The following is a 57,075-nucleotide window of genomic DNA, read 5'->3' on the forward strand; positions in this document are numbered from 1 at the left end:
GACGATCAGGCTTGGCAATTTCATGGGGTATTCCTCGCAGTCAATGGAGTCAGGCAGTCGTCAGGTCGGTACCGGCCTGCTGGACGAAAAACGATGCACCCTTGGGTTTCTGGGGCAGGCGAACGTGGTGATCGGTGCTGCGCACCAGGCCACTCTCGCGCCCGGTCACCAGGCGCCCGGCGTGCTCGCTGGGCAGCGGGTTGTCGGCCAGCGGCAAAGCGTCCTCGGCGGCGTAGACGCTGATGAACAGGGTTCGCGGATCTTCGGTGTGGTTGGGGCTTGAGGCATGCAGCAGACGGGTGTGCATGAAGCACACCGAACCGGGCGGACCGAAGCAGGCCACCGGTGCCTGGCAGTGCTCATCGACCACGGCATCGGCCACCGCACCGGTAAAGCGCTCGTCGTGCCAGTGCGACCACAGCGGGCCCGTGTGGCTGCCGGGGATGACCTTGAGCGGGCCGTTCTGCGGGGTCACTTCGCTGATCATCAACAGCGCCGTCACCAGGTCATCGTTGCTGTGCGGGGTGAACAGGAAATCCTGGTGCCATTTCACCTGGGTGGCGGTGTGCGGCAGCTTGGAGTTGATCTTGCTGTGGTGGAAGCGCGTACCGGCGCCGCCGATCAGCTGTCCGGCAATCTCGGCCATGCGCGAGGCGAAGGCGGCCTGACGATACGCCGGCGAAATCTCGGTGGGCGAGGCCACGCGGCGCAGCGAAGGATGGTCCGCGCGGTGATCGCTTTCCACATCGAAGCGAGGGCGCCCATCCAGTGTTTCACCCCAGGCCAGGGACTGGCTGCGGCTGTCCTGAACCCACTGGTCGAAGTCCTGTTGCAGCGCGGCGACTTCAGGCGCAGCCAGCACGTCCTCCACGACCAGAAAGCCATCTTGATGAAACCGGTCTATCTGCCATTGCTCGATCATGTTTGCTACTCGCACCAGTTAGGTTGGATTCAAGCCAACGAGACATCTTTGAGGAACGCTTCCACCCGCGGGTTGTGCCCGCTACGCAGCGCCTGCGGACTGTCATCGCAGACCACGCGGCCCTTCTCCATGAAGACGATGCGATCGGAAACCTTGAAGGCGAAATTCATTTCGTGGGTCACGATGATCATGGTGATGCCTTCGCTGGCCAGCGCTTCGATGACCTGCAACACCTCGTTGACCTTCTCCGGGTCGAGCGCCGAGGTGGGTTCGTCGAACAGCATGATCTGTGGGCGCATCATCAGTGCGCGAGCAATCGCCACGCGTTGCTGTTGGCCACCGGACAACTGATGCGGGTACTTCCAGGCATGGTCGAGCATGCCGACCTTGTGCAGCAGGGCGTAGGCCTGCTGCCGGAGATCGGCCAGCGGCGCCAGGCGGTGATAACGCGGGGCCATGAGCAGGTTGTTGAGCACGGTCATGTGCGGGAACAGGTTGAAGCTCTGGAACACCATGCCGATGTTCAGGCGATGCTCGGCGTGTTCTACATAGCGCTGCGGTTGTGCGCCCTGTCGGTCCAGGTGAATGAACGGCTTGCCGTTGATCTTGATGTCACCGTTGTCGATCTGCTCCAGCCCGTTGAGCAGGCGAATCAGCGTGGTCTTGCCCGAGCCCGAAGGGCCGATGACCGACACCACTTCACCCGGCTGGATCTGCAAGCTCACCGCGCCCAGTACTTCGACGTCGTTGTAGGCCTTGTGCAGCTTGGTCGCCTGCAGCGCGGGGCCAGTCGAATCGCTGTTGGGCCGCGCCACGGCAGCCTTGTGCTCGGTGGCCAGCCGCAGCACTTCGGCATCGGGCAGGCGCGCGGCCTTGGTCTGGGTCACGTCCAGATAGCGCTCCAGGCGCTTGAGCAGAAAGTCGAACACGGTCACGATCAGCACGTAGAAGAACGCCACTCCGGCCATGGTTTCCATGACCAGGAAGTTCTGCGAGTACAGGCGCTGACCCACCATGAGGATCTCGGTCAACGAGATCACCGACACCAGCGAGCTGAGCTTGACGATGGAGATGAATTCATTGGTGAGCGAAGGCAGCGCCACCCGCAATGCCTGGGGAATGACGATGCGCCATTGCGTGCCCGCAAACCGCAGGCCCAGGGCCCGGGCGGCCTCGCTCTGGCCCTTGGCGATGGACAGCAAGCCACCACGATGGATCTCTGCGACGTAGGCGGTTTCACTGAGCACCAGCGCGATCAGGCCAGCCCAGAACGGGTTGGCCAGCACGGCCGATGTGGACGGCATCGCCTGCGGCAGGTTGTAGACGAATATCAGCAGCACCAACAGCGGCAGACTGCGAAACAGCCAGATATAACCGCGTGCTGGCAGATTGATCAATGGACGGGTGGACTGCTTCGCCAGGGCCAGAACAAAGCCCAGCACGATACTGATGACCCAGGTCAATACACTGAGTTGAATCACGGTCCAGGCCGCCATCCAGAACTCGGTATCGCTGAGCAGACCAAACATGTATTTCCAGTCAAACGTCATCGTCGGCTCGCTCGGCAAGGTCAATAGTGATGGGTGACTTCCTGTCGGATCTGAACTTCGAACGTTGCCCGTTCTGCCCGTCTTGTAACCATCATGATTGATGCCAGGTCGTGCCGAAATTAGTAAATTCGAGCCCCTTGCATAGGAAAAACCTAAGCAGGAGCGGCACGGTTAGTTCGCTACGGAAGACTGCGTACGCTACGCAGTGAAACAACCACGACCTTCGAAAAGCCCGTGCACGGTATTGGCGCGGTGAACTTCCAGTCCGTGCGAACATGGGGCGTTTCGCTGCGCAAAGGCAAACCTGCCTGTATTTGCTGGATGTGCCGGAATGTCGCAGCCAGGAGCGCCCTGGTGAAGCAGGCTGCCGCGCCGTGCCACGGGAACATCCCGCAATGCTGGCGATATGGCCAGGCCAGTACTGGCATGGTCTTCGCACAGCCTTGGCAAAGATAGGTAAAACCTATTCAGCCAGCGCATCGCGGAACAGCGCTGCACAGGAGTCGAACGTGATGCACTTTACCCTGCGGCAACTCAAATACTTCGTGGCTGCCGTAGAACAGGACAGCATTGCCGAAGCGTCCAGACAACTGCATATATCCCAGCCGTCCATCTCGGTTGCCATCAAGAATCTGGAAGAAGCCTTCAACCAACCTTTGTTCGTTCGCCATCATGCCCAGGGTGTTTCACTTACCGCTGGGGGCGGCAGGATCTATGAGAAGGCCAAGGAGTTGTTGCGCCTGTCCCAGGAATTGGAACAGGACTCACGCGCCGAGAATGGCAATGTTTCCGGCACTATTGCCATTGGCTGTTTCGAATCGGCAGCGCCTTTGTACATGCCCAAGTTGGTGGCTGGATTCAAAAGCCTGTACCCGGAAGTTTCCATTCAGTTGTATGACGGCGAACAACATGAATTGATGCATGGCCTGCACCGGGGTCGCTTCGACCTGGCTTTTCTCTACGATCTGGAGCTGGGCACGACCATACATAAACAGGCCCTCAACGCACCGCACAAGCCCTACGCCCTGCTGCCTGTCGAGCATCCCCTGGCACAGCAGCCATCCGTTACCTTGCAGGCCCTGAGCCAGGAGCCGATGATCCTGCTCGACGCCGTCCCCAGTCGCAGCTACTTCATGGATATCTTCACCGAAAAGGGCTATGCGCCAGTGGTCGCCTACAGCTCCCCTTCCATTGAAATGGTGCGCTGCATGGTAGGGCAAGGTCTGGGGTTTTCGGTGCTGGTGACGCGGCCGTGTACGCAGATGACATACGACGGCAAGCTGCTGGCTCATCTGGAGATCGAAGACGATATGCCTGCCTCGACCTTGGTGATGGCGCACCTGCGCAACAACCAGCCAAGTCGGGCGACCCGGCTGTTCATGGAGTACTGTTCAAGTGTGGAGCTGACGCCACCTGGGGCGGCGGCGCCTGCGATCGAGGCAGAGCGAGAGGCTTACTGCCCGGCTTGATTTTCGCCCAGGATCAACTGACCCTGCTTGTTCACAGGGATCTGCGAACCGGGATCACGATCCATGCGCACCTGGCCAACCTTGCCATCGAGCTGGTACTTCACGTTGTAGCCAACGACCTTGTCGCTGATGTCATTGACGGTGTTGCAGCGCGTCTGGGTGGTGGTGTAGGTGTCACGGCCTTGCATGCCTTCCTGCACCTTGTTGCCTGCATAGCCACCGCCGACGGCACCGGCCACGGTCGCGATCTTCTTGCCATTGCCACCGCCGACCTGGTTGCCGAGCAAACCACCTGCCACTGCACCAAGGACGCTGCCAACGATCTGATGCTGGTCCTGAACGGCCTTCTGCCGAGTCACGGTGACGTCCTTGCACACTTCGCGAGGCGTCTTGATCTGCTGCTTGATCGGCTCTGCGGCCAATACGTCAGCGTACTCGGGGCCCTTGTTCACGAGGCTGTAGGTTGCAACGGCACCTCCGGCGGTAACACCGACTGCACCGAGCACTGCACCAATCAGCAACGATTTATTCACTTTGAACCTCCTGACTACAATCATGGCACGAAGCCACGCTTCCATGCCTTGGAGCATAAAAAAAGGCGCGAGTTCAATACTCGCGCCTTTCGGGCCTTGCCGCCGGGACAGTCGAACGTCTTATGGACGGTCGTCGACCTGGTCCTTGGCCACTGGAGGAATCAGATCCTCGCTGCTCAGGTTCAGCCAGATCAGTACCACGTTGGCGATGTAGATCGACGAGTAGGTACCGGCCATCACGCCGATGAACAGCGCCAGCGAGAAGCCCCACAGGTTGTCGCCACCGAAGAACATCAGTGCGGCGATGGCCAGCAAGGTCGACACCGAGGTCGCCACGGTTCGCAGCAGCGTCTGGGTGGTGGAGACGTTGATGTTCTCGATCAAGGACGCCTTGCGCATCACCCGGAAGTTCTCGCGAACCCGGTCGAATACCACGATGGTGTCGTTGAGCGAGTAACCGATGATGGCCAGTACCGCCGCCAGCACTGTCAGGTCGAAGGTGATCTGGAAGAACGACAGCAGGCCGACGGTGACGATCACGTCGTGGATCAACGAGAGGATCGCGCCGACTGCGAACTTCCACTGGAAGCGGAACGCCAGATAGATGAGCACGCCGCCCAGCGCCAGCAGCATGCCGAGGCCGCCCTGGTCGCGCAGTTCTTCACCCACCTGCGGACCGACGAATTCGACGCGCTTGACCGTGGCAGGGTTGTCGCCCCCGACCGTCTGCAGCGCCGCCGCGACCTGGTTGCCCAATTGCGGGTCTTCACCCGGCATGCGCACCAGCAGGTCGGTGGTAGCACCGAAGTTCTGCACCACGGCATCGTGATAACCGGCTTTCACCAGCTCTTCACGCACCAGGCCCAGGTCGGCCGGCTTTTCGTAGGTCAGCTCGATGAGCGTACCGCCGGTGAAGTCCAGCCCGTAGTTCATGCCCTTGTGAAACATGCTGAACAACGCCAGCACGGTAAGGAGCACGGTGATGGCGAACGCAATATTGCGAACGCCCATGAAGTTGATGGTACGTAACATGGCAGCCCCTTAAATCCACAACTTCTTGAAGTCCCGACCGCCGTAGATCAGGTTGACCATTGCGCGGGTCACCATGATGGCCGTGAACATCGAGGTAAAGATCCCGAGGGACATAGTGACGGCGAAGCCCTTGACCGGGCCGGTGCCCATGGCGAAGAGAATGCCGCCGACCAGCAGCGTCGTCAGGTTGGCATCGATGATCGCGGTGTAGGCGCGGTCGAAACCTTCGTGAATGGCGCGCTGGATGCTCATGCCATTGGCGATTTCCTCACGTATGCGCGAGAAGATCAGCACGTTGGCGTCCACCGCCATGCCCATCGTCAGCACGATACCGGCAATGCCCGGCAGCGTCAGGGTTGCCCCCAGCAGCGACATCAGCGCCAGCAGCATGACCATGTTCAAGGCCAGTGCCACGGTGGCGATCACACCGAAGAAGCGGTAGATGGCAATAATGAACAGCGAGACGAACAGCATGCCCCACAGCGATGCATCGACACCCTTGGTGATGTTGTCGGCACCCAGGCTCGGACCAATGGTACGTTCTTCGGCGAAGTACATCGGTGCCGCCAGACCACCGGCACGCAACAGCAGCGCCAGTTCGGATGACTCACCCTGGCCGTTGAGGCCGGTGATGCGGAACTGGCTGCCCAGCGGCGACTGGATGGTCGCCAGGCTGATGATCTTCTTCTCTTCGGTGAAGGTCTGTACCGCAACGTCCTTCTCGACCCCATTGACCGTCTGCTTGACGTAGCGCGTAGTCGGGCGCTGCTCGATGAAGATCACCGCCATGCTGCGGCCAACGTTGCTGCGCGTGGCGCGGCTCATGAGGTCGCCGCCGTGGCCATCGAGCTTGATGTTCACCTGTGGCTGGCCGTGTTCGTCGAAGCTGGCCTGGGCATCGGTAACCTGGTCACCGGTGATGATCAGGCCACGCTCGACTGCCGCGGGAGCACGGTTGCCCTCGCGGAACTCGAAGGTTTCGGTAGTCGCCTTGGAATCATCCGGACCGGCACCGAGACGGAACTCGAGGTTGGCGGTCTTGCCGAGGATACGCTTGGCTTCGGCAGTGTCCTGCACGCCCGGAAGCTCGACCACGATGCGGTTGGCACCCTGGCGCTGGACCAGCGGCTCGGCCACACCCAGCTCGTTGACCCGGTTACGCACCGTGGTCAGGTTCTGCTTGATGGAGTACTCGCGGATCTCCGCGACCTTGGCCTGGGTCATGGCCAGGCGCAGCACCGACAACTCGCTGCGCTCGCTGGCAGTCAGGTCGAAATCGGTGAAACTCTTGCGGATCAGGGCTTGTGCCTGGTCGCGGGTAGCGGTGTCGCTGAAGCCCAGCTGAATGGCGCCATCCTGCTGCGGCAGGCTGCGATAACGCACGCGCTCCTTGCGCAGCAGCGTCTTGACTTCGCCTTCGTAGACTTTCATGCGGGCGTCGAGCGCCTTGTCCATGTCGACTTCGAGCAGGAAGTGCACGCCACCGGACAGGTCGAGGCCCAGCTTCATCGGGCTTGCACCCAGGCTGCGCAACCAGGGCGGCGTGGTCGGAGCCAGGTTCAGGGCCACCACATAGTCATCGCCCAGCGCCTTGCGCACGACATCCTTGGCCGGCAACTGGTCTTCGGCCTTGGTCAGGCGCAGCAGACCACCCTTGCCGTTTTCGGCGAGGCTTGCGGATTTGACCTGGATGCCGGCGGCATTGAGTGCCGTGCCGACGCGATCCAGATCTGCCTGATTGACCTGCAGCGAAGTGCTCGCGCCGCTGACCTGGATGGCCGCGTCATCAGGATAGAGATTAGGTGCGGAATAGATAAAACCGATCGCCAGCACCGCCAGGATCAGTACATATTTCCACAGAGGGTATTTGTTCAGCATCACGCCGCCCGTTCAAGACGCGGGGCGCCTTGCGCGCCCCGACATGGGTAAAAGTCTGCAGCTTAGATCGCTTTGAGCGTGCCTTTGGGCAGGGTCGCGGCGATGGCGCCCTTCTGGATTTTCAGCTCGACGGTGTCGGACACTTCGATGACCACGAAGTCGTCGGTGACCTTGTTGATCTTGCCGGCGATGCCGCCACTGGTGACCACTTCGTCACCTTTCTGCAGGTTGCCCAACAGGTTTTTCTGTTCCTTGGCACGTTTGGCCTGCGGACGCCAGATCATCATGTAGAAGATGACCAGGAAACCGACCAGGAAAATCCACTCGAAGCCAGAGCCGGCAGGGCCAGCAGCCGGTGCAGCGGCGTCCGCGAAAGCGGCGGGGATCAAAAAGCTCATTCAACGCTCCAGTTACTTAGAAGTTATTGACTTAAAGTCTTTATAAAACGGTCAGTCCAAGGGCGGCACGGGCAGCCCGCGCTTGGCATAGAAGGCATCGACAAAGGCGGCCAATGTACCCTGTTGAATAGCCTCGCGCAAACCAGCCATCAGCAGCTGGTAATGACGCAAATTGTGGATGGTATTCAACATGCTACCGAGCATTTCGCCACACTTGTCCAGGTGATGCAGATAAGCGCGCGAGAAGTTGCGGCAGGTATAGCAATCGCAGGTAGGGTCCAGCGGCGAATCATCGTGGCGATGGAACGCGTTGCGGATCTTCAGCACGCCCGTGTCGATGAACAGATGCCCGTTGCGCGCATTGCGCGTCGGCATCACGCAGTCGAACATGTCGACGCCGCGGCGCACACCCTCGACCAAGTCTTCGGGTTTGCCTACCCCCATAAGGTAACGAGGTTTGTCAGCCGGCATCAGGCCCGGCAGGTAGTCGAGCACCTTGATCATTTCATGCTTGGGCTCGCCCACCGACAGGCCGCCGATGGCCAGGCCATCGAAACCGATCTTGTCCAGGCCTTCGAGCGAACGCATGCGCAGGTTCTCGTGCATGCCGCCCTGAACGATGCCGAACAGCGCCGCGGTGCTTTCGCCATGCGCGTCCTTGGACCGTTGCGCCCAGCGCAGCGACAGCTCCATGGAGGTGCGCGCGGTGTGCTCGTCGGCCGGGTAAGGCGTGCACTCGTCGAAAATCATCACCACGTCCGAGCCCAGGTCGCGCTGGACCTGCATCGATTCTTCCGGCCCCATGAACACCTTGGAACCGTCGACGGGAGACGCAAAATAAACCCCCTCCTCCTTGATCTTGCGCATGGCGCCAAGGCTGAACACCTGGAACCCACCGGAGTCGGTCAGAATCGGCCCTTTCCACTGCATGAAGTCGTGCAGGTCGCCGTGCGCCTTGATCACCGCAGTGCCCGGGCGCAACCACAGGTGGAAGGTGTTGCCCAGAATCATCTGCGCACCGATCGCCTCGATGTCGCGCGGCAACATGCCCTTGACCGTGCCATAGGTGCCCACCGGCATGAACGCCGGGGTCTCCACCACGCCACGCGGGAAGGTCAGGCGGCCACGACGGGCCTTGCCATCGGTGGCCAGCAATTCGAACGACATACGACAGGTGCGACTCATGCTTGATCCCCTGGCGCGGCTTCGCTGGGACCGCGAGGCGCCGGATTGCGGGTGATGAACATGGCATCACCGTAACTGAAGAAGCGGTACTCGTTGGCCACCGCTGCCGCATAGGCCGCCATGGCTTCGGGATAACCCGCGAACGCCGAGACCAGCATCAGCAGCGTGGACTCCGGCAAATGGAAATTGGTGACCAGGGCATCGACCACATGGAACGGTCGCCCCGGAAAGATGAAGATATCGGTATCGCCACTGAACGGCCTCAATACGCCGTCACGCGCCGCGCTTTCCAGCGAGCGCACGCTGGTGGTGCCTACCGCCACCACTCGACCACCGCGGGCCTTGCACGCCTGCACCGCGTCGACCACGTCCTGGCTGACCTCCAGCCACTCTTTATGCATGTGGTGGTCTTCAAGCTTCTCGACCCGCACCGGCTGGAAGGTACCGGCGCCGACATGCAGCGTCACGAAGGCGGTCTGGACCCCCATCGCCTCGATCTGCGCCAGCAGCGCCTTGTCGAAATGCAGCCCCGCCGTCGGCGCCGCCACCGCGCCAGCCTTCTCGGCGTACACGGTCTGATAGCGCTCGCGATCGGCGCTCTCGTCAGGCCGGTCGATGTAGGGCGGCAACGGCATGTGCCCGACCCGATCGAGCAGTGGCAACACCTCTTCATTGAAGCGCAGCTCGAACAGCGCATCATGCCGCGCGACCATCTCGGCCTCGCCGCCGCCGTCGAGCAAGATCTTCGAACCCGGCTTGGGCGACTTGCTGGAACGCACGTGGGCCAGCACGCGATGGCTGTCCAGCACGCGCTCGACCAGAATCTCCAGCTTGCCCCCCGACGCCTTCTGGCCAAACACCCGTGCCGGAATCACCCGGGTATTGTTGAACACCATCAGGTCCCCTGGCCTGAGAAAACCGGGCAGATCGGTGAATTGACGATGATCCAGCGCACCGGACGGCCCATCGAGGACCAACAGGCGGCTGCCATGGCGCTCCGCCAACGGATGGCGAGCGATCAGGGAATCAGGAAGCTCGAAAGAGAAATCGGCGACACGCATGATAGGGTTCGGCTGTATAGGGCTGAAAATTCTAGCAAAAATCTGCAAAATTGACCATGAAAGCTGATTGACCAGTGGTCGCGCCGTCTCTATACTTCGCCGCCTGTAAGCCCTGATGGCGGAATTGGTAGACGCGGCGGATTCAAAATCCGTTTTCGAAAGGAGTGGGAGTTCGAGTCTCCCTCGGGGCACCAAATCAGAAAAAAGACCTTCGCGAAGGTCTTTTTTTTCGTCTGCGATTTCTCCCACTCCCGTTGCAGGGGCGGCAAGTGGCCGCGAAGGCGCCAGCCCAATCGCTACCACTTCCGCACCCATCCGTCGCCCGACAGGCCCCGCCCCGACCACTGTTGTCCCCACCTTCTGTTGAACTGTACCTCCCGCCGCTCCCTCGATGCGCCTACCCTGTGAACTCAATCCACAGGAGCGCTCGTCATGCCGGATGCAGCTAACCTCTACCTGTTCGTTATCGCCGCAATGCTCCTGTTGGTCGTTCCCGGACCGAACATGGCCTTCGTCACCAGCCATGCGCTGGCCCATGGCTGGCGGGCCGGGGTGGCGGCGGCGTTGGGGATTTCGCTGGCGGACTTGCTGCTGACGCTGTTGGTCAGCGCCGGCATGGGCGCTGTCGTCATGAGTTGGGCGCCTGCCTTCGACTTGTTACGGCTGGCCGGTGCGTGCTATCTGTTGTGGCTGGCCTGGCAAGCGCTGACGGCGCCGACTGGCGAAAGCGCTGCACCCCGCCCCCTGGGTTCGATCCGCAAGATCTTCATTCGCGCCACGCTCAACAGCTTGCTGAACCCCAAAGGCCTGCTGTTCTTCATGGTGTTTCTGCCGCAATTCGTCACTGTCGGCAACGCCAGTGTGACGGTTCAACTGGTCATGCTGGGTGTGCTGCTTCTGCTGATCTCCCTGGTTTTTCACAGTGTGCTGGCACTGTGTGCGGGAACGCTGCGCGGACGGTTGAACAGCATGCCTCGACGCTGGGCCAATTATGGCTTTGCGAGCGTGATGACAGCACTGGCAGCACGACTTCTATTTCTTGAGCGGCCGATATGACCACTCTCCCGAAGCACCTCCGGACAGGTATCCATCCCGCCTCGTTGGCCCTGTAAACTTCTCCCTCATGCCCCCCGCGAACAAGGAGTTCCGCCCTTCACATGAGTAATGCCTACCGTACATTCTTCGCAACCCCGGGCGTCGTGGCTCTGTTACTGGCGGGTTCCATGGCCCGGCTCCCACAGACCATGATCGGGCTGGGCCTCATCACCATGCTGGTGCATGAAACCGGGCGTTATTGGGTTGCAGGCGCAGTGGCGGGTACTTTTACCCTGACCAGCGCCATACTCGGGCCGATGATTTCGAAACTGGTGGATCAGCGCGGCCAGCGCAAGGTGCTGGCGCCCGTCGCGGCGTTCAGTATCGGCATGCTTCTGGCCCTGATCGGCGCCGTGCATTGGCATGCGCCGCTGCCGGTGCTGTTCGTGCTGGCCGCCCTGGCGGGCGTGCTCCCCAGTTTCGGCGCAATGATCCGCGCACGCTGGGCCTACCTGTTTCGCGGAAAACCACAACTGCACGCCGCGTACTCCTTGGATACAGTGCTGGTGGAGTTCACCTTCATCGTCGGTCCCCCGTTGTCCATCGCGTTGAGCAGCGGTCTGTTTCCACAAGCCGGCCCGCTGGTAGCCGCCGTGTTGTTGGCCGTGGGCGTGGTTGCCTTTCTGCGCCAGCATGAAACCGAGCCGCCGCCGGTGCCGGCGGTCAAGGGGCCCTCCACTTCCCCGCTGCGCATTCCTGCCTTGCGGATCATCGTGGTGGCGATGCTGGCGCTGGGGTTGCTCGGCGGCTCGGTCGATGTGGCGGTAGTGGCTTTTGCCAAGGAACAAGGCTGGCCAGCAGCCGCCAGCTTTATCCTCGCGGGATTCGCTGCAGGTTCGATGGTTGCCGGGATCACGTTCGGGACAGTGAGAAGTGGGCTGGCGTACGAAACTCAGCTGCTGATTGGCGCGGTCTTCACTGCCGTGGCAACGACGTTGCCGATCTTCGCGCCCAACGTGTACTGGCTCACCGGATTGCTGTTCATCACCGGCATGTCGTTCGCACCGACGCTGATCGTGGTAATGAACATCGGCACGAAAATCCTGCCGCCCGGCAAGATCACCGAAGGGCTGACCTGGCTGAGCACAGGGGTCAGTGTCGGCATCGCGATGGGTGGGGCAGTCGCCGGTATGGTCATCGACCACTTCGGTACCCGTGCCGGGTTCGCCGTTGCCATCGGTGCCGGGCTGTTAATGCTGACCGCCGTGCTCACAGGGCTGCGTACGCTGCAGGCAACTTCGGCGAGCGAGGTTATCGTGCCTGGCTGACACGCCCCTGTCACATCCCCACGCTTACATAGCCCTTTCACTTTCCAAGGGCTATGCCATGACCATGTTCGATCTCAAGCGCCGTCGCCTCGTCCAAGCCGTGGGGGCAGGCTTTCTGTTGCCTGGGCTGGCGCCGGCGGTGATCGCCTCGGTCAAGGACCGGCCACAACTGACTGACGGCGTGCAGTCCGGCGACCTGATGGGCGACAGGGCCATGGTCTGGAGCCGCTGCGACCGCCCGGCACGCATGGTAGTGGAATGGGATACGCGCAGCATGTTCACCAACCCTCGCCGTTCGGTATCGCCACTGGCCGACGCGGGCAGCGATTTCACCGCGCGGGTCGAACTCAGCGGCCTGCCGGTGGACCAGGCGATCTTCTATCGCGTGCAGTTCGAAGACGCGCAGACCGGCGTCAGCAGCGAACCGTGGTTCGGCCATCTGCGCAGCGAGCCTTCGCAGCGTCGCGACATCCGTTTCGTGTGGAGCGGCGACACCGTGGGCCAGGGCTTCGGTATCAACCCTGATATCGGCGGCATGCGCATCTATGAAGCCATGCGTCTGCGCTTGCCGGATTTCTTCATCCACAGCGGCGATACCATCTACGCCGACGGGCCGGTGCCCGCCACGGTGACCACCGAGAATGGCCGCGTATGGCGCAACATCACCACCGAAGCCAAGAGCAAGGTGGCGGAAACTCTGGACGAGTACCGCGGCAACTACCGCTACAACCTGATGGATGAAAACGTGCGGCGCTTCAATGCCGAGGTGCCGCAGATCTGGCAATGGGACGACCACGAGGTGACCAACAACTGGTCGCCCAGCAAGCAACTCGACGCGCGCTACCAGAACCGCGACATTCGCCATTTGGTCGGCAACGCACGTCAGGCGTGGCTCGAGTACGCGCCCATGCGCCTGCAGCGCGCCGACAACGGCGGGCGTATCTACCGCAAGCTCAGCTATGGGCCGATGCTGGACATCTTCGTCTTGGACATGCGCAGCTACCGCGGTGGCAACGACGATAACCTGGCGGCCAGGCCCGAAGCCCGCACGGCGTTTCTCGGACAGGTGCAACTGGACTGGCTGAAGTCCGGGCTCAAAGGGTCGCAGGCTCAATGGAAAGTCATTGCCGCCGATATGCCCATCGGCTTGGGTGTCCCGGATGGTGAAATGAGCCCGGGGGTCGGGCGCTGGGAGGCGATCGCCAACGGCGATGATGGGGCCGCCAAGGGGCGCGAGCTGGAGATCGCCGAGCTGCTCGGCTTCGTGCGCCAGCAGAAAGTGGTCAATACGGTCTGGTTGACCGCCGACGTGCACTACTGCGCCGCGCATCACTACCATCCGGACCGCGCTGCCTTCCAGGATTTCGAACCGTTCTGGGAATTCGTCGCCGGGCCACTGAACGCCGGCAGCTTCGGCCCCAACCCGTTGGACGCCACCTTTGGCCCACAGGTGGTGTTCCAGAAAGCACCACCGGCCCAGAACACCTCACCGTTCGCAGGTTTCCAGTTTTTCGGTGAAGTACAGATCGAGGGCCAGAGCGGAGAAATGACCGTGCAACTGCGTGATCTGGATGGCGTGGTGGTGTTCGAGAAGAAGCTGCAGCCGGTTTGACGCCCATTGCACAGCACCCATCCGGACAAATAGCCGCGGCGGGGGCGGTGCAATGGCTCAACTGCCAAGGCCCGGCAGTACCAGGCACGCGGCCAACCCTATGAGGGCGGTGCCGATCACCCGATCGACAACGTGTTGTTTCTCCAGCATCCGCCGACGCAGCGGCCCGGACGAGAAGAACAGCGCCACGATGCTGAACCACACCCAGTGCGAGAACGACATGAACAAGCCATAGGCAAAGTTCGTCATTATCGAACTGCCCGCCTGTACGACCTGACTGTAAGTGGCTACCACGAACAGCATGGTCTTGGGATTGAGGGCATTGGTGAAGAAGCCTGTCCGAAATGCGCTGCACAATGACGGCGCCCCGCCTCCCACGTTGGCCAATGCCAACTTGGAGGTGTTGAGCAACGAGCGCACGCCCAGGTAGATGAGATAACCGGCACCCAGCCATTTCATGCCCATGAACAACAGTGGCGACTGAGTGATGATCACGGCGATGCCGAACACGGTGTAGAACACATGCACCTGTACACCGCAAGCAATGCCCAAAGCCGCGATCAAACCACTCTGACGCCCGTAGGCATAGCTGTTGCGGGTGACCATGGCAAAGTCCGGGCCCGGGCTGATGACGGCCAGTACGGTAATCAGGGCGACTGCCAATAATTCGTTCATGATCACGTCCCGTCAACGTTTCTTGAAAGTGACGACCAGGACATCCCGGTGGGCAGGTCGATCGGGGTGTATGGGGATGACGGCGCTGACGCCGTGTCGAACCTGCTCATCGTTGAGCAGGGCGGCTTCCAGTTCATGGATCATCGAGTGCCTTGCCAGCAGCCGCAGGTCATTGTCGTAGATGGACGTCTCGCCCTCCATCACGTTGACTCGATTGACCAGCAGCATGAACACGAAGTCGACGCCATCGCGGTGCACACCTTCAGGTGTCGGGGACGCCGCTCCGCGGGATGCATCGATACGGAACTGATGCGCTTCGATATGCCAGGCACTTTGCCCAGCGAGGACGCCGAGAAAGGCGCAGCACAGGTCCATCACTGCCGAAAACACCTTGCCTGAGCAGACCTCGGTCGTGAACGGCGCGTAATGCCGGACGATGCCGCCGTTGAGGCCGTTGTGCTCGACGTTCTGGTAATGCGGTCGATGAGCGCAAGCCTGCCAGTGGCGACTGCCTTGCTCGATGGAGAGGGTCGCATGGCGACGCAGGCGATAGGTGCCGCCATCCCCCATGAATGTATCCTGCTGCAGATGATCCCAGCTTTGCCGAAACTGTTCCCAGTCCTGGATGAAGCCAGGCACGACGGTGTCCAGCAAGTGAGCGACCGTGGGAGGCTGCAGAAAGGCGAAGCCACTGTGAGCCACGCTTTCACATACATCGTTGATTGACGGCTCGAAAAGCCTCAGTCCAATGGCGCTGCTCGGCATTGCACGCTTATGCATATCTTCCATGGATTCTCTCCATTTTATTGGTAAGGCTGCCAAAATGCCCGGCAACGAGCGCAATCATGGAGTTTTGCGCAGGCAGGAAAAAACGATTTATAGTCGTCGAAACCTGTGAGATTTCGTCGTTCGTATGAGCCTTCCGCCCCTCGCCTCTTTCCGCTTTTTCAACGCCGCTGCGCAGAACCAAAGCTTCATGAAGGCGGCCGAGCAACTGCACGTGACGCACGGCGCGGTCAGCCGCCAGATTCGCTCGCTGGAAGACGCGTTGGGGGTGGAGCTGTTCGATCGACGCAATCGTGCGGTCTTTCTCAACCACGCAGGACGGCTGCTGCACGACGTCACGCAGCCGATGTTCGAGCAGTTGGAGCAGGCGGTCCGCCAGGTGCAGCAAAAAGCGCGCGAAGACACGCTGGTAGTGTCCTGCGAACCGACGATTGCGATGAAATGGCTGATTCCCCGCCTGCCTGCCTTCCATCAGGCGCACCCGCAGATCCAGATTCAATTGCTGGCGGCGGGTGGGCCGATCGACTTTTCTCGATGCGGCGCTGACCTGGCCATTCGACGCGACGATTTTCGCTGGGACGATTCAGTCGAAAGTGCTGCGTTGTGTCCTGAATGGGTCGGTCCGGTTTGCGCGCCCGCCTTGGCGGAATCGGTGAGGCGATTGAGTGGTGTGCACGTGCTGCGCAGCAGCACACGACCGGCTGCCTGGGAGCAGTGGCTGCGACTGGCGAAGAAAGTGCCAGGGGAAGTGGCAACCGTCGAGTACGAGCATTTCTACCTGTGCCTGCAGGCCGCTACTGCTGCGTTGGGCGTGAGCGTGGCGTCACTGTTGATGGTTCAAGAGGAACTGGCATCCGGGCAATTGGTAGCGCCCTTCGGCTTCACTCGCGATGGTTCGAAGTACGTGGTGCTGTACCCGCGATTGCCGGAAGAAAGCACGAAGTGCGCCGTCTTCAGACAGTGGCTGAACGAGCAGGCAGAGGCATCGGTTGCCCAGACACTTTCCGACGGACGCTGATCCGGTTTCACCCCACCCTGCACGAATTAAAGGTTACCTCAACGACCTTGGGCTACGCTTTGTCTTATAACGCCCACCGTGGCTGGTTGGGCGTTGCGCTGTGCGATCAGCCTGGCGACAACAACCGCGCTAGCAAGCGTGCGAGGGCGAACATGAGCAATTTCGACAAAAACAGTAGCACCACAAACCCCAAGAGCTTGACCGAAAAACTTCTCAAACTCCTTCCATCGATGGCTGTAAAAGGCTATCTGCAGGGTGCCAGCTCATTCGACAAGGGGCGCCCGGACTACCCGAAGGAACTCGACAACTGGCTGCGCGAGATCATGCAGATCAAGCCGCACAGCAAATGGGACCCACCCCATACAACTGTACTCGACCTGGGCTCGGGGACTGGCAAGTTCATTCCGCGGTTGGTCGATATCGGCGCCGAGGTGTTCGCGGTGGAACCGGTTTCCGCCATGCGCGAGAAGCTGGAACTCAACTGGGGCGACAAGCCCTACGTGAAGATACTCGAGGGTGCCGCCGAAGAGATCCCGTTGAAAAACGAATCGGTGGACGCGGTGATCTGCGCGCATTCCTTCCACTGGTTTGCCAAACCCGAGGCCATGAAGGAAATCCACCGGGTGCTCAAGCGCGGCGGACGCCTGGGAATGATCTGGAACCTGCGCGATACCCGCGAGGACTGGGTACGTCAGGTGGCGGACGTGGTCAGCGCGGTGGCCGGTGACAGCCCGCGGTTCTACACCCAACAGTGGCGTGAAATGTTCCCGCACAAGGGCTTCGCCCACCCGCTGGTGGAAAAGCACTTCAGCCATTCGCACACCGGCACGCCGGAAGACGTGATTCTCAACCGGGTGCGCTCCATCAGCTTCATCGCCACCCTCCCCCCTGAACAGCAAGAGCCGATTTACCAGAGAGTCCGCGAAATCATTGCCACCCACCCCCAGCTCAAGGACAAGCAGGAAGTAACCGTGCCCTATGACACCGTGGCCTTTCATACTGTGAAGATTCTCTAGACCACCGTTGGCGCCCGGCGTGATCAATGCACCGGCGTAAGCCCGCTTTCCTGAATGGCGAGACGGGCTGCCGGTGTGCTCAGGTACTGCAGCAATGCGGCGGCCTCTTCAGGGTGGGCGCTGGTACGCGTGACACCGCCCGAATACAAAGTCATCTTCTGCACCGCATCGGGAATCAGGCCGACTATATCGATGCCCGGTACCGCCTTGAGCTCGCTCAATTGCTGGAAACCCAGTTGCACATCGCCCCGAGCAACCACGGCACCCACAGGTTCGCTGTCTACCAGGCTGCTTTTGTCGCGAAGCTGTTCGGCCAGTTTCATCCGCGGAAACAGCAGGTGCGACAGGTACAGGCCGCTGGTGCTGTTGGAGTAGGCCAGCGAGCGGGCGTCTATCAGCGTCTTGCGAAAAGCGTCGACACTGCCGATGTCTGGCTTGGCCTCACCTTGGCGTACGGCCATGGCAATGAAGGACTTGCCGACATCCACGCGAGGTTCGCGCTGCACTTCACCCAATTGAATGAGTTTGTTCAACGCGGCGTCTTCGGTGAGCACCAGGTCGGCACGCTCGCCGCGCTCCAGCCGACTGGAGATGGCCATGGGGTTGTCGCCGATGGCAGGTGAAGGCAGCACGGTGACCTTGATGCCGGTGGCTTTTTCGTATTCGACGACGATGGTCTGCATGGCACTGACCACGCCGCCGGACCCGAGCAGGGACAACTGCACCGGTGGTGGCGCCTTCTGCGCGTGGGCAGCGCTGGAGCCGAGCAATACACAAGCCAGCAGAGCGCTGGTGAGCCGTTTGGTCATGACGATATGATCCTGAAAGTGAAGATGAAGCCTGGCCGATGACTGGCCAGAGGCACAGCGGACGAGTGCGGTGATGGTCGACCGCCTCGCGAAGAAGGATAAGTTTACGCGCAATCGGCCAAAAGCCAGGATCAGGTTGCCATTTAAAAAGGTGATGTTCGGCAATTGCAACGTCGAGAAACAATTTCAGCCCTGGCCGCGCAAACGTGCGATGCAAGCAATCACGACACTTTGGCAGGATCTGTGGGGTAACTGTCATTTACCCTTTTACCGTTCAGCTCGATGATGCGTGCTCCAGACTGGAGTGACCGTATGTCCAAGGCCTTGCCCCCCGAACTGCAGATTTTCGACCGCCCCTTGCAGGTTGTCATCCTGCTCTACCCCGGTATCGAGATTCTCGACTTCGCCGGGCCGTACGAAGTGTTCAGCGTTGCCACCCGCGTTGCGCTGCGCGACGGTTTGAGCATTCACGCGCCATTCGTGGTCAGCACGGTTGCGGCCAGTCGCGACCTGCTCACCGCCCGCTACGAGCTGCGGGTGCAGCCCGACGCCCAGTTCGATGAAGAGGTGCACAGCGATGTGCTGATCGTGCCGGGGGGCGTGATCGATCAACCTGTAAATGACCCGAATACCCTCGCGTGGGTGCGGCGGATGGCGGCGACGACCGGGTTGCTCACTTCGGTATGCAGTGGCGCGTTGATCCTGGCCAAGGCTGGCCTGCTGGAGGGGCAGAGCGTCACCACCCATTGGGCCGACATCCAGGAGCTGCGCGACAGCTACCCGGACCTCGATGTGCGGGAGAATGTGCCCTATGTCGATGCTGGCAGCCTGGTCACCAGCGCCGGGATTTCCGCCGGCATCGACATGAGCCTGCATCTGGTGGCACGCCTGCTCGGTGCCGATGCGGCGCGCCTCACCGCTCGCCAGATGCAGTACGAGTGGCACGATATGCCAGGGTAGAGCGTCAGCTCTTGTCGTTGCGAAACATCTGGCGAATGCCACGCACGGCCTGCCGAATGCGATCCTGGTTTTCGATCAGCGCAAAACGTACGTGGTCGTCGCCATAGTCACCGAAGCCGATGCCGGGCGAGACGCAGACCTTGGCTTCGGCCAGCAGCTTCTTGGCAAACTCGAGCGAGCCCATGTGCGCGTAGGCCTCCGGAATCTTGGCCCAGACATACATCGACGCCTTTGGGTTCTCGACCATCCAGCCCAGTTCGTGCAAGCCTTTGACCAGCACGTTGCGGCGCTGGCGGTACTGCTCGGCGATGTCCTTCACACACTGTTGATCGCCTTCGAGCGCGGCGATGGCTGCGACCTGCAACGGCGTGAACGTGCCGTAATCGTGGTAGCTCTTGATGCGTGCCAACGCATTGACCAGCTCGGGATTGCCGACCATGAAGCCGATCCGCCAGCCAGCCATGTTGTAGCTCTTGGACAGGGTGAAGAATTCGACGGCGATGTCCTTGGCGCCCGGCACTTGCATGATCGACGGCGCTTTCCAGCCGTCGTAGACGATATCGGCATAGGCCAGGTCATGCACCACCAAGACGTCGTAGCGCTTGGCGAGGGCCACCACCCGCTCGAAGAAATCCAGTTCCACACACTGCGCGGTCGGGTTGGATGGAAAGCCCAGGATCATCATCTTCGGCTTGGGAATGGATTCGCGGATCGCCCTCTCCAGCTCGTTGAAGAAGTCCACGCCCGGCACCAGCGGCACCGAGCGCACCTGGGCGCCGGCGATCACCGCACCGTAGATATGAATCGGGTAGCTGGGGTTGGGCACCAGCACGGTATCACCCTGGTCGAGCGTGGCCAGCATCAGGTGCGCCAGACCCTCTTTCGAGCCAATGGTGACGATGGCTTCGTCTTCAGGGTCGATATCGACCGCATAGCGGTCCTTGTACCAGCGCGAAATGGCCCGGCGCAGCCGCGGAATGCCGCGGGAAGTGGAGTAGCCGTGGGTATCTTCGCGCTGGGCAACGGTCACCAGCTTGTCGACGATATGGGGTGGCGTGGCGCCGTCGGGGTTGCCCATGCTCAGGTCGATGATGTCTTCGCCGCGCCGACGCGCAGCCATCTTCAACTCGGCGGTGATATTGAACACATAGGGGGGGAGACGATCGATGCGCGCAAAGCGGCGCGGGCGAACAGGTTCGGCCATGACTTCCTCGGATACGTAAGCGCCCGGAACCGTCCGAGCGACGTTGGCCACTGCGGTGGCCAGCCCGAAAGATAACGGGGCCGATGCGGGGATGTAAAGCGCAATATGCGGTGCGGACCCAACCTTTGCCCCAAAAAAAAGCCCCGGAACTGTTCGGTCCGGGGCGTTTTTATCGCTGCAGCAGGATCAATGCGCGTAGGTCAGCAACAGCTCGCCCGGCGCCTTGAAATCCAGGGACATCATTACGCTCAACGCGGTGATGGTGAAGATCGAGAACACGAACAGCTTGCGCGCCCAGACCTTGTCATCGACCGCCTTGTAACCTGTCCAGGCCATGTACAACCAGTACATGCCCATGGCTGCGGCAACTGCGAGGTAGCTCATGCCGGCATAGCCACCCAGGGTCAGCATCAGCGTCGCCAGGAGGAAAGCCAGGATGTAGATCAGGATATGCTTCTTCGCCACCACGATACCCCGCTTGACCGGGAGCACCGGAATCGAAGCCGCCAGGTAATCGTTGAAGCGGAAGATTGCGATCGCATACGAATGGGGCATCTGCCACAGGCTGAACATCACCAGCAACGTCAATGCCGCCAGATCGAAGCTGTTGCTCACTGCCACGTAACCGATCACCGGAGGCATGGCACCGGACAGGCTGCCGACCAGGGTGCCGTGCACCGACTTGCGCTTCAGATAAAGGCTGTAGAAGCCCACGTAGATGACGAAGCCGATCAAGCCGCACAGGGCCGCCAGCGGGTTGGCCAATGCGTACAGCATGACCATCCCGGCAACCCCCAGCAGCGTGGCGAAGATCAGTGCGACCTTCACCGAAATCTGCCCCTGAACCAACGCGCGATTCTTGGTGCGCTCCATCTTCACGTCGATGTCACGGTCGATGCAGTTGTTGAATGCACAGCCCGACGCCACTACCAGCGATGTACCGATCACCGTGGCCAGAAACAGCCCGATGTCGACATGCCCTTGAGAGGCCAGGAAGAACCCACCTGCCACGGAAAGCACGTTACCGAAAATGATCCCCGGTTTGGTGATTTGGATAAAGTGCTTTACGGACATGTCCGGGTTCCTTACTTCGCCATCATGAAGTGATGGATGCTGAACATGATCCACAGCGACAGGCCTACCAGGAACGCGATGATCAACGCAGAGAACACGAAGGCAATCACGTTCCAGCGCTGTTCGGACGTGCGGTCCAGGTGCAGGAAGTAGACCAGGTGAACCAGCACCTGAATCACCGCGAAGATCATCACGATCCACAGGGTGGCTTCCTTGGACATGCTCGGAAACATCACCAGGCCGAACGGAATCGCGGTCAGGATGACCGACAGCACGAAACCGATCATGTACGACTTGTAGCTACCGTGGCTGCTACCGGCCGAAGTGGTATGAGGGTTTGCCATTTACAGAGCTCCCATCAGATAGACGACGGTGAACACGCAGATCCAGACCACGTCCAGGAAGTGCCAGAACAGGCTGAGGCAGCTCATGCGCGTGTTGTTGGTTGCGGTCAGGCCTTTGGATTTGACCTGGGCGATCAGCACCGCCATCCAGATCAAGCCGCTGGTCACGTGCAGGCCGTGGGTACCGACCAGGGTGAAGAAACCGGTCAGGAAGCCGCTGCGCTGCGGGCCGAAGCCCTCTTCGATCAACTTGTGGAACTCGTAGATTTCCATCGCGATGAAGCCTGCGCCCAGCAGGAAAGTGACGAACAGCCACTTCATCACACCGCTTTTGTCGTTGCTGTGCAGCGCCAGCATGGCGAAGCCATAGGTAATGGAGCTGAACAGCAGCAGTGCGGTTTCGGCTGCCACGAAGGGCAGCTCGAAGATGTCGTGGCCCGAGGGGCCACCGGCAACGTTGTTAACCAGTACTGCGTAGGCGGCGAAGATCGACGCGAACAGGATGCAGTCGGTCATCAGGTAGATCCAGAAACCGAAGACAGTCATGCCCCCGGAATCGTGATGATCGTGATCGTCATGACCGTGCTCGTGCTCGTGAGCCACTTCCGCGTTTAGGGTTGCGTTAGACATTGTTTAAGCCTTCTCCACCGTGGAGTTCAGACGAGAATCAACTCGTGCGGCGTTTGCCAGGCGAGCCATGCGTTCACCTTCGATACGAGCGACTTCTTCAGCCGGTACGTAGTAGTCGATGTCATCGTCATAGCTGCGCACGATCAAGGTGATGACCATGCCGGCCAGACCGATCGCAGCCGCCCACCAGATGTGCCAGATGGCAGCGAAACCCAGAATCAAACCGAAGAACGACATCAGCACGCCCATACCGGTGTTGCGCGGCATGTGGATCTGCTTGTAGTCCGCAGCGTTGGCAGTGGCTTCACCACGTTCCTTCATGCCCCAGTAAGCGTCCAGGTCGGAAACCACTGGTTGCTCGGCGAAGTTGTAGAACGGTGGTGGCGACGAAGTCGACCACTCCAGGGTACGGCCATCCCATGGGTCGCCCGAGACGTCCTGGTTCAGATGACGGTCGCGGATCGAGACATAGAGTTGCAGCAGCATGAAGCCGATACCGGCGGCCACGAACAGCGCGCCGACGAAAGCCACGTACAGCCACGGCGTCCAGTCTGGGTTGTCGGTGTGGTTCAGGCGACGGGTCATGCCCATGAAGCCCAGCACGTACAGCGGCATGAACGCCAGGTAGAAACCTACCAGCCAGCACCAGAAGGAGTACTTGCCCAGGCGCTCGTTGAGCTTGAAGCCGAAGGCTTTCGGGAACCAGAAAGTGAAGCCGGCCAGGTAACCGAATACCGCACCGCCGATGATCACGTTGTGGAAGTGAGCGATCAGGAACAGGCTGTTGTGCAACACGAAGTCAGCACCGGGCACTGCCAGCAGAACGCCGGTCATGCCGCCGATGCTGAAGGTCACGATGAAACCGATGGTCCACAGCATCGGAGTGGTGAACTCGATGCGGCCGCGGTACATGGTGAACAGCCAGGTGAAGATCTTCACACCCGTCGGGATCGCGATCACCATCGTCATGATGCCGAAGAAGGCGTTGACGTTGGCACCCGAACCCATGGTGAAGAAGTGGTGCAGCCAGACGATGAACGACAGCACGGTGATGGCGATGGTTGCCCATACCAGCGACACGTAACCGAACAGGCGCTTGCGGCAGAACGTCGAAGTGACTTCCGAGAACACACCGAATGCCGGCAGGATAAGGATGTACACCTCGGGGTGACCCCAGGCCCAGAACAGGTTGACGTACATCATCGGGTTCCCACCAAGCTCGTTGGTGAAGAAGTGGAAGCCCAGATAACGGTCAAGCGTCAGCATGAACAGTACAGCGGTGAGGATCGGGAACGATGCAGCGATCAGTACAGCGGTGCACAGGCAGTTCCAGGTGAACACCGGCATTTTCATCAGGGTCATGCCGGGCGCACGCATCTTCAGGATGGTGACGATGAAGTTGACGCCCGTCAGCAATGTACCCAGACCGGATATCTGCAATGCCCAGATGTAGTAGTCGACACCGACTCCGGGACTGTATTGGATGCCCGCCAGCGGTGGATACGCCACCCAGCCCGTCTTGCCGAACTCGCCGACCCCCAGGGAGATGTTGACCAGCAGCGCGCCGACCACGAACAGCCAGAAGCTGACCGAGTTCAGGAACGGAAAGGCTACGTCGCGTGCGCCGATCTGCAGCGGCACGACGATGTTCATCAGACCGATCATGAATGGCATGGCCATGAAGATGATCATGATCACACCGTGAGCGGTGAAGATCTGGTCATAGTGCTCGGGCGGCAGGAAGCCGGTCGAGCCAGCAGTGGCCACTGCCTGTTGCGAGCGCATCATGATGGCGTCGGCAAAGCCCCGCAACAGCATGACCAGGGCAACGGCGATGTACATGACGCCGATTTTCTTGTGGTCGACCGACGTGAACCACTCGGTCCACAGGTACGTCCACTTCTTGTGATAGGTGATCAGACCGAACACCACCGCCCCGAGCAGCGCAACGACGGCAAGTGTCACCATCACTATCGGCTCGTGGAAGGGCACCGCTTCCAGACTAAGTTTACCGAACATCTTTTACTCCTCTGCCCCAGCAGCTGAATTCTTGCCCATGTCCATCCCTTCGTTCGAGGCCTGTTTCCCCTCGTGGCTGACGCCTTTGCCTGGGTTCATCCCTTCATACTTGTCGATGATGGTCTGGAACAGGTTCGGAACGTACGAGGAATACAGCTCGACCGGGTTTTTCTCGCTAGGTTTGGCCAGCGCTTCGTAGGTAGCTGCATCGAGCTGCTTAGGCGCGCTCTTCACTTCACTGACCCATGCATCGAAATCGGCCTGGGTCGTAGCGACTGCTTTGAACTTCATGCCGGTGAAGCCTGCACCACTGTAGTTCGCGGAAATGCCGTCGAACTCGCCATTTTCATTGGCGATCAGGTGCAGCTGCGTCTGCATGCCGGCCATCGCGTAGATCTGGCCGCCAAGCTGCGGAATGAAGAACGAGTTCATGACCGAGTCGGAAGTGATGCGGAAGTTGACCGGTACATTCGCCGGGAAGACGATCTTGTTGACCGTGGCGATGCCTTGTTCCGGATAGATGAACAGCCACTTCCAGTCCAGCGCCACGACCTGGATGGTCACCGGCTTGTGCTCGGATTCCAGCGGACGGTAGGGGTCCAGGTGATGAGTCGACACATAGGTCACGTAACCCAGCGCGATGATGATCAGCAGCGGGATGCCCCATACCACCAGTTCGATCTTGGTGGAGTGCGCCCATTCAGGCGTGTAGGTCGCTTCCTTGTTCGAGGCACGGTACTTCCAGGCGAACGCGAGCGCCATGACGATGACCGGGATCACCACCAGCAACATCAGCCCGGTGGCGATGTAGATCAGGTTGCGTTCGTCGATGCCCACCTGCCCTTTCGAGTCGATCAGGGTCCACTTGCACCCGCCGAGAAAAAGCATGCCTAAAAAGGGCAGTATGCCAAACAGTCTGGGGTAACGCTTTTTACTCATCTCACGACCTCTAGAGCAGCTTGCTTCAATGCAATTGTGTTTTGGTAGCCAACACTTCGACCTGCCAAGCGCCAGCATTTATATCGGGATTGAATACGGACATGCCAGGCTCGCAGTTGCTGCGGGATGACAAGACCGGTCTGGAGCGGTGCAGCTGTCATGACGTGCGCAGCCGAAGGGCTGCATACTCCTTCCCTTGAGTGCACGGACCACGCAAGGGTTCAGCCAGGCAGTGCCAACGGTACGAAAAGTGCCTGTCATTGGTGCATGCGACCACCTGACCTGCCCTTTTTGAGGCACTGACCCACTGAAATTTCCGCGATTGTAGTGAGCCTATTACCCATTGACTACGACTAATCCGGCAACAGGTATTTCCAAATTATGCAACAATCCGACGCACTTTCAAAGCCTTGCGACACGATGTCGCACCCCGGCCAACCCTCGCAAAGGCCCGTAATTACGAGGCTTTTGCAAACTCAAGGGCGACACGTTGCCACATTCGCGCCTTTACCCCATCAACGGGTAATTGGATTCCGGCACGAATAATGACCGGGCGTGCGTGCTGGAATACTCAGCGGCGAGTGCGATTGCGATAGATGCCCAGTGGTACAAGAATAGCCGTCATCACGAAAGCTACCAGCGCCCATTGCGCCAGCGACAGGCCCAGCACCGGTGGATAGGGCGTGGAGCAGAACCCCTGCACCTGGAACACACTGGGCATCAGATTGGCCAGGGGCAGACCGTCGACGATGGGTTGCAACGTGTCGAGGCCGCAGCTGACCGCTGGATTGGCCAGCACCCACGCATGGCGCCCGGCGGCTGCGATACCACCCAGCGCACTGAGCACCACCAGCCCTTCGCACAGGGTCACGCCGGTACGGCCGCGCATGGCCGCGCCGATGAACGCGAACAGGGCAATGAACAACAGGGCGTAGCGTTGCAGGATGCACAGCGGGCATGGCGCCTCGCCCAGCACGATCTGCATGTACAGCGCGCCGCCGATCAGGGCCAGACAGATCACTCCCAGCAACACCAGGAAACGGCGTTCGCGGTTCAGGCGCAAGTTGACTTTGTTCATTGCAGCTTTCCCTTCACAGGCCAAAACGGGCGGGTTTTCGATGGGCGCCAGTCTACACGCTGACTCGCGCGGACGACTGTAGGAAAAATCCGGAAATACGATGTAACCAGAGATTTCCGCCAACCTCGCTACAGTTATGCTCTGTCGATTAAACCGACGTTAAGACCCTGCTCGCAGCCTGTCGACGATCGCGTTAAAGCCTGCGCACGCCGAGTCGATACATAGGCAACGCACTCGATGGGCCAACTGTTCACGGCCCTGCATCGGTTTCATCAAGAAGGTTCACATGGCATCCCAGAACGCCCGCGCAGATTCCCTTTCGCTGTTGCTGTTCACCTTGCGCAGCGGCAAGTTGATGGCCATCAACCTGCTCAAGGTCAGCGAGATCATCCCCTGCCCTGCCCTGACCCGGCTTCCCGAAGCGCACCCGCACGTCAAGGGCGTGGCAACCCTGCGTGGCCAGGCGTTGTCCGTCATCGACCTGAGCCGGGCGATCGGTGAACAGCCATTGCTCGACCCTTCCGGCGGTTGCCTGATCGTCACCGACGTCAGCCGCTCCAAGCAGGGCCTGCACGTACAGGCTGTCAGCCGCATCGTCCATTGCCTGAGCACCGATATTCGTCCGCCGCCCTACGGCTCGGGTACCAAGTCGTTCATCACCGGCGTTACCCAGGTGGACGGTGCCTTGGTGCAGGTGCTGGATATCGAGAAAGTCATCCACGGTATCGCCCCGGCGCGACTGCAGGGCGACCCTCAACGCTTGAGCGATGGCGACGCGCGCTGCCTTGCCAACGCCAGGATCCTGGTCGTGGACGACAGCCATGTGGCACTGCAGCAGTCGCTCATCACCCTGCGCACACTGGGCATCGAATGCCGCACGGCGCGCAGCGCCCGCGAGGCGATCGATTGCCTGCTGGAGCTGCAGGGTACCGATGCGCAGATCAATGTGTTGGTGTCGGATATCGAGATGTCGGAAATGGACGGCTATGCGCTGACCCGCACGCTGCGTGATACACCGGACTTCAAGGACCTCTACGTCCTGCTGCACACCTCGCTGGACAGCACGATGAACAGCGAGAAGGCGCGCCTGGCCGGTGCCAACGCGGTGCTGACCAAGTTTTCCTCTCCGGAACTCACCGGTTGCCTGATCACCGCGGCGCGCTTCGTCACGGATCAGGCACGCTGAAACAGCCGGGGGCCTGGCGCAGGCGTCCAGGTACGCAGATGAACATCAGTTGGGCATAATGGCTGCCTGTTCACAAGGCGCAGGAACCACGACCATGAAAACCTACCTGACCCTGTTGCTCGCACTCGGCGGCTTCACCACCCACGCGATGGCATCGACCGACCAGGCGTGGGCGGAACACGACAAGCGCGTCGCCAGCACCTGCCTGAAAGCCACCACGTTGAAACAGGCCCGAGTGGCCAGCGCTCCCGCCGAGTTCGAAGACCGCGTGGGCTATACCGCAGTGCTCATTCAAGGCCGCTACCCGCAGGCGCACATGAAGAACCAGCCTGGCGCAGAACTCTGCCTGTACCAAAAACAGAGCCGCAAGGCGTTCGTGACCCCGTGGGATTCGGTACAGGGCAAGTAGCGTCACAGCAAAATGAATGCGTAGAGAATACTGATGAACGGCACGTTGCCAGCTTTCTCGTCGAGGGCCTCCAGGGCCGCGAACTTGAGCATGAACGAGGCGACCACCAGCACCCTTACCCACGGCACGCGGGTCGACAGCAACACCAGCATGCCCAGGGCGAGGGCCAGTTGAAATGCACAGCATTTGATCGCCGCCGGCAGCGTGCTGACGTACAGCAACGCCAGCATCACGGGAATCAGACTCGCCAGCAGCAATCCTTTGCCATACTTCACACAGTCCATAACGATCACTGGCCTTCCTTCATTTATCGACTTGTTGTAAGGAAGAAAGTCTCTGGTGATCAACTGGGCGGCGCTATAGGTCTATTCAGCGCAACTCGTAGGAAAAACCCGATAGATACTGTTGGTGTATTTCCAGCGAAGCCGAACGATTTTTTCCCTTCCGAATCAGGAGCGCGCGGCAGGCGTAGCCTGCGTACGACCAATCACGCCGGGGCTTGGGCTTGGCAAGGCGACGCGACTAAGGTCAAACTGCCAGCTCTTCCCCCTGCCGGTGTCCGATACGCATGCGCATAGCCATCCGACCGCTGTTACTGGCAGGCTTGCTGCTTGTCGTCGTGTCAGGCGCGGCCTGGGTGCTGCTCGATCGCACTGCAGCGAACAAGCCAGTGCCGGCAATGCCCATCCCGGTGCGTGTAGTCGCCGTGGTGCAGGCCGATGTGCCGCGTTATCTCACCGGTATCGGCTCGGTGCTTTCGCTGCACAGCGTGACCGTGCGCGCGCAGGTCGATGGGGTTCTGGCGCAGGTCGCCGTGAAGGAAGGCCAATGGGTGAACAAAGGTGATGCGCTGGCCAGCATCGACGATCGTGCCATTCGCGCCAGCCTTGCTCAGGCGCGGGCGCAAGCCAGCCAGAGCCAGGCGCAGTTGCAGGTGGCAGGGGTCAATCTGCGCCGCTACAAGGACCTGAGTCGCGACAATGGTATTTCGCGCCAGTTGCTCGACGAACAACAGGCCCTGTTCGACCAGCTCACCGCGACCTTGCAAGGCAATCAGGCCGCCATCGCTGCCGCTCAGGTGCAGTTGTCCTACACCCAGATTCACTCTCCGGTGACCGGTCGGGTCGGTATCCGCCGTGTGGATCCGGGCAACTTCCTGCGTGTCAGCGATGCCGAAGGCTTGTTCACAGTGACCCAGATCGACCCCATCGCAGTGGAATTCTCGCTCCCCCAGCAGGAGCTGGCGACGTTGCAGTCCTTGCTCGACCGGCCGCAGCCGGCAGTGGTGCGCGCCTACCTCGATGGCGATACCGAAACGGGCAAGCTGGTGGGTGAGGGTCACCTGACGCTGCTCGACAATCAGATTGCCGCAAGCACCGGAACCATCCGCGCCAAGGCCGAGTTTCACAACGGCCGACACACCCTGTGGCCAGGCCAACTGGTCAGTGTCGGCTTGCAGGTCGGCGTCGAACGCAACGCTCTGGTGGTGCCGTTGCCCGTAGTGCAGCGCGGTATCGAGGGCCATTATGTGTACCGCGTGAAAGACGCCAAAGTCGAGCAGGTGCCGGTGCAGGTGCGCTACCAGACTTCGACCCAAAGCTTGATAGACGGCGTTGCTGCGGGCGACGTGCTGGTCAGTGACGGGCAATCGCGGTTGAGGCCGGGAGCCCGCGTACAGGTGCTCGAGCCAACGGTGGACAACGCAGCGACCTTGCGATGAGCACCGGGCGCTCGATCAGCGCCTGGTGCATCGACCATCCGGTGGCCACCGTGCTGTTGACCCTGGCGCTGGTGTTGCTCGGTGGCCTGGCTTTCACCCGGCTGGCGATCGCGCCACTGCCCGAAGCGGACTTTCCGACCATCCAGGTCAACGCGCAACTGCCCGGCGCCAGTCCACAGACCATGGCGTCTTCGGTGGCCACGCCGCTGGAGGTGCAGTTCAGCGCCATTCCCGGCATGACCCAGATGACCTCCAGCAGCGCCCTGGGCTCGACCAACCTGATCCTGCAGTTCAGCCTGAGCAAAAGCATCGACACCGCCGCCCAGGAGGTCCAGGCGGCGATCAACACGGCAGCCGGACGCTTGCCGCAGGACATGCCCAACCTGCCGACCTGGCGCAAGGTCAATCCGGGAGACAGCCCGGTGCTGATCCTCAGCGTGAGTTCGGCGCAGATGCCCACCCACGTGTTGAGCGACTACACCGAAACCCTGCTGGCCAGGCAACTGAGCCAGATCGAGGGCGTTGGCCAGGTCTACATCACCGGCCAGCAACGCCCGGCGATCCGTGTGCAGGCAGCCCCAGAGCGCCTCGCAGCGCTGGAGCTGACGCTTGCCGACCTGCGCGGTGCCATCCAGCAGACCAGCCTGAACCTGGCCAAGGGTGCTCTGTACGGTGACACCAGTGTGTCCACATTGGCCACCAACGACCAGCTCTTCGAGGCTCATGAGTACGCGCAACTGGTGGTGGCCTACCGTAATGGCGCACCGGTACAACTCAAGGACGTCGCAACCGTGATCAAGGGTGCGGAGAACGCCTATGTGCAATCCTGGTCGGGTGATCAGCCAGGCTTGAACCTGACGATCTTCCGCCAGCCGGGTGCGAACATCGTCGACACGGTCGACCGCATACTGGCCGCCATGCCACGCCTGCAGGAGATGCTGCCGGCAAGCGTGGATGTCACCGTACTCAACGACCGCACCCAGACCATCCGTGCATCACTACACGAAGTGGAGCTGACGCTGCTGATCGCCGTGCTGCTGGTGGTGGCCGTCATGGCCCTGTTCCTGCGCCAGTTGTCGGCCACGCTGATCGTGTCCAGCGTGCTGGGGGTTTCGCTGATCGCAACGTTCGCCGCCATGTACCTGATGGGTTTCAGCCTGAACAACCTGACTTTGGTGGCCATCGTCATCAGTGTCGGGTTCGTGGTCGACGATGCGATCGTGGTGGTGGAGAACATCCATCGCCATCTGGAGGCCGGCGATGGCATGCGTGAAGCGGCGATCAAGGGCGCCAGCGAGATCAGCTTCACGGTAGTGTCGATCAGCTTTTCGCTGATTGCCGCATTCATTCCACTGCTGTTCATGGGCGGCGTGGTCGGGCGCCTGTTCAAGGAATTCGCGCTGACGGCCACCTCTACCATCCTCATTTCGGTGGTGGTTTCCCTGACCCTGGCACCGACGCTATGCGCGCTGTTCATGCGCCGCCCCGCACACGCCGCACGCGCGGGCTTCAGTGAGCGCCTGCTGGCCTGGTACGACAAAGGTCTGATCCGCGCACTGGCTCACCAGGGCATCACCCTGGCCGTGTTCGGCTTGACCGTTGCCTTGTCGGTGGCGGGCTACGTGCTCATCCCGAAGGGGTTTTTCCCGGTGCAGGACACCGGCTTCGTTCTCGGCACGACCGAAGCGGCCGCCGACATTTCCTACAAAGACATGCAGGAAAAACACCTTGCCCTAGCCCGTATCATCGGTGCAGATCCGGCGGTCAGGGCCTATTCCCACGCCGTGGGCGTAACCGGCAGCAACCAGACCATCGCCACCGGGCGATTCTGGATCGGCCTCAAGGAACAGAGCGAACGCGACGTGTCGGCCAGCGCATTCATCGACCGCTTGCGGCCCCAGCTCGCCCAGGTGCCTGGCGTGGTGCTTTACCTGCGCGCCGGACAGGACATCAACCTGAGCGCCGGGCCAAGCCGCAGCCAGTACCAGTACGTGCTCAAGAGCAACGACGGGCCGAGCCTGAACCTGTGGACCGAACGCCTGACCGAACGACTGCGTGCCAACCCGGCCTTTCGCGACCTGTCCAACGACCTGCAGCTGGGTGGCAGCGTGACCCACATCAGCATCGATCGGGTGGCAGCTTCGCGTTTCGGCCTGACCACCAGCGACATCGACCAGGCGCTGTACGATGCATTCGGTCAGCGCCAGATCAACGAATTCCAGACCGAAACCAACCAGTACAAGGTCATTCTGGAACTCAAGGCCGATCAGCGCGGCAAGGCGCAGAGTCTGCAGTACTTCTACCTGCGCTCGCCCCTGACCAACGAAATGGTGCCGCTGTCGGCCGTGGCCAAGGTCGAGGCACCCACTCAGGGCCCGCTGTCGATCAGCCACGATGGCCTGTTTCCGGCGGCCAACCTGTCGTTCAATCTGGCGCCCGGCGTGGCCTTGGGCGAGGCCGTCGGTTTGCTCGAACGCACGCAAGCCGAACTGGCCATGCCCGCGTCTATCGCCGGCAGCTTCCAGGGCGCTGCCCAGGCTTTCCAGAGTTCGCTGGCCAGCCAGCCCTGGCTGATTCTGGCCGCACTGGTGGCGGTCTACATCATTCTCGGCGTGCTGTACGAAAGCTTCGTTCACCCGCTGACCATCATCTCGACCCTGCCATCGGCTGGGCTGGGTGCCTTGTTGCTGCTATGGCTATGGGGACAGGATTTTTCCATCATGGGCTTGATCGGCCTGGTCTTGCTGATCGGGATCGTCAAGAAGAACGGCATTCTGATGATCGACTTCGCCCTGCATGCGCAGCGCAGCGAAGGGCTGGACGCGCGTGAAGCGATTCACAAAGCCTGCCTGACGCGCTTCCGCCCGATCATCATGACCACACTGGCCGCACTGCTGGGCGCACTACCCCTGATGTTCGGCTATGGCGCCGGTGCCGAACTGCGCCAGCCACTGGGCATCGCCGTGGTGGGGGGACTGCTGATCAGCCAAATGCTGACGCTGTTCACCACCCCTGTGATCTATCTGCAACTGGAGCGGCTGTTCCATCGCACCGACGGTTCCAGAACGCCGGCATTGCCGGCCAGCCACTGAACGTCGACCAACAAAAAACGCCCGATGCGGGCGTTTTCTTTACAGCGACAGCGTGACTGCTCAGCTGCTGGCGCGAGCGATGTTGCGCAGGGCTTTGACCTGATCGTGGTTGCGTTGCACACCGGCAAGCTGACGCTCGACAATGGTGAAGATGTTGGCCGGCAGCGCCTCGGTCAAGGCTTCCTTGTAAGCTTTCAAAGCCACATCTTCGCCGCGTTCGGCTTCGTTCAGCACCGCTTCTTCATCCTTGCCGGTGAAGATCGATTTGACGTCGACCCAGCGACGATGCAGGTCACCGCTCACGCTGGTGGAGTCTTCCGGGGTGCCGCCCAGTGCGATGACCTCGGCCTGCAGTTCACCGGCCGCTTCGGCGCATTCCTGGGAATGCTTGGTGAACAACGCCTTGAGTTCCGGGTTCTTGATGTCTTCGGCACAGGTCTTGAAGCCTTCCTCGCCGTCCTTGCAGGTTTCGATAAGCTTGTTCAGGATGGAAACAACCGTCTTGGCAGAATCATTCATCTTTTTGAATTCCTGTGGAAATCGGAAACCGCGTTGGGATGCTGTCCATACAGCAGCCTTCGTGCCAGCTTTCAAAGCAAACAAAAATCATCTATATCAAAGAGTTAACGTAGCCTGCGATTTCCCGAAGCTGTCTTTATGCATGATCGGCGGCTTTGTGACCGTGCAGAATGCATGTAACCTCGCGCAACGTCGTTTTTGCAGACCCACACCCTTGTGAATATTCAGTCATGAACCCCGAAAAACTTGAATCGCTGGTGACCTTCGTAATGCCCTTCGGCAAGTACAAGGGCCGAGTAATCGCCGACCTGCCGGGGCATTACCTGAACTGGTTTGCCCGCGAAGGTTTTCCTAAAGGTGAACTGGGTGGGCTGCTGGCGCTGATGCAGGAAATCGATCACAACGGCTTGTCCGACCTGCTCGATCCGCTGCGGGTCAAGCATGGCAAGCCGCGCATCGCCGATGGGCGCTGAACCGTCTGGCAACTTTCTTTCAGGCAAAAAAAAGTGCGCCGACCGAGCGCACTGAAAGACAACCGTGAAGCGCCTAACGAAGTCGAATCAGTCGAGCAGAGCCAGCGCCTGCGCGCTGCACTCCTGAATGCGTGCCCAATCGCGGTTTTCAATCCACTGGCTGTCGAGCATCCACGAGCCGCCCACGCACATCACATTGGATTGAGCCATGTAGCTGTTGATGTTGCCCGGGCCGACGCCGCCAGTCGGGCAGAAGCGCACTTCCGGGAAGGGCCCGCCGAGCGCCTTGATGGCAGCCACGCCACCGCTCACCTCGGCCGGGAACAGCTTGAAGCGGCGATAGCCCAGCGCGTAACCCATCATCAGTTCGGACGGGCTGCTGATGCCCGGCAGCAACGGCAACGAGCTTTCCACACCGGCCTCGAGCATGTCCTGGGTCACGCCGGGGGTGACGGTGAACTGCGAGCCGGCCTGCTCGGTTGCGGCGAGCATTTCGCGGGTCAGCACCGTGCCAGCGCCGACCAGCAGCTCCGGGCGTTGCTCGCGCAGCACCTGGATGGCCCTGAGCCCGAGTGCCGAGCGCAGGGTCACTTCCAGTACGGTCAGCCCCCCGGCTGCCAAGGCATCGGCCAGAGGCAGAATGTCTTCTTCACGGGCAATGGTGATGACCGGCAGAATTCGCGCACGCGCCGCCAGGGCGTCGATCCGGGCAACCTTGTCGACCATGCGTTGCTGCTGTTCGGTGGTGATCATAGCGGCGGTTCCTTGATTCATTGACACCAGTAGATATCCAGCGCGGAGTGCAGGAAGGCGCGGATAGGCATCTGCGCCACGTCGTCGCCGGCCAGTGCAGTGCGCAGCGTGGTCAACTTGCTTTCGCCCTGCACCGACAGCACTTTGAAGCGGGCCGAGGCCAGCAACGCACGGCTCATGCTCAGGCGTTGATGCGGTACGCTCGGCGCCAGCATGGGCCAGCAGCGGCGCTCGCTGTCCAGCGCCAGAGCCTGTTCAAGGTTGGGGCTATCGGGAAACAACGAAGCGGTGTGCCCGTCATCGCCCATGCCCAGTACCAGCACGTCGATCGGCGGCAATTGGCCGAGCAGGTCATCGGCGACTGCGGCGGCTTCCTCCTGGCTGGACGTGGTGTGGTACAGGCTGACGAAACGTGCCTGCTCGACCGCGCCTACCAACAGGTGGCGCTCGAGCAGGCCGGCATTGCTGTCGGCGTGCTCGATGGGCACCCAACGCTCGTCGGCCAGGGAGATCACTACCTGTGACCAGTCCAGGCTCTGACGCGCCAGGCACTCCAGGAAAGCCACCGGGCTGCGCCCGCCGGAAACCACCAGGGTTGCCACGTTCTGGCGCTCGATCGCCTCGCGCAGTTGCTCGGCGACCTTGCCGGCCAGGGCTTCGGCCAGCAACGGTGCGCTCACGCAATCGTGAACCTTGAGCCCCTCGGGGAACTGCAAATCAGATATCGCCATACCAGGATCTCCCATCGCGTGTGATCAGGGCAATCGAGCTCATCGGCCCCCATGAACCTGCCGCGTACGGCTTGGGAGCATCGCCGGATTTCTTCCAGCCGGCGATGAGCTGATCGCACCATGTCCACGCATATTCGATTTCATCTTTACGGACAAACAGGTTCTGATTGCCCTGCATCACCTCCAGCAGCAATCGCTCGTACGCATCTGGAATGCGCGCACTGCGATAGGTGTCGGAGAAATTCAGTTGCAGCGGCCCGCTGCGCAGTTGCATACCCTTGTCCAGGCCTTGCTCCTTGGTCATCACGCGCAGCGATATACCTTCGTCCGGTTGCAGGCGGATGATCAGCTTGTTGCTGATCTGCAGGCGCTGCTCGGGCGCGAAGATATAGTGCGGCGGTTCCTTGAAGTGGATGACGATCTGCGACAGCTTCTGTGGCATGCGCTTGCCGGTGCGCAGGTAGAACGGCACGCCGGCCCAGCGCCAGTTGCGGATATCGGCACGCAGCGCGACGAAGGTCTCGGTATCGCTCTGGGTGTTGGAGTTTTCTTCTTCCAGATAACCCGGCACCGGACGGCCTTCGCTGTAGCCCGCGATGTACTGGCCACGCACGACCTGCTGGGTCAAGCCGTCGGCGGTGAATGGCGCGAGCGCCTTGAGCACCTTGACCTTCTCATCGCGAATGCTGTCGGCGGACAGGTCGGCCGGTGGGTCCATGGCGATCAGGCAGAGCAGCTGCAGCAGGTGATTCTGGATCATGTCGCGCAGCTGGCCGGCCTGGTCGAAGTAGCCCCAGCGCCCTTCGATACCGACTTTTTCCGCGACGGTGATCTCAACGTGGGAAATGTAGTTCTGGTTCCACTGGGTTTCGAACAGGCTGTTGGCGAAGCGCAGGGCAATGAGGTTCTGCACCGTCTCCTTGCCCAGGTAGTGGTCGATTCGGTAGACCCGATTTTCCGGGAAGTACTGCGCGACGGCATCGTTGACCCGGCGCGAGGATTCCAGGTCGTGGCCGATAGGCTTTTCCAGCACGGCGCGGGTACGCGCGGTCAGGCCGACCTTGTGCAGGTTTTCGCAGATGGCGCCGTAGACCGCCGCCGGTGTGGCGAAGTAGGCGATCAATTGTTCGGCGTCACCGACTTTCTCGGCCAGTGCGACGTAGGTGTCGGCATCCAGAAAGTCCACGTGCACATAGCTCAGCCGCGCCAGAAAACGCTGCACCGCGTCGGGCTCGAGCTGGGCGTCGGAAACGAACTTGCGCAACCCTGCCTCGATGACACCCAGGTGATGGGCTTCGTCGCCGGGCTCGCGGGCCAGGGCGAGAATGCGTGTATCGGCGTGCAGCAACTGCGCGCGATCGAGTTGATATAGAGCCGGAAACAGCTTGCGCAATGCCAGGTCGCCCAGGGCGCCAAAAAGAGCAAAGGTGCATGATCCTGCGGTCATTGAGGGCATGATGTTTGTTCTTCTATCAAGTTGACGTAGAAATACCCTTTTTCAGGGGACGATTCAAGGCAGAATGTAGTAATAACCACAACATTTACCCATTCAGGCAGATACGGGTGGTGGCGCACTGCGCCCCCCAGTAGGATAAGCCACCCGTGAAGACAGCCTGGCCAGACATGCTCGCTGGCGCTGCAGTAGACCCAAGGACATACCATGGACCGTGTGCGAAATCTTCTGGAACAGATCCAGAGCCGCCTCGATGAGCTGAACAAGGCCGAGCGCAAGGTGGCCGAGGTCATTCTGCTCAATCCGCAGCAGGCGACCCGCTTCAGTATTGCCGCTCTGGCGCAGGCCGCCAAGGTCAGCGAGCCGACGGTGAACCGCTTCTGTCGTTCCTTCGGCGTCAGCGGCTACCCCGAGCTCAAGCTGCAACTGGCGCAAAGCCTGGCCAGTGGCGCAGCCTACGTCAGTCGCGCGGTAGAAGCCGACGACGACCCGGCGGCCTATACCCAGAAGATTTTCGGCAGTGCCATCGCTTCGTTGGACAGCGCCTGCCAGCAACTCGATCCGGCGCTGGTCAGCCGCGCCGTGGACATGTTGATCCAGGCACGCCAGATCCACTTCTTCGGCCTCGGCGCGTCGGCGCCGGTGGCGCTCGATGCCCAACACAAGTTCTTTCGCTTCAACCTGGCGGTGTCGGCCCATGCCGATGTCCTCATGCAGCGAATGTTGGCGTCGGTTGCCCATACCGGCGAGCTGTTCGTGATCATCTCCTACACCGGGCGCACGCGCGAACTGGTGGAAGTCGCCCGCCTGGCACGGGAAAACGGTGCATCGGTGCTAGGGCTGACGGCAGCAGGCTCGCCCTTGGCCAAGGCCAGCAGCGTAAGCCTGAACATACCCCTGCCTGAAGACACGGATATCTACATGCCGATGACATCGCGCATCGTGCAATTGACTGTGCTTGATGTGTTGGCCACGGGCATGACGCTACGGCGCGGCGTGGATTTCCAGCCGCACCTGAGGAAGATCAAGGAAAGCCTGAACGTGAGTCGCTACCCGGCTGGGGATGGCCTGGACTGAATGCAGGCAAAGGACATGGATCTGCAGGCGCGGTCAGTGGCCGCAAAAAAACGCTGCGGTGGATCAGATTCACCGCAGCGAGCCTTTCGCGGCCGATGACCGCTCCTACGGTCAAACCGCAGGTAAATGGGATGAATAAGCCCCTGATCCCACGTAGGAGCGGTCAGCGGCCGCGAAAAGAACACCGCGGTGTGCCAGTTTCACCGCGGGGCAGCATTCGCGGCCGATGACCGCTCCTACGGTGAGCCCGTTACTGGCTCGAAAAAAAGGGCGACCTGAGTCGCCCGGAAAGCGCACACCACAAATCAGAACTTGGACTGGATCTTCAACCCGGCCACCAGTGCGTCATCCACCTGGTTCACGCCGCCAGGATGTTTGATGTACTGCACGTTGGGCCGCACCGTCAGCCAGTTGGTCACGCGGAAGCCGTAGTAGATCTCGGCGTTGTACTCGGTGTCCTGGATCGGCAGGTATGACGGATTGTCGTAGTCTTCGATGTTGTTCAGATCATTGACCAGGCGGCGATTCTTGCGCACGTCGTCGTTGACGTGGATGCGCGCGATGCCCACACCGATGTCGTCCTTGGGCCGGGCGTCGAAGGGCCCCATGTAGGTCAGGCCGATCTGCTGATAGTTGTCGACGAAGTTGGTGTCCTTGTCGTGCACGGTGGCGTTGGCGAAGATGCTCAGGCCACGCGCGGCGCTGCCGTTGTGACTGGTCAACTGTTGCTGGGCGACGATCCAGGCGCCGTGCTTGCTGCTGTGGGACTTGTAGCTGGCGCCGGAAACCGCAGCCGCCTGGCCATTGCCATCTTCATACACATCGTCGGCCTTGGCCGTGCTGTAGTAGTAGCCCAGGCGATACTCGCCCGGCAGGTCGTTGAGCTTGGGCGTCCATACCAGTTCAACCGGCAGGATCATGCCCTTGGTGCCGCTGCCGCTGAGCTTGAAGCCGTTACCGGTTTCCAGGTACGAGGGGTTCTGCTCGAACACGCCCACCTGCGCATACACTTCCGGGGTGATGTTGTACTTGATACGCAACGCCCACTGGCTGACCGGCCAGTTGTACCAGATGTTGCCCACCCAGTTGCCGACCTGCGAACCGCAGAACGCCAGGTTCTGGAAGTCGCACGGGAAGCTGTTGAAGTCTTCGCCAGGGCCGAAGCGGCCGATCTTGACGTTGAGCTTGTCGTCGAAATAACCCTGCTTGTACCACATCTGGGTAAGCCGCCAGGTCTGGCCCCTGCCCCAGACTTCCTGGGATGAACTCAGGGTGCCGGCACGCGGGTCGCCGATCCGGTCATTGGAGATGTTGCGGCCGCTACGCTCGGTGATGGCCAGCTTGAACTCCGCATCCTTCCACCCCAGAATCTTTTCCAGGTCCATCTTCACGCCCAGGGCGAACTGGTCGCTGTAGCGTGCGGTGGTATCGTCGTTGTAGCCACCGTCGAGATTGCTGCCAACTTCCCCTACGTATTCCAGCGAAAAATCGTAGCCCTTTTCCAGCAACTCCGTACGCGCCCCACCCCAGTCACCGGTCATCCACGGCGACTCCTCGGTAAAAGCCCCAGCGGCATGCACGCTGCCGGCCAGACTCAGGGCGCCGAGCATCGACAACTGGCCGATCAGTCTGGGTTTAGTGATAAGTCTGCTGTTCATCCCTCTTCCTCTTTTATTGTTATTGACGTGTTGTACAGTCTTGCCAATGACAGGCGACAGGCCGCCCGCCGATATCGCTATTCAGCGTCCTTTGAACTGGGTCACGTTGCCCAAGGGTGCAGCTTCCTGCGCGGTTCGCGTGGCGCCGAGGCGCGCACCGCTGGCCGCATCGAAAATCAGGACCTTGCTCGGGTCCAGCAGCAGGTTCAAGGTGGCGCCTATGGCCGGCGCAGCATCCGGCGCCATGCGGCAGCACACCTTGGTCTGGTTCACGGTGACGAACACCAGCGTGTCCGGCCCGGTCGGCTCGGTGATCTGCACTTCGGCACGCAGGGTGGGCAAACCCGTGACCTGCTCGCTGGCCAGGGCGATCTGCTCGGGGCGGATACCAAGGATGATCTCGCGATCCTCCAGCCCCGCGTCGGCGATGCCCAGCGGCAGTTCGCAACGCGCCTGCCCGCTGTCGAGCAGCGCCACCAGGCGGCCGTCCTGGCGGGTCAGGCGCAGCGGAATGAAGTTCATCGGCGGCGAGCCGATGAAGCTGGCCACGAACAGGTTGGCCGGATCGTTGTAGATCTGCTGCGGCGTGCCGAACTGCTGGATGATGCCGTCCTTCATCACCGCCACCTTGTCACCCAGGGTCATGGCCTCGATCTGGTCGTGGGTCACGTAGACCGTGGTAGTCTTCAGGCGCTGGTGCATCAACTTGATCTCGGTGCGCATCTCCACCCGCAGCTTGGCGTCGAGGTTGGACAGCGGCTCGTCGAACAGGTAGATCTTGGGCCGCCGCGCCAGTGCGCGCCCCATCGCCACGCGCTGCTGCTGACCACCGGAGAGTTGGCCGGGCTTGCGTTCGAGCAGATGCTCGATCTGCAACAGCTTGGCCACTCGCGCTACTTCTTCGTCGATCGAAGCCTGGGGCATCTTGCGGATCTTCAGGCCGAAGCAGATGTTCTCGCGCACCGTCATGGTCGGATACAGCGCGTAGCTCTGGAACACCATGGCAATGTCCCGGTCCTTGGGGCTCATGCCGCTGATGTCTTCGCCGTCGACCAGGATCGCCCCGCCGGAGATGTTCTCCAGGCCTGCAATGCAGTTCATCAGGGTCGACTTGCCACAGCCCGACGGCCCCACCAGGATCAGGAATTCCCCCGAGTCGATCGAAAGCTCGATGTTCTTCAGCGTGTCCGGCAAGCCGCTGCCGTAGGTCTTGATTACGTTGCGCAGTTCCAGCGTTGCCATGTTGCTACCCCTTGACCGCGCCGGCCGTGAGCCCGCGCAGGAAATACTTGCCAGCGAAGATGTAGACCAACAGCGTCGGCAGGCCGGCGATCATTGCCGCTGCCATGTCCACGTTGTATTCCTTGACCCCGGTACTGGTGTTGACCAGGTTGTTCAATGCCACGGTGATCGGCTGTGCATCGCCGCTGGCGAACACCACGCCGAACAGGAAGTCGTTCCAGATCTGGGTGAACTGCCAGATCAGGCAGACCATGACGATCGGGATCGACATGGGCAGCAGGATCTTGCCGAAGATGGTGAAGAACCCGGCGCCATCCAGGCGTGCGGCCTTGACCAGTGCGTCCGGCACGCTCACGTAATAGTTGCGGAAGAACAGCGTGGTGAATGCCAGCCCATACACCACGTGCACCAGCACCAGCCCGGTGGTGGTGTTGGCCAGGCCGAACTTGCCCAGGGTGAATGACGCCGGCAACAGTACGGTCTGGAACGGCAGGAAGCAGCCAAACAGCAGCAGACCGAAGAACAGTTGCGAGCCGCGAAACTTCCACATCGACAGCACATAGCCGTTCATGGCACCGATGAAGGTGGAGATCAGCACGGCAGGAACGGTGATCATCACCGAGTTCCAGAAGTACCCACCCACCGAACCCCAGGCCTTGACCCAGCCGATGGCAGTGAACACTTCCGGCAGGCTCAGCAGGTTGCCGGTGCGGATGTCGTCGGGTGTCTTGAAGCTGGTCAGCAGCATCACCACCAGCGGCACCAGGTAGATGGCCGCGGCCAGCAGCAGCACGGCGTAGATCGCCACGCGACTGAAGGTCAGGGCCGGTTTGCCGGTCATAGGGTTCATTGACGTTTGCCCCGCAGTTCGGAGTACAGGTAGGGCACCAGGATGGCCAGGATCGCGCCGAGCATCAGCATGGCGCTGGCCGACCCCTGCCCCATCTGGCCCCGGCTGAAGGTGAAGGCGTACATGAACATCGCGGGAAGGTCCGACGAGTAGCCCGGCCCTCCCGCCGTCATCGCAGCTACCAGGTCGAAGCTCTTGATGGCGATGTGCGCAAGAATCATGAAGGCGCTGAAAAACACCGGACGCAGGCTCGGCAGGACGATGCGCAGGTAGATGGTGGGCAGGCTGGCGCCGTCCACCTGGGCGGCGCGAATGATCGACTGGTCGACGCCACGCAGGCCGGCCAGGAACAGCGCCATGACGAAGCCCGAGGCCTGCCACACAGCCGCGATCACCAGGCAGTAGACCACCCGGTCCTGGTCAACCAGCCAGTCCAGGCGAAAGCCTTCCCAGCCCCAATCGCGCAGCAGTTTGTCCAGGCCCATGCCCGGGTTGAGCAGCCACTTCCAGGCGGTACCGGTGACGATCATCGACAGCGCCATGGGATACAGGTAAATGGTGCGCAGGAAGCCTTCGCGGCGAATGCGCTGGTCCAGCAGCACTGCCAGGAATACCCCCAGCACCAGGCTGATGAAAATGAACAGGCCACCGAAGACCGCGAGGTTCTTGCTCGCGACCCACCAGCGATCGTTGTCCATCAGCCGCGCGTACTGCGCAAGGCCCGCCCACTTGTAGTTGGGCATGAAGCTTGAAGTGGTGAAGGACAGCACCAGGGTCCACAGGATGTAGCCGTAGAAGCCGACCAGCACGATCAGCATGGTCGGTGCCAGCACCAGCTTGGGCAGCCAGCGCTGCAGGGCGTCCAGGGGCGAAGCCCTGCGCATGACAGCAGTTGAGCTCATGTTGAGATGTCCGCTTCGTTGGATAGTGTGTAGCAGCGGCGCTAGCCGCGTCCGGCAGCGCCGCGAATGCATGATGCAACGGCGGCGATCGGGACCCGGCTTGCGCCGGTGCTACAGGGCTGGGTGTGTCAGCCTGATGTTCACTTGGCCGAACTGATGGCCTTGGCCAGCTGCGAGGCGGCCTTCTGCGGATCAGCCTGGGGATTGTTGATGTAGTTGGTCACCACATCGAAGATCGCGCCCTGCACCGCCAGGGTCGTGGCCATGTTGTGCGCCATGCTCGGCTGCAGGCCGCCGGTCTTGTCGTCGGCCAGGAAGTCCTTGGCCGCCGTCTGGGCGCAGGCGTCGAAGCCCAACTTGTCCATCTCGGCGAGCATGTCGGTACGTACCGGGATCGAACCCTTGTTCATGCTGAAGACTTTCTGGAAGTCGGTGCCCAGTGCAACCTTGGCCAGGTCTTGCTGCGCGGCCATGTCGTCCTTGTTCTTGAGTTCGAACACGGCCAGCGAGTCGATGTTGTAGGTGAAGGCTTTCTCGGTGCCGGGGAAGGCCACGCACTGGTAATCCTTGCCGGCCACCTTGCCTGCCGCGGTCCACTCGGACTTGGCCCAGTCGCCCATCATCTGCATGCCGGCCTTGCCATTGATGACGTCGGCAGCCGCGATGTTCCAGTCACGCCCGGCACGGTTGGGGTCCATGTAAGTTGCGACCTTCTTCAGCTCGGTGAACGCCTTGACCATCTGTTCACCCGTCAGGGTGCTCTCATCGAGGTCGACGAAGGCTTTCTTGTAGCCGTCTGCGCCCATGACCGACAACACCACGTCTTCGAACACGGTGCTGTCCTGCCATGGCTGACCACCATGGGCCAGCGCGATGAAGCCCTTGGCCTTGAGCTTGTCGCCGGCTGCATAGAATTCTTCGAGGGTAGTCGGCGCCTTTTCGATACCAGCTTTCTTGAACACCTCGGGGTTGATCCACAGCCAGTTCACCCGGTGGATGTTCACGGGAACGGCCACATACTCGCCGTCGTACTTGACGGTGTCAGACACCTTCTTGACCAACAGGCTGTCCCACTTCTCATCCACGGCAACCTGCTTCAGGGCTTCGGTGCTGAGCAGCCCGGTGCTGCCCCATTCCTGGATGTCGGGGCCTTTGATCTGGGCAACGCCAGGAGGATTGCCAGCCATGGCGCGGCTCTTGAGCACGGTCATTGCGGTGGAACCGCCGCCGCCGGCCACGGCGCCGTCTTTCCAGGTGAAACCGTCTTTCTCCACCTGCGCCTTGAGCACGTCGACTGCTGCTTTTTCACCGCCGGACGTCCACCAATGCACCACTTCGACCGAACCTTTGGAGTCGGCAGCCAGGGCACTGAGCGGGAACACGGAGGCAAGGGAAACGACGATGGCGAGGCGGGAGAGCGAGTTCATGGGACATCCTTTTTTGTTGTTATGCAGATGCAAGTCTGATGCTTGCGTTGCATGAGAGTGTAAACATCGCCACAGGGGCGCAGGTAACGAAGGGATGGGGAAATGTCACCGACTGGTGACATTCGATCGGCTGGCGTGAGCACGCATGAACGTCTCACACCGCCTTGCGTGGCAACACCAACGTCACGCGCAACCCGCCAGCCGGAAGATTCTGCAAGGTCACCTCGCCGCCATGGCTGTGGGCGATATTGCGTGCGATGCCCAGGCCCAGGCCGTAGCCCTGCTGAGTGCCGGCCAGACGAAAGTGCGGCTCGAAGACTTTCTGCAGCCGTTGCTCCGGCACCCCAGGGCCTTCGTCGTCGACGTACAACACGAAGGCCTCGGCGTCGTCATGGATGGACAAGTGCGCGCGGTCGCCGTACTTGAGTGCGTTGTCGATCAGATTGCCGATGCAGCGCTTGATCGCCAGCGGCTTGCCGGTATAAGCCCGGCGCGCCTTGCCTTCCAGGGTCACTCGGCCGTTGCCGTGCGGCGCCAGATAGGGCTCTACCAGGCAGTCGAGTACCTGATCGAGATCGACCCGTTCGATGTTTTCGTGGATGTCGGTGTCTTTGACGCATTGCAGCGCGCCCTTGACCAGCAATTCCAGCTCGTCCAGGTCACGGCCGAACTTGGCTTCCAGGGCTGGATCGTCGAGCAGTTCGACGCGCAGCCGCAGGCGCGTGATGGGCGTGCGCAAGTCGTGGGAAATCGCACTGAACAGCTGGCTGCGCTCGGTCAGGTAGCGGCTGATGCGCTCGCGCATGGCATTCAGCGCACGGGCCACTTCCACCACCTCACTGCCACCGCCGTCCATGGGCGGTTCGTTGCTCACCTCGCCCAACGACAGCTCGCGTGCGGCGCGGGCCAGGCGTTTCAGGGGCCGGCTTTGCCAGTGCACGAGCACGCCGATGAACAGCAGCAGGAACCCACTGGTCAGGGCGATGAACCAGATCTGCTGGGCAGGCAGGCCCTCTTCCTCGAGCGTGGTATAGGGTTCGGGCAACAGCGAAGCGATGTACAGCCATTCGGTGGGTCCCAGGCGAATCTGGGTGACCAGCACCGGCGGGTTGACCGGTTCCAGGGTCAAGGCGTAGTGCGCCCAGGAGCGCGGCAGCTCGTCGAGCTTCAGGCCGCTATTGAAGATGCGCAGGTCGTCGGGGCTGACGAAGGCCACCGAGATATCCACGTCGACGCCCAGCTGGGTGCGGAGCACTGCAGAAACCGCATCGATCACTGCAGTCTTGCGCGCGGTCGATTCGAGCAGCTGCATACCCAGTGGCTTGTCGTTGAGCGAAACGAAAAAGCGCGTACCGCCCATGCTGCGCAGCTGATCCAGGACCAGCGGCCGATAGGCCAGTGGCAAGGAGCGGAAATAGCTGACGCTGGCCGCCATCGAGTGGGCCAGGCTGCGGGCGCTGGTCACCAACCCTTCGAGCTGGGTGGCACGCAGCTGCGACAGCCAGATGACGCTGGACAAGCCCTGCGCCAGCAGCACCGCCAGCAGTGTCAGCAACAGCATGCGACCCAGCAGTGAGCGCGGCTTAAACAGGCGCAACGTGGGCCGCCAGCAAGTAGCCGCTACCACGTACCGTGCGGATCAGCCGCGAGGGCTTGTCATTGTCGCGCAGGCGTTGGCGCAGGCGGCTGACCGCCATGTCGACGATACGATCCAGCGGCATCGGCTCGCGCCCGCGAGTGGCGTTGCCGATGGTATCGCGGTCGAGGATCTGCTGCGGATGGTCGAGGAACAGCTTGAGCAAGGCGAAGTCGGCACCGGACAGGAACACCTCTTCCCCGTCGGTGTGAAACAGGCGGTGGCTGACGGTATCCAGCCGCCAGTCGTCGAAGCCGAGTACCTCGCCACTGCGCTCGCTGGCGAACTGGCTGCGTCGCAGCAACGCCTTGATGCGCGCCTGCAGCTCGCGCGGGCTGAACGGCTTGCCCAGATAGTCATCGGCTCCCAGCTCGAGGCCGATCACGCGGTCGGCTTCGTCGGAGCTGGCGGTCAGCATGATGATCGGCACCTGGGCCATGCGCGGATGCTGGCGGATCCAGCGGCACAGGCTGAAGCCATCTTCGTCGGGCAGCATGACGTCGAGAATCACCAGGTCGGTGCCGACCTCGGCGCCAAGCGCTTCGCGAAAGCCCGCGCCATCGGCCGTGGTGCGCACGGCGAAACCGGCGCGGCTAAGGTAGGTGTCCAGCAGTTCGCGGATGTCCTGATCGTCATCGACCAGCAGGATCGATTTGCCGACAGTGCTCACGTGGGCGTCCTTGTTGTCATTGCCGGGTCGATACGCCCGGCTTTTTTCAAGGGCTGATTAAACGCTCAAGCCTGCGCCTGTTGCAAGGCCACGCCTGCGCCCAACAGCCCGGAGAACTCGGCCGTGACCACCCACACCGGGATGCCCTTGAAGTAATCGCTCATGCAGCCCTTGTCGGCGAAGCTCTCGGCGAAACCGCTTTGCATGAAGATGTCGAGAAAGCGCGGGATCACGCCACCGACGATGTACACGCCGCCCCGGCCGCCCACGGTCAGCACGTTGTTGCCTGCCACCCTGCCCAGGAAGCGGCAGAATTGCTCCAGGGTTTCCCGAGCGACGGGGTCGCCGGCAAGCCCGGCGTCGGTAACCTCCGCAGGCGAAGTGCAGGAAGGCGTGTGGCCGTCCACTTCGCACACAGTTTGATACAACCGTAACAACCCACCACCGCTGAGAATCGTCTCGGCGCTGACGTGACCGATCTGCGCTTCGATGTGCGCGCGCAGTTGGGCTTCGCGCGCGCTGCCGACGGGCAGGTCGACATGGCCGCCCTCACCCGGCAATGCCATCCAGCCGTTGCGCAGGGCGATCAACGTGCCCACGCCCAGCCCCGTGCCTGGGCCGATGACCACTGCCGGACGTGCGGGATCCGCTTCGCCCTCGCAGACCAGCTGGTATTCATCGGGCTGTAGACGGGTCATGCCCAACGCCATGGCGGTGAAGTCATTGATCAGCAGCAGGTGCCCGATCTGCAGGCTTGCGCAGAATGCCTTGCGGCTCAGGCGCCAATGGCTGTTGGTGAAGCGGAACTCGTCACCGTCCACCGGGCCCGCTACTGCCAGGCACGCGGCGCCGATGTCGCCCTTCTGCAGCTTGAGGTCGGCCATGTACACACCGATGGCGTGCTCGGGGCTGGTGTAGTCTGCCGTGGGGAAGACCCGAACCGAATGCAGTGCATCGTTTTCCCAGAGGGCGAAACGTGCGTTGGTACCGCCGATGTCGCCGATAAGGGCGAGTGTCATCGCAAAATCTCCAACCCCGAAGTGAAGGCACTGGCGCCTTGCTCGGCCGAGCTGAAGGCTTGGCGCATGAACCCGAACAGTTCACGCCCGCACCCTACGCCATTGGCCAAGGTGCCGACCGCCGGGGTGCGGCTGGCCAGCGTCTGGGCATCGACGCGTACCTGCAAGGTACCTTCGACACCGTCGACCCGGATGATATCGCCATCGCGCACCAAGGCCAACGGGCCACCGCTGGCCGCCTCGGGACTGACGTGAATCGCGGCGGGAATCTTGCCGGACGCGCCGGACATGCGCCCGTCGGTGACCAGCGCGACCTTGAAGCCGCGATCCTGCAGCACGCCGAGAAAAGGCGTCATCTTGTGCAGTTCCGGCATGCCGTTGGAGCGCGGCCCCTGGAAGCGCATGACCGCGACGAAATCCTTTTCCAGTTCGCCGGCCTTGAACGCATCGGCCAGCTCCTGCTGGTCTTGGAACACGCGGCACGGCGCCTCCACTACTTGGTTCGCCAACGCCACGGCAGACACTTTCATGACGCCCCGACCCAGATTGCCTTCCATCACGCGCAATCCACCCTCGGCCGAGAAAGGCCGTGCCACGGGGCGCAGGATGGTTTCGTCGAGGCTCGCCTCGGGACCCTCGCGCCAGACCAGCCGGCCCTCTTGCAGAAACGGTTCGCGGGTATAGCGGCTCAGGCCATGACCGGCCACCGTGTTCACGTCCTCGTGCAACAGGCCCGCTGCGAGCAACTCGCGAATCAGGAAAGCCATGCCGCCAGCTGCCTGGAAATGGTTGATGTCAGCCTTGCCGTTTGGATAGACATTGGACAGGGTGGGCACCACTTCGGACAAATCGGCCATGTCCTGCCAGGTCAGGATGATGCCCGCAGCCATGGCGATCGCCGGCATGTGCAGGGTGTGGTTGGTCGAACCGCCCGTCGCGTGCAGGGCGACGATCGAATTCACCAGCGACTTTTCATCGACGATGCGGCCGATGGGCGTGAACTCGCCGTTGGCCTTGGTCAGGCGTGTCACCTGATGGGCCGCCTCGTGAGTCAGCGCATCGCGCAGCGGTGTGTTGGGATTGACGAACGAGGCCCCCGGCAGGTGCAACCCCAGCACTTCCATGAGCAACTGGTTGGTGTTGGCCGTGCCGTAGAACGTGCAGGTGCCCGGACTGTGGTAGGACTTCATCTCTGATTCGAGCAATTCTTCACGGCTCGCCTTGCCCTCGGCATAACGCTGGCGAACATCGGCCTTCTCCTTGTTGGAGATGCCCGACGGCATCGGCCCGCCGGGGACGAAGATCATCGGCAGATGGCCAAAGCGCAGCGCGCCCATCATCAGGCCCGGGACGATCTTGTCGCAGATGCCGAGCATCAGGGCGCCATCGAACATGTTGTGGGACAAGGCCACGGCCGTGGACAGCGCGATGGTTTCACGACTGGCCAGGCTCAGTTCCATGCCGGCCTCGCCCTGGGTCACGCCATCGCACATGGCCGGCACGCCACCGGCGAACTGGCCGACCGAGCCGATCTCGCGCAACGCCTGCTTGAGCTGCTCCGGGTAGGTTTCGTAGGGCTGGTGCGCCGAGAGCATGTCGTTATATGACGAAACGATTGCGATGTTGGTCGCATTCATCATGCGCAGTTGGTGCTTGTCTTCGGTGCCGCACCCCGCTACTCCGTGGGCAAAGTTCGCACACTGCAGCTTGCCGCGCATGGGCCCGTCGCTGGCGGCGCTGTCGATCAGTTGCAGGTAGTGCTTGCGGGTAGCTTGGCTACGCGCAATCAGCCGTTGGGTGACCTCAAGGACGCGGGGATGCATGTGAAGAACTCCAGGCTTTGGGGGCGACCTCTGCAACACTCTGTCCGAACTACGACCCATGTCAGGGCTCAAAGCCCTGCAGGCAAGAATCGATGTGAAGGAAGGGTTGTACCGGTCACTCGTTGTAGATAGAACAAAATATTGCCACTAAAAAGGCTTGTTTTCTATTTCTATGCGAATAATCTTGTAATTCCAACAACAAAACAGATTACGTGACCTGCTTGCCCGGACCTGATCCAAGGGGAATCACCCAATCTGATCACAGGAATCACTCATGACCATTCGCATAGCAATCAACGGTTTTGGCCGCATCGGCCGCAATGTCCTGCGGGCACTCTATACCCAAGGCTACCGCCAGGACCTGCAGGTCGTCGCCATCAACGACCTGGGTGACAGCGCGATCAACGCCCACCTGCTCAAGTACGACACGGTGCATGGCACCTTCGACGGCACGGTCGAGCACGACAAGGAAGGCCTCACGGTGAATGGCGACCGCATCTCGGTCAGTGCCATCCGCAACCCGGCGGAACTGCCGTGGAAGGCCGAGAACATCGACGTGGTGTTCGAGTGCACCGGCCTGTTCACCGACCGTGAAAAGGCTGCCGCGCACCTGACGGCCGGCGCGCGCAAGGTGATCATCTCGGCACCGGCCAAGGGCGCCGATGCCACCGTGGTGTATGGCGTCAACCACGACGTGCTGCGTCAGTCCCACGAAGTGATCTCCAACGCTTCTTGCACCACCAACTGCCTGGCCCCGGTGGCCCAGGTGCTGCACCGCGAGCTGGGCATCGAGCAGGGCCTGATGACCACCATCCACGCCTACACCAACGACCAGAACCTGATCGACGTGTACCACAGCGACCCCTACCGCGCCCGCTCGGCGACCCAATCGATGATCCCCAGCAAGACCGGCGCTGCCGAAGCCGTTGGCCTGGTGCTGCCGGAGCTGGCCGGCAAGTTGACCGGTATGGCGGTGCGCGTGCCGGTGATCAACGTCTCGCTGGTCGACCTGACCTTGAACCTTTCGCGCGAAGCCAGCCGCGACGAGATCAATGCGCTGATGCATGCCGCGGCCGAGCAGTCCAAGGTGCTGGGCTACAACACCCTGCCGCTGGTTTCCACCGACTTCAACCACAATCCGCTGTCGTCGATCTTCGATGCCAACCACACCAAGGTCAACGGCAAGCTGGTCAAGGTCATGGCCTGGTACGACAACGAGTGGGGCTTCTCGAACCGCATGCTGGACAACTGCCTGGCGCTGATCAACGCCAAGTAAGGCGCCATAGCGGCTGGATACGGTGGATGCCGTTTCCAGCCGCGATACCTCTTGCAAAGATAGCGACTTGACCAGGCGCACAGATGAGAAGCATTATCATCTTCTGCTTTCCGTCCGGGCAATTCCGTGAGTCAATCACGCTTCAATTCCGTTTTCCTCTCCCAACGCTTGAGTCTGCTGCGCACCCTTCAGCGCATGGTACGCAACCCCAGCACCGCCGAAGACCTGCTTCAGGAAACCTACCTGAGGGTGAATCGTGCCCTGGGTGAGCGACGCATCGAGCACCTCGAACCCTTCGTGTTTCAGACAGCACGCAATCTGGCCCTGGATTATCTGCGCTCACGGCGAGTGCACGAGCGAACCATGGTCGAAGATGTGCCCCTCGACGTGCTACAAGGCATTGCAGCAATGGCCAGCAGTCCGGACGAGGTCGCCCATGCGGAGCGGCTTCTGGCCAGGCTGACCGTGAGCCTTGCGCGACTGACGCCGCGCCAGCAGCGGATTTTCATCCTGAGCCGAGTGCATGGCAGCAGCTATGTAGAGATTGCCGAGGAGCTGAACATTTCGGCGAGCACCGTACAGAAGGAATTGAAATTGATCATGGCGATCTGCATCGGTGTCGCCCAGCGCCTGGAGGAGCATCCGTGAATCGGCAGCATCTACCAGAGCGAGCGCCACCGACGCCTGCCATGGAGCAAGCCATCGATTGGTTGATTGCCCAGCCTTGCACCGACCCCACCGAGCAAAGGGCATTCGAGGACTGGCTGCTGGCCGACCCCGAACATGCCGCGGCATTCGAGCAGGCCCGCGCGGTATGGCACGGCGCGCCGGTTCACCAGGCCGCCGTCGCCCTGCAAACGCGGCGCCGACTGCCGGCCTGGCGTCGGCATTGGAAACCACTGGCTAGCGCCGCAATGCTGGTGGTAGGCGTATTGAATTTCACCCACCTGCCGCTGCGCGTACAGGCCGCTCATCTGACCCAGGTCGGCGAACGGCAACACCTGCAACTGGAAGACGGTTCCAAGGTGCTGCTCAACACCGATTCGGCCTTCTCCAGCCGCATCGACACCCGGCAACGCAGCGCACGCCTGTACGAAGGCGAAGCCTTTTTCGAGGTGCCTCCCAGCCGTCGGCAACCCCTGAAGGTGCAAGCCGGCCCGGTGCGTGCCGATGTGCTCGACAGTGCCTTCGCCGTGAGCTACCACGATGGCCAGGCGCAAGTGCGGGTGCAGCGCGGCAATGTCGACCTCAGCGCCAGCCATGACAAGACGGTGCGCCTGAACGCCGGCGACAGCATACGCATCGGCCCCAGGGGATTCGGCACGCGTGAGCGGCTCGATCCACAGAAGGATCTGGCCTGGGTCCAGGGCCGTTTGATCTTCGAGAATTGCCCAATGGGCGAGGTACTTGCCGAACTTCGGCGCTATTACCCGGGGTGGATCATCAACACCGACAAGAAGCTTGAGCAGGTGGCAGTGACCGGCAATTACCGCCTGGACAACCCGCTCGAAGTGGTTCGCTCGTTGGCTCAGGTGACGTCGGCACAGGTGCGGGAGTTTCCGGCGCTGGTCATCCTGAACTGACGGATACGTCATATCCACGGACCGAGACACCGCATAATTATTTTTACGCTGTAGCGCTTCCCCATCCGTCTAGTCATAGCCAATGCAACTGATTCGCATTCGGATCGGTAACACTATAACGACACGCGACAGGGAGCGCTTTCGATGTCCAAAGGTTTCACTCGTCCTCAGTTTCACCACTCGGTGCTCACCGCTGCCCTGCTGGTGGCCGCCGTGCCTGCCGTAGGCAGCGCTGCGGAGCTGACACCGAACAGCGCCCGCATCAGCGTCAATCACGCCTTCAGCATCGCTCGGCAGACTCTGGCGTCGGCCTTGAACGGCTTCAGCACCACGACGGGCTGGCAAGTCGGACTGCCCGCCGAGCTTGCCCAGGACGTCATTTCACCCGGTGCGCGCGGTAACCTGACGCCGGAACAGGCACTGGATCGGCTGCTCGCAGGGACACCCTTGCGCTACCGGAAAATCAGCGCCAACAACGTTGTACTCGAGCGCAGCTCGCCGGGCGCCGTGATCGCCCTGCAACAGATGACCGTCAGCGCCACACGCCAGGAACAAAGCGCCAACAGCGTCCCGAGTACCGTCAGCGTCCAGGGCCGCAAGCAGCTGGACCGTGACAACGTCAACACCCTTCAGGACCTGGTGCGTTACGAACCGGGCGTCTCCGCAGGCGGCACCGGTTTGCGCAGCGGCCTTACCGGCTACAACATTCGTGGTATCGACGGCGACCGTGTGCTCACCCAGGTCGATGGCGTCGAGGTGCCGGACAGCTTCTTCAACGGCCCCTATGCGCAAACCGAGCGCAATTACGTCGCCCCGGAAATCGTCAAGCGTGTGGAAATCCTGCGCGGGCCGGCGTCGTCGCTCTACGGCAGCAGTGCCATCGGTGGGGTGGTCAGCTACTACACCCTGGACCCGGAAGACATCATCAAGCCCGGCAAGGATGTCGGCGCACGCCTGAAGACCGGTTACAGTTCGGCAGACGAAAGCTGGCTGAACTCGGCCACCGTGGCCGGCCGTTCGGGTGACGTCGATGCCCTCTTGCATCTGAGCCAGCGCAGTGGCCACGAGACCGAATCCTACGGCGACCATACCAGCACAGGGCTGAGCCGCACCGCAGCCGACCCCAAGGACGTGCGCTCGACCAATGTCCTGGCCAAGCTGGGCTGGAACTACGCCGACGATGCTCGATTCGGGCTCACCTACGAAAATTACAAGGACGACCGCGATGTCGATCTGAAAAGTGCCTATGGCGGCCCCTATGCAAATGGCAGGCCGCTGAACTTCTATCAATCGCGCGGTGGCAATGACACCATCACCCGCGAGCGCTTCGGCTTGAATCACGACTTCGAGCTGGACAGCGTCGTGGCCGATCACATCAAGTGGAGCTTGAACTACCAGATCGCCAAGACCGACCAGCACACCGAAGAGCACTATGTCGTCCCGCGCGCGCGCGATGTGTTGCGAGCGCGTGACACTTTTTACAAAGAGCGCCAGTGGGTGTTCGACCTGCAACTGGACAAGGCCTTTGAGTTGGGACAAACCGATCACCTGCTGACCTACGGCACCAACATACGCCAGCAGAAGGTTACCGGCTCACGCAGCGGCTACGGGACCTGCTTGACCGTGATGGGCAGTTGCCGAGCCATCGGCGCCGACAGCGCGGCCGATCGCCTGGTCAAATCCAGCGACTTCCCCGACCCGACCATCAACACCTACAGCCTGTTCGCTCAGGACGAGATTCGCTGGAACCAGTGGACCTTGCGACCCAGCGCCCGCTATGACTACACCCAGCTCAAGCCCCGCCTGACCGATGAGTTCCTGCGCACGGTCAACCCCACTGGCGAGTACACCGTGGCCGACAACGACCGGAACTGGCACCGGTTGTCACCCACGCTGGGCGTGACCTACGACTTCGATGACCACTACACCTGGTATGGGCAGTACGCCGAAGGCTTCCGCACACCTTCGGCCAAGGCGCTTTATGGACGCTTCGAAAACCTTGGCGCAGGCTATACGGTCCAGCCCAATCCGGATTTGGAACCGGAAAAAAGCAGAAGTTATGAAACCGGCCTACGCGGCAAGTTCGAGGCAGGCACCTTCGATATCGCGGTGTTCTACAACCAGTACCGCGACTTCATCAACGAGGATGCGGTCAGCCCCGGGGCGACGTCCGCCGTGTTCCAAAGCAACAATATCAAGCATGCCACCATCAAGGGCGTCGAGCTCAAGGGCCGCTTGAACCTGGACAGCTTCGGTGCACCGCAAGGTCTCTACAGCCAGGGCTCCATCGCGTACGCCCATGGCAAGAACGAAGACAACGGCCAACCGATCAACAGCGTCAATCCGCTCAAGGGCGTATTCGGCCTGGGCTACGAGCAGCAGCAGTATGGTGGCCTGCTCAGTTGGACACTGGTCAAGCGGCAGAACCGAGTGGACAGCAGCGCGTTCAAGTCGCCGGACGGCAGCGGTGTGTTCAAAACGCCTGGCTTCGGCATCCTCGACCTGGCCGGTTACTACAAGGTCACCGACGACGTCACGGTCAACGCCGGCCTGTACAACCTCACCGACAAGAAATACTGGCTATGGGACGACGTGCGCAGTTATGACGGCGTGGGCGAAGCGGCGGTGACATCACCCGCCAACCTCGACCGCCTCACTGCTCCCGGTCGTAATTTCGCGATCAATCTGGTTTGGGACATCTGATAATGGCACTGTAGGGGCAGATAACCGCTGCCCCTGTGGTGGGATTTTTTTACGGTCCGCTGTGAGTTGATTCGTCTCGTCTAAACAGCACCGCACTTTTCAAGGAACTCGCAATGACCGTCACCGAGCACACTCAGGACCTCGCCCCACTGCGCTCCGCCCGCTTGCGCGCGATCAGCCAGGCGTTGCACGACAGCCTGGAAAATACCGTGGCCCGCTACGCGCCATTCGATACGCCGCAAAGCTATGCGCGCTTTCTGCAGATGCAGTACCTGTTCCAATCCGAGTTGCAACACCTGTACAACGACCCGGCCCTGATCGCCTTGTTTCCCGATCTGCCCGAGCGCTGCCGCGCAGAGGCAGCCAAGGCCGATCTGATCGATCTGGGCGTGGCCATTCCGCAACCTGTTCCGGGCGCCCTCAGCGAGCCCAGTCAGGCCACGGCACTCACCTGGATTCGCGTCTCCGAAGGGTCTAAACTCGGCGCCGCCATCCTGATCAAACGGGCTAACGCCTTGGGTTACACCGCCAGTTTCGGTGCTCGCCATTTGGCCGAACCCGAGGGCGGACGCGGCAAAGGCTGGAAAGCCTTCAACGCGATCTTCGACGCCCTGCCGTTCAGCGCGGCTGAAGAAGCGCAAGCTGATCAGGCGGCCAACGATGCGTTTGCGCGCTTGCAGGTGCTGCTGCAACACACCTACGCCGACCACAAGGAAACGGCGCCGGCCTGACCCCCACTGTATGGAACTCATGGACAACCCTCGCCCGCTCCCCTCAAAGCTGGCCCGCGTGCTTTACGGCCTGCTGGCCTATACCAGCCTGATCATCGGGTTGATCGCCATCGTGGTGCCGGGGTTGCCCACCACCGAGTTCATCCTGCTGGCCGCGTGGGCGGCGACCAAAAGCTCACCGCGGCTGAGCGCCTGGCTGGAGAACCACAAGCTGTTCGGCCCGATGTTGCGGAACTGGCGCAATGGCAAGGTCATAACCCGTCGAACCAAGGTCAGCGCAACCGTCAGCATGGTCCTCTGTTCAGTGCTCATGTGGTTTACCCTCAAGCAGCACTGGCCGGTGTACGCGGCGATCTCCGGCATGGTGCTGGTCAACCTGTGGATCTGGTCGCGGCCCGAACGCATCAACCCCCAGCACTGAGCACGCCCGCGTAGGTGCTACAGCTTTGCGCGATGGCAAGGCATACTGCGTCCCTCCGCTGTCCGGAATGCTCGAGACCCCATGCGTATCCACGTCAGCTTCATCGACCGTGTCGGCATCACCCAGGAAGTGCTGGCCCTGTTGGGGGCGCGCAACCTCAACCTCGACGCAGTCGAGATGGTCCCACCCAACGTCTATATCGACGCACCGACCCTCAGCCCGCTGGTGCTGGAAGAACTGCACGATGCGCTGTTCCGGGTGCGGGGTGTGGAGGACGTGCGCGTGGTCGATATTCTTCCAGGACAACGCCGGCACCTGCAGCTTGAAGCCTTGCTGGCCGCCATGGGCGATCCAGTGCTGGCACTGGACAGTGCCGGCAATGTGCTGTTGGCCAACCCGGCTTTGGTCGAGCTGTACGGCCGCGAGCCCGCCGGACAGTCGGTGGCGGACCTGTTCGCCGATCCTGCCTTGCTCGGCGCCTTGCTCGAACAAGGGTTCCGCCTGCCACTGCGCGAGGTCAACCTGAATGGCCAGACGCTGTTGCTCGATGCCACACCCATCACCGACGCCGGTGCCCTGCTGACGCTATACCCGCCCAACCGCATGGGTGAGCGACTGGCCGCCCTGCACCACGACCACGCCGAAGGGTTCGATTCGCTGCTGGGCGACTCTGCACCGATCCGTGCGCTCAAGGCCCGGGCGCAACGTGTTGCGGCGCTGGATGCGCCGCTGTTGATCCAAGGCGAGACGGGCACGGGCAAGGAGCTGGTGGCGCGGGCCTGCCATGCCGTCAGCGCGCGCCACGGCGCGCCGTTCCTGGCGCTCAACTGCGCCGCCCTGCCGGAAAACCTCGCCGAGAGCGAGCTGTTCGGCTATGCCCCCGGCGCGTTCACCGGCGCCCAGCGCGGTGGCAAGCCGGGGCTGATGGAACTAGCCCACCAAGGCACGGTGTTTCTCGACGAAATCGGCGAAATGTCGCCGTACCTGCAGGCCAAGCTGCTGCGGTTCCTCAACGATGGCAGCTTTCGCCGGGTAGGCGGCGACCGTGAGGTCAAGGTCAACGTACGCATCCTCAGCGCCACCCACCGCAATCTGGAGCAGATGGTGGCCGAAGGCGCCTTCCGCGAAGATCTGTTCTACCGCCTGAACGTGCTCAACCTGAACGT

General features: G+C 61.4%; 52 protein-coding genes, 1 tRNA gene and 1 pseudogene (2 of these 54 running past the window's edge). 21 read left to right on the forward strand and 33 right to left on the reverse strand.

Annotation, left to right across the window (positions count from 1 at the left end):
• The 3 genes in view from IFU31_RS19545 to IFU31_RS19555 are tightly spaced (at most 29 nt apart) and all read right to left on the reverse strand, a layout consistent with a single transcriptional unit that may run on beyond the window.
• Positions 1-24, reverse strand: the beginning of a protein-coding gene (locus IFU31_RS19545; RefSeq protein ID WP_192104273.1) for a transporter substrate-binding domain-containing protein. Its footprint begins 810 nt before the window's first position; 24 of the gene's 834 nt are visible here — the first part of the coding sequence; its start codon is at positions 22-24; its stop codon lies beyond the left edge, outside the window.
• 25 nt (positions 25-49) lie between these two features.
• Complete coding sequence (locus IFU31_RS19550; RefSeq protein WP_192104275.1) at positions 50-922, reverse strand: phytanoyl-CoA dioxygenase family protein; 873 nt, start codon at positions 920-922, stop codon at positions 50-52.
• A gap of 29 nt (positions 923-951) precedes the next feature.
• Positions 952-2,472, reverse strand: a complete 1,521-nt coding sequence (locus IFU31_RS19555) for an amino acid ABC transporter permease/ATP-binding protein (RefSeq protein WP_192053549.1) — start codon at positions 2,470-2,472, stop codon at positions 952-954.
• A gap of 509 nt (positions 2,473-2,981) precedes the next feature.
• On the opposite strand from IFU31_RS19555, the gene IFU31_RS19560 reads away from it, so the two are divergent.
• On the forward strand, positions 2,982-3,941 hold the full coding sequence (locus tag IFU31_RS19560) for a LysR family transcriptional regulator (RefSeq protein WP_185794214.1): 960 nt from the start codon (positions 2,982-2,984) through the stop codon (positions 3,939-3,941).
• On the opposite strand, the gene IFU31_RS19565 is transcribed toward IFU31_RS19560, so the two are convergent.
• From IFU31_RS19565 to queA, 6 genes are all read right to left on the reverse strand, one after another.
• Positions 3,926-4,474 carry a glycine zipper 2TM domain-containing protein gene (locus tag IFU31_RS19565; protein ID WP_122713500.1) on the reverse strand — a complete coding sequence of 183 codons (549 nt, stop codon included), beginning with the start codon at positions 4,472-4,474 and terminating at the stop codon, positions 3,926-3,928. The genes IFU31_RS19560 and IFU31_RS19565 overlap by 16 nt on opposite strands.
• Before the next feature lie 120 nt (positions 4,475-4,594).
• On the reverse strand, positions 4,595-5,506 hold the full coding sequence (secF, locus tag IFU31_RS19570) for a protein translocase subunit SecF (protein WP_122479566.1): 912 nt from the start codon (positions 5,504-5,506) through the stop codon (positions 4,595-4,597).
• A 9-nt stretch (positions 5,507-5,515) separates the two neighbouring features.
• A complete protein-coding gene (secD, locus tag IFU31_RS19575) occupies positions 5,516-7,384 on the reverse strand; it encodes a protein translocase subunit SecD (protein WP_122479567.1) in 1,869 nt (622 codons plus the stop codon).
• 62 nt (positions 7,385-7,446) lie between these two features.
• Positions 7,447-7,782, reverse strand: coding sequence for a preprotein translocase subunit YajC (gene yajC / locus IFU31_RS19580; RefSeq protein WP_122479568.1), 336 nt, complete (start codon positions 7,780-7,782; stop codon positions 7,447-7,449).
• Positions 7,783-7,833: 51 nt separating this feature from the next.
• On the reverse strand, positions 7,834-8,949 hold the full coding sequence (tgt, locus tag IFU31_RS19585) for a tRNA guanosine(34) transglycosylase Tgt (protein ID WP_163007623.1): 1,116 nt from the start codon (positions 8,947-8,949) through the stop codon (positions 7,834-7,836).
• A gap of 14 nt (positions 8,950-8,963) precedes the next feature.
• Positions 8,964-10,028 (reverse strand): tRNA preQ1(34) S-adenosylmethionine ribosyltransferase-isomerase QueA, encoded by a 1,065-nt coding sequence (gene queA / locus IFU31_RS19590; RefSeq protein WP_192104276.1) that lies wholly within the window; start codon positions 10,026-10,028, stop codon positions 8,964-8,966.
• 109 nt (positions 10,029-10,137) lie between these two features.
• On the opposite strand from queA, the gene IFU31_RS19595 reads away from it, so the two are divergent.
• The 4 genes from IFU31_RS19595 to IFU31_RS19610 all read left to right on the forward strand — a co-directional run bounded on the left by IFU31_RS19595 (position 10,138) and on the right by IFU31_RS19610 (position 14,003).
• Positions 10,138-10,222, forward strand: a tRNA-Leu gene (locus IFU31_RS19595).
• A 238-nt stretch (positions 10,223-10,460) separates the two neighbouring features.
• On the forward strand, positions 10,461-11,084 hold the full coding sequence (locus IFU31_RS19600; RefSeq protein ID WP_122479571.1) for a LysE family translocator: 624 nt from the start codon (positions 10,461-10,463) through the stop codon (positions 11,082-11,084).
• A 101-nt stretch (positions 11,085-11,185) separates the two neighbouring features.
• Positions 11,186-12,391 carry an MFS transporter gene (locus IFU31_RS19605; RefSeq protein WP_192104277.1) on the forward strand — a complete coding sequence of 402 codons (1,206 nt, stop codon included), beginning with the start codon at positions 11,186-11,188 and terminating at the stop codon, positions 12,389-12,391.
• A 58-nt stretch (positions 12,392-12,449) separates the two neighbouring features.
• On the forward strand, positions 12,450-14,003 hold the full coding sequence (locus IFU31_RS19610; protein ID WP_192104279.1) for an alkaline phosphatase D family protein: 1,554 nt from the start codon (positions 12,450-12,452) through the stop codon (positions 14,001-14,003).
• A 57-nt stretch (positions 14,004-14,060) separates the two neighbouring features.
• Here IFU31_RS19610 and IFU31_RS19615 read toward each other — a convergent pair whose 3' ends face one another.
• Positions 14,061-14,678 carry a LysE family translocator gene (locus IFU31_RS19615; protein ID WP_192057707.1) on the reverse strand — a complete coding sequence of 206 codons (618 nt, stop codon included), beginning with the start codon at positions 14,676-14,678 and terminating at the stop codon, positions 14,061-14,063.
• Between the two features lie 12 nt (positions 14,679-14,690).
• A complete protein-coding gene (locus IFU31_RS19620) occupies positions 14,691-15,467 on the reverse strand; it encodes a 2OG-Fe dioxygenase family protein (RefSeq protein WP_122479577.1) in 777 nt (258 codons plus the stop codon).
• Positions 15,468-15,591: 124 nt separating this feature from the next.
• On the opposite strand from IFU31_RS19620, the pseudogene IFU31_RS19625 reads away from it, so the two are divergent.
• A pseudogene (locus tag IFU31_RS19625) lies at positions 15,592-16,552 on the forward strand (LysR substrate-binding domain-containing protein).
• An 82-nt stretch (positions 16,553-16,634) separates the two neighbouring features.
• Positions 16,635-17,498, forward strand: coding sequence for a methyltransferase domain-containing protein (locus tag IFU31_RS19630; RefSeq protein WP_342214262.1), 864 nt, complete (start codon positions 16,635-16,637; stop codon positions 17,496-17,498).
• Between the two features lie 23 nt (positions 17,499-17,521).
• Here IFU31_RS19630 and IFU31_RS19635 read toward each other — a convergent pair whose 3' ends face one another.
• A complete protein-coding gene (locus IFU31_RS19635; protein WP_122479580.1) occupies positions 17,522-18,307 on the reverse strand; it encodes a substrate-binding domain-containing protein in 786 nt (261 codons plus the stop codon).
• A gap of 312 nt (positions 18,308-18,619) precedes the next feature.
• On the opposite strand from IFU31_RS19635, the gene IFU31_RS19640 reads away from it, so the two are divergent.
• Positions 18,620-19,267, forward strand: a complete 648-nt coding sequence (locus IFU31_RS19640) for a DJ-1/PfpI family protein (RefSeq protein ID WP_122479581.1) — start codon at positions 18,620-18,622, stop codon at positions 19,265-19,267.
• A gap of 4 nt (positions 19,268-19,271) precedes the next feature.
• Here IFU31_RS19640 and alaC read toward each other — a convergent pair whose 3' ends face one another.
• The 7 genes from alaC to IFU31_RS19675 form a co-directional block, all read right to left on the reverse strand.
• Positions 19,272-20,471: an alanine transaminase gene (gene alaC / locus IFU31_RS19645; protein ID WP_122479582.1), complete on the reverse strand. Its 1,200-nt coding sequence runs from the start codon at positions 20,469-20,471 to the stop codon at positions 19,272-19,274.
• A 186-nt stretch (positions 20,472-20,657) separates the two neighbouring features.
• Positions 20,658-21,545 carry a heme o synthase gene (gene cyoE, locus IFU31_RS19650; protein WP_122479583.1) on the reverse strand — a complete coding sequence of 296 codons (888 nt, stop codon included), beginning with the start codon at positions 21,543-21,545 and terminating at the stop codon, positions 20,658-20,660.
• An 11-nt stretch (positions 21,546-21,556) separates the two neighbouring features.
• On the reverse strand, positions 21,557-21,889 hold the full coding sequence (gene cyoD / locus IFU31_RS19655; RefSeq protein ID WP_122479584.1) for a cytochrome o ubiquinol oxidase subunit IV: 333 nt from the start codon (positions 21,887-21,889) through the stop codon (positions 21,557-21,559).
• Positions 21,890-22,519, reverse strand: a complete 630-nt coding sequence (locus IFU31_RS19660) for a cytochrome o ubiquinol oxidase subunit III (protein ID WP_122479585.1) — start codon at positions 22,517-22,519, stop codon at positions 21,890-21,892.
• Positions 22,520-22,522: 3 nt separating this feature from the next.
• Entirely contained in the window at positions 22,523-24,538 is a 2,016-nt protein-coding gene (gene cyoB / locus IFU31_RS19665) for a cytochrome o ubiquinol oxidase subunit I (protein WP_122479586.1), read from the reverse strand.
• 3 nt (positions 24,539-24,541) lie between these two features.
• Entirely contained in the window at positions 24,542-25,477 is a 936-nt protein-coding gene (cyoA, locus tag IFU31_RS19670) for a ubiquinol oxidase subunit II (RefSeq protein ID WP_122479587.1), read from the reverse strand.
• Between the two features lie 571 nt (positions 25,478-26,048).
• The gene (locus IFU31_RS19675) at positions 26,049-26,555 is read right to left on the reverse strand and encodes a disulfide bond formation protein B (protein WP_192104281.1); all 507 of its coding nucleotides are present in this window, start codon (positions 26,553-26,555) and stop codon (positions 26,049-26,051) included.
• A 286-nt stretch (positions 26,556-26,841) separates the two neighbouring features.
• On the opposite strand from IFU31_RS19675, the gene IFU31_RS19680 reads away from it, so the two are divergent.
• Positions 26,842-27,741, forward strand: coding sequence for a chemotaxis protein (locus IFU31_RS19680; protein WP_192104282.1), 900 nt, complete (start codon positions 26,842-26,844; stop codon positions 27,739-27,741).
• Between the two features lie 94 nt (positions 27,742-27,835).
• Positions 27,836-28,150: a hypothetical protein gene (locus IFU31_RS19685; protein WP_122479590.1), complete on the forward strand. Its 315-nt coding sequence runs from the start codon at positions 27,836-27,838 to the stop codon at positions 28,148-28,150.
• Between the two features lie 2 nt (positions 28,151-28,152).
• On the opposite strand, the gene IFU31_RS19690 is transcribed toward IFU31_RS19685, so the two are convergent.
• A complete protein-coding gene (locus IFU31_RS19690) occupies positions 28,153-28,443 on the reverse strand; it encodes a hypothetical protein (RefSeq protein WP_163007611.1) in 291 nt (96 codons plus the stop codon).
• A gap of 275 nt (positions 28,444-28,718) precedes the next feature.
• Between IFU31_RS19690 and IFU31_RS19695 the strand changes: the two genes are divergently transcribed.
• Positions 28,719-29,870 (forward strand): efflux RND transporter periplasmic adaptor subunit, encoded by a 1,152-nt coding sequence (locus IFU31_RS19695; protein ID WP_192104284.1) that lies wholly within the window; start codon positions 28,719-28,721, stop codon positions 29,868-29,870.
• Positions 29,867-32,962 (forward strand): multidrug efflux RND transporter permease subunit, encoded by a 3,096-nt coding sequence (locus IFU31_RS19700; RefSeq protein ID WP_192104286.1) that lies wholly within the window; start codon positions 29,867-29,869, stop codon positions 32,960-32,962. The genes IFU31_RS19695 and IFU31_RS19700 overlap by 4 nt, the downstream gene beginning before the upstream one ends.
• Positions 32,963-33,022: 60 nt before the next feature.
• Here IFU31_RS19700 and IFU31_RS19705 read toward each other — a convergent pair whose 3' ends face one another.
• Positions 33,023-33,481: a ferritin-like domain-containing protein gene (locus tag IFU31_RS19705; RefSeq protein ID WP_122479594.1), complete on the reverse strand. Its 459-nt coding sequence runs from the start codon at positions 33,479-33,481 to the stop codon at positions 33,023-33,025.
• Positions 33,482-33,711: 230 nt separating this feature from the next.
• Here IFU31_RS19705 and IFU31_RS19710 point away from each other — a divergent pair, with 230 nt between their 5' ends.
• Entirely contained in the window at positions 33,712-33,954 is a 243-nt protein-coding gene (locus IFU31_RS19710; RefSeq protein ID WP_122479595.1) for a DUF3820 family protein, read from the forward strand.
• An 87-nt stretch (positions 33,955-34,041) separates the two neighbouring features.
• Here the strand turns inward: IFU31_RS19710 and IFU31_RS19715 are convergent, their stop codons facing one another.
• Genes IFU31_RS19715 through zwf form a run of 3 tightly spaced genes read right to left on the reverse strand, consistent with a single transcriptional unit; the run spans position 34,042 to position 36,894 of the window.
• Complete coding sequence (locus tag IFU31_RS19715) at positions 34,042-34,728, reverse strand: bifunctional 4-hydroxy-2-oxoglutarate aldolase/2-dehydro-3-deoxy-phosphogluconate aldolase (protein ID WP_185794099.1); 687 nt, start codon at positions 34,726-34,728, stop codon at positions 34,042-34,044.
• A complete protein-coding gene (gene pgl / locus IFU31_RS19720) occupies positions 34,725-35,438 on the reverse strand; it encodes a 6-phosphogluconolactonase (protein WP_192104288.1) in 714 nt (237 codons plus the stop codon). Before pgl ends, IFU31_RS19715 begins: the two co-directional genes overlap by 4 nt.
• Positions 35,425-36,894: a glucose-6-phosphate dehydrogenase gene (zwf, locus tag IFU31_RS19725; RefSeq protein ID WP_122479598.1), complete on the reverse strand. Its 1,470-nt coding sequence runs from the start codon at positions 36,892-36,894 to the stop codon at positions 35,425-35,427. The genes pgl and zwf overlap by 14 nt, the downstream gene beginning before the upstream one ends.
• A gap of 213 nt (positions 36,895-37,107) precedes the next feature.
• Between zwf and hexR the strand changes: the two genes are divergently transcribed.
• Positions 37,108-37,968: a DNA-binding transcriptional regulator HexR gene (gene hexR / locus IFU31_RS19730; RefSeq protein WP_185794215.1), complete on the forward strand. Its 861-nt coding sequence runs from the start codon at positions 37,108-37,110 to the stop codon at positions 37,966-37,968.
• A gap of 305 nt (positions 37,969-38,273) precedes the next feature.
• On the opposite strand, the gene IFU31_RS19735 is transcribed toward hexR, so the two are convergent.
• From IFU31_RS19735 to edd, 9 genes are all read right to left on the reverse strand, one after another.
• Positions 38,274-39,578 carry a carbohydrate porin gene (locus tag IFU31_RS19735; RefSeq protein WP_244657716.1) on the reverse strand — a complete coding sequence of 435 codons (1,305 nt, stop codon included), beginning with the start codon at positions 39,576-39,578 and terminating at the stop codon, positions 38,274-38,276.
• Positions 39,579-39,707: 129 nt separating this feature from the next.
• On the reverse strand, positions 39,708-40,868 hold the full coding sequence (locus IFU31_RS19740) for an ABC transporter ATP-binding protein (RefSeq protein WP_122479601.1): 1,161 nt from the start codon (positions 40,866-40,868) through the stop codon (positions 39,708-39,710).
• A 4-nt stretch (positions 40,869-40,872) separates the two neighbouring features.
• Positions 40,873-41,709, reverse strand: a complete 837-nt coding sequence (locus IFU31_RS19745; protein WP_163007624.1) for a carbohydrate ABC transporter permease — start codon at positions 41,707-41,709, stop codon at positions 40,873-40,875.
• A gap of 5 nt (positions 41,710-41,714) precedes the next feature.
• The gene (locus IFU31_RS19750; RefSeq protein WP_192104292.1) at positions 41,715-42,620 is read right to left on the reverse strand and encodes a carbohydrate ABC transporter permease; all 906 of its coding nucleotides are present in this window, start codon (positions 42,618-42,620) and stop codon (positions 41,715-41,717) included.
• Positions 42,621-42,760: 140 nt separating this feature from the next.
• Positions 42,761-44,047, reverse strand: coding sequence for an ABC transporter substrate-binding protein (locus IFU31_RS19755; protein WP_185794103.1), 1,287 nt, complete (start codon positions 44,045-44,047; stop codon positions 42,761-42,763).
• A 154-nt stretch (positions 44,048-44,201) separates the two neighbouring features.
• Positions 44,202-45,608 (reverse strand): ATP-binding protein, encoded by a 1,407-nt coding sequence (locus IFU31_RS19760; protein WP_122479740.1) that lies wholly within the window; start codon positions 45,606-45,608, stop codon positions 44,202-44,204.
• Between the two features lie 22 nt (positions 45,609-45,630).
• Positions 45,631-46,353, reverse strand: a complete 723-nt coding sequence (locus IFU31_RS19765) for a response regulator (protein ID WP_122479605.1) — start codon at positions 46,351-46,353, stop codon at positions 45,631-45,633.
• A 65-nt stretch (positions 46,354-46,418) separates the two neighbouring features.
• Positions 46,419-47,372, reverse strand: a complete 954-nt coding sequence (locus IFU31_RS19770) for a glucokinase (RefSeq protein WP_122479606.1) — start codon at positions 47,370-47,372, stop codon at positions 46,419-46,421.
• The gene (gene edd / locus IFU31_RS19775; protein ID WP_192104294.1) at positions 47,369-49,195 is read right to left on the reverse strand and encodes a phosphogluconate dehydratase; all 1,827 of its coding nucleotides are present in this window, start codon (positions 49,193-49,195) and stop codon (positions 47,369-47,371) included. Before edd ends, IFU31_RS19770 begins: the two co-directional genes overlap by 4 nt.
• A 274-nt stretch (positions 49,196-49,469) precedes the next feature.
• On the opposite strand from edd, the gene gap reads away from it, so the two are divergent.
• The 7 genes from gap to IFU31_RS19810 all read left to right on the forward strand — a co-directional run.
• On the forward strand, positions 49,470-50,471 hold the full coding sequence (gene gap / locus IFU31_RS19780; protein ID WP_122713527.1) for a type I glyceraldehyde-3-phosphate dehydrogenase: 1,002 nt from the start codon (positions 49,470-49,472) through the stop codon (positions 50,469-50,471).
• 126 nt (positions 50,472-50,597) lie between these two features.
• Positions 50,598-51,119, forward strand: coding sequence for a sigma-70 family RNA polymerase sigma factor (locus IFU31_RS19785; RefSeq protein ID WP_192104296.1), 522 nt, complete (start codon positions 50,598-50,600; stop codon positions 51,117-51,119).
• A gap of 41 nt (positions 51,120-51,160) precedes the next feature.
• Positions 51,161-52,054: a FecR family protein gene (locus IFU31_RS19790; RefSeq protein ID WP_192104355.1), complete on the forward strand. Its 894-nt coding sequence runs from the start codon at positions 51,161-51,163 to the stop codon at positions 52,052-52,054.
• Between the two features lie 144 nt (positions 52,055-52,198).
• The gene (locus tag IFU31_RS19795) at positions 52,199-54,757 is read left to right on the forward strand and encodes a TonB-dependent receptor (protein WP_192104298.1); all 2,559 of its coding nucleotides are present in this window, start codon (positions 52,199-52,201) and stop codon (positions 54,755-54,757) included.
• 113 nt (positions 54,758-54,870) lie between these two features.
• Entirely contained in the window at positions 54,871-55,488 is a 618-nt protein-coding gene (locus IFU31_RS19800; protein WP_122479612.1) for a biliverdin-producing heme oxygenase, read from the forward strand.
• 19 nt (positions 55,489-55,507) lie between these two features.
• Positions 55,508-55,909 (forward strand): YbaN family protein, encoded by a 402-nt coding sequence (locus IFU31_RS19805; RefSeq protein WP_192053506.1) that lies wholly within the window; start codon positions 55,508-55,510, stop codon positions 55,907-55,909.
• Positions 55,910-55,990: 81 nt separating this feature from the next.
• On the forward strand, positions 55,991-57,075 hold the 5' portion of the coding sequence (locus IFU31_RS19810) for a sigma-54-dependent transcriptional regulator (RefSeq protein WP_192104301.1). 424 nt of this gene lie beyond the right edge of the window; the window shows 1,085 of its 1,509 coding nt (coding positions 1-1,085); its start codon is at positions 55,991-55,993; its stop codon lies off the right edge, out of view.

It is taken from the genome of Pseudomonas sp. CFBP 13602 (assembly GCF_014842725.1).
Classification (GTDB): domain Bacteria; phylum Pseudomonadota; class Gammaproteobacteria; order Pseudomonadales; family Pseudomonadaceae; genus Aquipseudomonas; species Aquipseudomonas baltica.

What these genes read in the sequence shown, in the direction of transcription:
- zwf (WP_122479598.1), bottom strand. Translation starts at nt 36,894, where the DNA reads ATGCCCTCAATGACCGCAGGATCATGCACCTTTGCTCTTTTTGGCGCC.
- edd (WP_192104294.1), bottom strand. Translation starts at nt 49,195, where the DNA reads ATGCATCCCCGCGTCCTTGAGGTCACCCAACGGCTGATTGCGCGTAGC.
- IFU31_RS19705 (WP_122479594.1), bottom strand. Translation starts at nt 33,481, where the DNA reads ATGAATGATTCTGCCAAGACGGTTGTTTCCATCCTGAACAAGCTTATC.
- IFU31_RS19675 (WP_192104281.1), bottom strand. Translation starts at nt 26,555, where the DNA reads ATGAACAAAGTCAACTTGCGCCTGAACCGCGAACGCCGTTTCCTGGTG.
- IFU31_RS19770 (WP_122479606.1), bottom strand. Translation starts at nt 47,372, where the DNA reads ATGACACTCGCCCTTATCGGCGACATCGGCGGTACCAACGCACGTTTC.
- IFU31_RS19715 (WP_185794099.1), bottom strand. Translation starts at nt 34,728, where the DNA reads ATGAATCAAGGAACCGCCGCTATGATCACCACCGAACAGCAGCAACGC.
- IFU31_RS19610 (WP_192104279.1), top strand. Translation starts at nt 12,450, where the DNA reads ATGACCATGTTCGATCTCAAGCGCCGTCGCCTCGTCCAAGCCGTGGGG.
- yajC (WP_122479568.1), bottom strand. Translation starts at nt 7,782, where the DNA reads ATGAGCTTTTTGATCCCCGCCGCTTTCGCGGACGCCGCTGCACCGGCT.
- IFU31_RS19710 (WP_122479595.1), top strand. Translation starts at nt 33,712, where the DNA reads ATGAACCCCGAAAAACTTGAATCGCTGGTGACCTTCGTAATGCCCTTC.
- IFU31_RS19735 (WP_244657716.1), bottom strand. Translation starts at nt 39,578, where the DNA reads ATGCTCGGCGCCCTGAGTCTGGCCGGCAGCGTGCATGCCGCTGGGGCT.
- IFU31_RS19755 (WP_185794103.1), bottom strand. Translation starts at nt 44,047, where the DNA reads ATGAACTCGCTCTCCCGCCTCGCCATCGTCGTTTCCCTTGCCTCCGTG.
- IFU31_RS19760 (WP_122479740.1), bottom strand. Translation starts at nt 45,608, where the DNA reads ATGCTGTTGCTGACACTGCTGGCGGTGCTGCTGGCGCAGGGCTTGTCC.
- IFU31_RS19600 (WP_122479571.1), top strand. Translation starts at nt 10,461, where the DNA reads ATGCCGGATGCAGCTAACCTCTACCTGTTCGTTATCGCCGCAATGCTC.
- IFU31_RS19555 (WP_192053549.1), bottom strand. Translation starts at nt 2,472, where the DNA reads ATGACGTTTGACTGGAAATACATGTTTGGTCTGCTCAGCGATACCGAG.
- IFU31_RS19685 (WP_122479590.1), top strand. Translation starts at nt 27,836, where the DNA reads ATGAAAACCTACCTGACCCTGTTGCTCGCACTCGGCGGCTTCACCACC.
- IFU31_RS19640 (WP_122479581.1), top strand. Translation starts at nt 18,620, where the DNA reads ATGTCCAAGGCCTTGCCCCCCGAACTGCAGATTTTCGACCGCCCCTTG.
- IFU31_RS19790 (WP_192104355.1), top strand. Translation starts at nt 51,161, where the DNA reads ATGGAGCAAGCCATCGATTGGTTGATTGCCCAGCCTTGCACCGACCCC.
- queA (WP_192104276.1), bottom strand. Translation starts at nt 10,028, where the DNA reads ATGCGTGTCGCCGATTTCTCTTTCGAGCTTCCTGATTCCCTGATCGCT.
- secD (WP_122479567.1), bottom strand. Translation starts at nt 7,384, where the DNA reads ATGCTGAACAAATACCCTCTGTGGAAATATGTACTGATCCTGGCGGTG.
- cyoD (WP_122479584.1), bottom strand. Translation starts at nt 21,889, where the DNA reads ATGGCAAACCCTCATACCACTTCGGCCGGTAGCAGCCACGGTAGCTAC.
- IFU31_RS19740 (WP_122479601.1), bottom strand. Translation starts at nt 40,868, where the DNA reads ATGGCAACGCTGGAACTGCGCAACGTAATCAAGACCTACGGCAGCGGC.
- IFU31_RS19605 (WP_192104277.1), top strand. Translation starts at nt 11,186, where the DNA reads ATGAGTAATGCCTACCGTACATTCTTCGCAACCCCGGGCGTCGTGGCT.
- IFU31_RS19795 (WP_192104298.1), top strand. Translation starts at nt 52,199, where the DNA reads ATGTCCAAAGGTTTCACTCGTCCTCAGTTTCACCACTCGGTGCTCACC.
- IFU31_RS19680 (WP_192104282.1), top strand. Translation starts at nt 26,842, where the DNA reads ATGGCATCCCAGAACGCCCGCGCAGATTCCCTTTCGCTGTTGCTGTTC.
- cyoB (WP_122479586.1), bottom strand. Translation starts at nt 24,538, where the DNA reads ATGTTCGGTAAACTTAGTCTGGAAGCGGTGCCCTTCCACGAGCCGATA.
- IFU31_RS19635 (WP_122479580.1), bottom strand. Translation starts at nt 18,307, where the DNA reads ATGACCAAACGGCTCACCAGCGCTCTGCTGGCTTGTGTATTGCTCGGC.
- IFU31_RS19550 (WP_192104275.1), bottom strand. Translation starts at nt 922, where the DNA reads ATGATCGAGCAATGGCAGATAGACCGGTTTCATCAAGATGGCTTTCTG.
- secF (WP_122479566.1), bottom strand. Translation starts at nt 5,506, where the DNA reads ATGTTACGTACCATCAACTTCATGGGCGTTCGCAATATTGCGTTCGCC.
- IFU31_RS19800 (WP_122479612.1), top strand. Translation starts at nt 54,871, where the DNA reads ATGACCGTCACCGAGCACACTCAGGACCTCGCCCCACTGCGCTCCGCC.
- IFU31_RS19745 (WP_163007624.1), bottom strand. Translation starts at nt 41,709, where the DNA reads ATGACCGGCAAACCGGCCCTGACCTTCAGTCGCGTGGCGATCTACGCC.
- tgt (WP_163007623.1), bottom strand. Translation starts at nt 8,949, where the DNA reads ATGTCGTTCGAATTGCTGGCCACCGATGGCAAGGCCCGTCGTGGCCGC.
- IFU31_RS19750 (WP_192104292.1), bottom strand. Translation starts at nt 42,620, where the DNA reads ATGAGCTCAACTGCTGTCATGCGCAGGGCTTCGCCCCTGGACGCCCTG.
- alaC (WP_122479582.1), bottom strand. Translation starts at nt 20,471, where the DNA reads ATGGCCGAACCTGTTCGCCCGCGCCGCTTTGCGCGCATCGATCGTCTC.
- gap (WP_122713527.1), top strand. Translation starts at nt 49,470, where the DNA reads ATGACCATTCGCATAGCAATCAACGGTTTTGGCCGCATCGGCCGCAAT.
- IFU31_RS19805 (WP_192053506.1), top strand. Translation starts at nt 55,508, where the DNA reads ATGGACAACCCTCGCCCGCTCCCCTCAAAGCTGGCCCGCGTGCTTTAC.
- cyoA (WP_122479587.1), bottom strand. Translation starts at nt 25,477, where the DNA reads ATGAGTAAAAAGCGTTACCCCAGACTGTTTGGCATACTGCCCTTTTTA.
- IFU31_RS19620 (WP_122479577.1), bottom strand. Translation starts at nt 15,467, where the DNA reads ATGGAAGATATGCATAAGCGTGCAATGCCGAGCAGCGCCATTGGACTG.
- IFU31_RS19700 (WP_192104286.1), top strand. Translation starts at nt 29,867, where the DNA reads ATGAGCACCGGGCGCTCGATCAGCGCCTGGTGCATCGACCATCCGGTG.
- pgl (WP_192104288.1), bottom strand. Translation starts at nt 35,438, where the DNA reads ATGGCGATATCTGATTTGCAGTTCCCCGAGGGGCTCAAGGTTCACGAT.
- IFU31_RS19615 (WP_192057707.1), bottom strand. Translation starts at nt 14,678, where the DNA reads ATGAACGAATTATTGGCAGTCGCCCTGATTACCGTACTGGCCGTCATC.
- IFU31_RS19695 (WP_192104284.1), top strand. Translation starts at nt 28,719, where the DNA reads ATGCGCATAGCCATCCGACCGCTGTTACTGGCAGGCTTGCTGCTTGTC.
- IFU31_RS19660 (WP_122479585.1), bottom strand. Translation starts at nt 22,519, where the DNA reads ATGTCTAACGCAACCCTAAACGCGGAAGTGGCTCACGAGCACGAGCAC.
- cyoE (WP_122479583.1), bottom strand. Translation starts at nt 21,545, where the DNA reads ATGTCCGTAAAGCACTTTATCCAAATCACCAAACCGGGGATCATTTTC.
- IFU31_RS19630 (WP_342214262.1), top strand. Translation starts at nt 16,635, where the DNA reads ATGAGCAATTTCGACAAAAACAGTAGCACCACAAACCCCAAGAGCTTG.